Origin of the sequence: Xylanibacter brevis P6B11, assembly GCF_000621825.1 — a bacterium.
Lineage (GTDB): Bacteria > Bacteroidota > Bacteroidia > Bacteroidales > Bacteroidaceae > Prevotella > Prevotella brevis.
Window position 1 is genome coordinate 230,685 of sequence record NZ_KK211352.1, and the last position, 57,671, is coordinate 288,355.

Here is a 57,671-nt window from a genome sequence, read left to right on the forward strand (position 1 = left end):
CAATGGCATCACCCATCTTCTTCAGCAGTTTACCAAACTGGGCATTCGCCGGTGTACACATCATGATTCCAAGAACCACAAGTCCGAAAAATTTCATTAAGTTTTTCATCATCTAAACATTTAGTCATTGGTAATTCTCATGCAAAGATATAAAAAAAAGTCTTTTACTTAGTAGTCAGCCCGTTAAAAAGCTTCAATTTTGTTAACAAAATAAAAAAAAGAAACAATAATAATACATTACACCTATCTTTGTAAAACCGTAAACTTCACATACTTATATAGAACTACTATAACCCTCAAATATCAACCTCTAACATAGCCACGCTTATGAGAGAACTATTACTTTCACTTCTGATTACATCAATCTCACTTTATGTGTGTGCCTCTGAACTAGAGATAAACTCCATTGAGCAACTTCGAGGACAAGTTGACAACACTTCGATTGTACTTGAAGTCCACCAAGACACCATCTATAAGACAACCGATGGTCGCATCTGTCTCTCGGATGGTGTAAAAGTCCTTGTCGAAGGACTTGAGCAGGTCCATGCCGGACAAATCATCTCGGGCATCCTTAAAGGTACCAAAAAGTCGGCAGACGGTTATCCTTTGTTTATCATAGATGCAGCCAAGAGCAACTATGAGATCATCGGAACCGAAATACCCTTTTTTGTCATTGACCTTGATGCCTATGAAAAGAATCTTAGCCAACAAGAGCCTGCAGGGTCCAATGACGATGACCCGCTGCCACAAGACGACATAGAAGGTCTGCCCACGGCAGAGGGCATACGTGCCTTCCGCGATCTGCCCATTGGCACCGAAGCGCGACTTAAGTTCCAACGCGACACGGTATTATTCATTGGCGGCGAAGACATCTATATACGAGGCGATGCGCCAATCTGTTTCCATGCCACGGGGCTTGACTTAAAAGTGGGTAACATTTTGCGCGGCACAGTGATTGGTATTAGGGGCGAACAAAATGGTATCCCCACACTACTCGCATCTAAAAACACCTCTAGCCTGTATTTTGTTTGCCAAGACGTAGATCCATTTATAGAGAGGTTCTACAAGGAACATCCTCTTAACTTCAACGATCTGGAGATAAATGAAACAAGTGGAGACGTAGTCACAGTAGAGGACGTAGTCATCGACTCACTTGAAGACAACAATGGCATTCGGATGCTGTATGCTTGCAAGAACACACTGCGTTTGCCCATCACGGATCTCTATGGGCTAAACCTTGGAGCAATCAGAATTCCTGCTCATTGCAATTCAATGGAGGCTATTCTCTATACAGACGAGAAACAGCCAAAGCTATGTCTTATGAACAATCTCCAAAGTATCATTACGCCTTTAAACATTACAGAACTCTCCACAAATCTTCCTAATAAAACGAAAGGCATCTTCGACCTCCAGGGCCGTCGCCTCAGTCGCATTCCAGAGAAAGGGATGTATATTAAGGATGGTAAGAAGTACGTGAAATAAAAAAAGAAAAACAAGCTAATTATGAATAAAACAATCCTACTATTACTAACTCTGTTTGTTACAGTGATGTCGCTGTCATCAAAGGCCCAATCTACAGACGGTTATCATCCTTTCCTAAAAGAAGGGAAGGTGTGGAACTGTTGTATACATGAGGTTTATACTGAACATGAGGATCAGAAAATAGTGTCTTCAGGATGGCAGACTGTATATTATAGCCTAACTCTAAGTGGCGATTCTATTGTCAATGGAACAACATACCACAAGATGCATGGTAAGCCCTTATCAATAGAGCGTAAGGATAGCAAAGGTAATATTTTGTCTATTCCAATCACAGACATGGTTACGTTGTGGCCTGAGCTTTGGCGCGAAGAAGGGAAAAAAGTGTATGGCTATATATGGAATAAAGAACAGTTGTATTACGACTTCTCGGTTGAATTGGGTTCAGTTATAGTCATAGATGATGCCACTACGACCGTGACATCTGTAGATACAGTTACAGCAAACGGTCAGCAGTTTCGCCGACTTGAGGTTGAACGTTTTGGTGGCTATGAGCCTATCTGGGTAGAAGGCGTTGGCCATATAGGAGGCCCCTTTATGTCAACTATGTATATGGTAAATGATGGAAGGTCTTATGAACTCCTTTCTTGCTATGAGGATGGCAAATGTATCTTCACCAAAAAGGACTTCCGTTCCGAGCCTGGTGTTGACCGGATAGAGAAACTCTCCCCAGCCCTCTCCAAAGGAGAAGGAGCCATCTTCGACCTCCAGGGCCGTCGTCTCAGTCGCATTCCTGAGAAAGGGATGTATATTAAAGATGGGAAGAAGTACGTTCAGAAGTAGAACAAAGCCACAATGCCATCGAAAAATGACGGTTTGACGCATGAAAAGTGGCGGTTTGACGATGCAATACCGTTGGTTTGATGATGTTATTCGGTAAGTTTTACTCCGCATCCAGCCCCTGAAAAGGTCAAATCCAGGGGCTGGATGCGGTCGTTTCAGCCCCTAGACGCGGTCGGTCCAGGGGCTGAAAACAGACCTTCCGGGGGGCTGGAACAGAAATGATTGTTTGGGTTTTAGACTTCAGAACTGCAACTTTCAGACTCTAAAACCACTACTCCTATACTTTAAAAATAATGCTCCATGACTCTGGATTGGAAACTCTCCCTCGGAAAATTGCAAATTAATTTGCTTTTTCGCTCACATAATCGTACCTTTGAGAACAAGCCTCGAAGGTACTCACGTTCGGAAAAGAAAAAGAAAATTTCATTTTCTCTTTGCTTTTCGCTCACTTAATCGTACCTTTGCACCATATTAATAAAAGAACAAATGGATTTTACAGGAATAGCAAGAATGGTGTTTGCTTCGAGAGCGCGAGAGATAGAGCGCTACAACAACGAAGCAGAGGCACTGCAGAGAGCAGCGCTCAATCACTTGTTGGACAAAGCTAAGGATACGGAATACGGACGGAAACATATCTTTGCCGCCACCCGTGGCTATGAAGACTTTGTGAAGAACACACCCGTGAACACCTACGAGGAACTGAAGGGCGATATCGACCGCATGCGACACGGCGAGAGCGACGTGCTGTGGCCCGGACGAGTGAAGTGGTATGCCAAATCGAGCGGCACTACCAACGACAAGTCGAAGTTCATACCCGTGAGCCCCGACGGACTGAAGCGTGTGCACTACCGTGGTGGTACCGATGCCGTGGTGCTCTACTTGAGAAACAACCCACAGAGCCGCATGTTCAGTGGCAAAGGCCTGATACTGGGCGGCAGTCATGCGCCTAACTACAACCTGCCGGGCTCGCTGGTGGGCGACCTTAGCGCTATCCTGATAGAAAATATCAACCCCATGGTGAACCTGTTTCGCGTGCCTGCAAAAGAGACTGCCCTGCTGAGCGACTTCGAGATCAAGCGCGACCGCATTGCCAAGGAGGCCATGACCAAAGACGTGACCAACCTGAGCGGTGTGCCCTCGTGGATGCTCTCTGTGCTGAACCGCGTGATGGAACTCTCGGGCAAACAACACCTGGAGGAGGTATGGCCCAATCTGGAGGTGTTCTTCCACGGCGGCGTGGCCTTCACGCCCTACCGCGAACAGTACCAGCAGCTCATCACCTCGCCCAACATGCACTACATGGAGACCTATAATGCCAGCGAGGGCTTCTTCGGATTGCAAGACGATCCTGCCGACAAGTCGATGCTGCTGATGATAGACTATGACGTGTTCTACGAGTTCCAGGAGATGGGCACCGACAACATCGTACCTCTGTGGGGCGTGGAGAAAGGCAAGAACTATGCCATGCTGATCAGCACCTCGTGCGGTCTGTGGCGCTACATGATTGGCGACACGGTGATGTTTACCTCTACCAATCCCTATAAGTTTATCATCTCTGGTCGCACCAAATACTTCATCAATGCCTTCGGCGAGGAGCTGATACAGGATAATGCCGAACAGGGACTGGCCTATGCCTGCGAGAAGACCGGCGCACAGGTGCTGGAATACACCGCTGCCCCCGTATTTATGGACCAAAACGCTAAGTGCCGCCACCAGTGGCTCATAGAGTTCTCTACACCACCTGCCGACATCAACGAGTTTGCCTCGATACTGGACCGCAAGTTGCAGGAGCTGAACAGCGACTACGAGGCCAAGCGCTACAAAGACATCACCCTGCAACCGCTGGAGATTGTGGTGGCACGCCAGGGACTGTTCAACGACTGGCTGAAGGCTAAGGGAAAACTGGGCGGACAGCACAAAGTGCCCCGACTGAGCAACGAACGCAAACATATTGAGGAGTTACTGGCTCTTTCATCGGAAGATGAGAGATGATAAATGAAAGATATGATTAGATTTAACAATAAGAGCCAACGGAAAGGTGTGTTTGGGAATATGGTAATCATATCTCTCATCTTTCATCTTTCACTTTTGGGTGGGATCTTCTCTTCCTGCGCCCGCATGGGCAGCCCAGACGGCGGCTGGTATGACGACACACCACCACGCGTGGTGAGCGCCTCGCCAGCAGAAAACGGGGTGAACGTGAAGAGCCACAAGGTGGTGATCAACTTCGACGAGTATATCAAGGTGGAAGACATACAGAACAAGGTCATCGTGTCGCCACCACAACTGGAACAGGCCGACATCAAGGCCACGGGCCGACGCATCGTCGTGGACCTGAAAGACTCGCTGAAGGCCAACACCACCTACACCATCGACTTCAGCGATGCCATCACCGACAACAACGAGGGCAACCCCATGGGCAACTATACGTTCAGCTTCTCTACCGGCACACAGATAGACACTCTCGAGGTGAGCGGCTACGTGCTGAACGCAGAGAACCTAGAGCCCATGAAGGGAGTGCTGGTAGGACTGTATCAGAACTTTGCCGACTCAGTCATTCACAGCGAACCCATGATGCGCGTGTCGCGCACCAACGGCAGCGGACGCTTCACGGTGAAGGGCGTGGGCCCAGGAGCCTATCGCATCTATGCGCTGCAGGATGCCGACGGTGACTTTGTCTATGGCCAGAAGAGCGAATACATGGCTTTCTCGCACGACAGCATCGTGCCCCATTGTATGCAGGACGTCCGTCAAGACACCATCTGGCGCGACTCGCTGCACATAGCCAACATCGTGAAGGTGGGCTACACGCATTTCCTGCCCGACGACGTCACACTGCTGTGCTTTCAGGAGCCACAGACCGACCGCTTCCTGCTGAAGACCGAGCGCAAGGAGCCCAACCGACTGGACTTCTACTTCACCTACGGCAGTGACTCGCTGCCCGCGCTGAGGGGACTGAACTGCAACCTGGACGGCACCGTGATACCGGAATACTCGCTGAAGAAAGACACCATCAGCTACTGGCTCAGCGACACCACGCTGGTGAACCAAGACACGCTGCTGGTGGAGTTCAGCTACCTGACGACCGACTCGCTGGGACAACTGGTGCAGCGCACCGACACGCTGGAGCAGATAGCCAAGACTCCCTACGCCAAACGAGTGAAGGAGAAAGAAAAGGCTTTCGAGAAATGGAAAAAGGAACAGGAGAAGCGCAAGAAGCGCGAGGAGCCCTACGACACCATCATGAAGCCGAAAGCACTGGAGGTGAAGATCAACGCCAACCAGAACATCAGTCCGCTGCATGTGCTGCGCTTCGAGATGCCCGAACCACTGGCCCGATGCGACACCGGCAGCGTGCACCTCTACTCGAAGATTGACACCGTGTGGTATCGCACGCCTCACGACTTCCGACAGATTGCCACCCGCACCTACGAGATGGACGTGGACTGGCGACCAGACACGGAATATAGTCTGGAGATAGACACGGCGGCCTTCGAAGGCATCTACGGACAGGTGTCGAAACCCATCAAGCAGGGCATCAAGGTGCTGAACGACGACGCCTTCAGCACACTGACCATAGAGATTGGTGGTGCGGAGCATACCGACTCGGTGGTGGTGCAGCTGATGGACAACAGCGACAAGGTGAGACGTCAGGCGGTGGCTCACGGTGGTCAGCCTGCTGAGTTCTACTACTTGCAGCCTGGCAGCTACTATCTGCGTGCCTTCATCGACAAGAACGGCAATGGCACGTGGGACACCGGTCGCTATGACGACGACCTGCAGCCCGAACCCGTGTACTACAATCCCGAGATTGTGGAGTGTAAGGCTAAATGGGACGTGTCGAGACAGTGGAACCTCACGTCACTGCCCCGCTACAAGCAGAAGGCAGCTGCCATCACCAAGCAAAAGCCCGACAAAGAAAAGCAACTACGTAACCGCAACCTTGACCGAGCCAAGAAGCTGGGCAAGGAGTATATTGATAATATAAAATAATATAAGGTATGATAAAGAGAATCATTTTTACCGCTATCATAGGCATGATGAGCATCATCAGCGTGAATGCACAGTCGTGCGGCATTGAGAACAAGGCCTTCAAATCGGGCGAGTTCCTAGTCTATGACCTCTACTTCAACTGGAAATTTGTGTGGGTGAAGGTGGGCTCGGCATCGATGTCAACGATGGAATCGCGCTATGCCGGCAAGAAGGTGTTTCGCAGCAGTCTGACCACACGCGGCAACGACAAGCTGGACGGCATCTTCGTAATGCGCGACACGCTGCTGTCCTACTGTGATGCTGCCACGCTGGCCCCCGTGTATTTCCGCAAGGGCGCCCTGGAGGGCAAACGCTACTACGTGGATGAGCTGTGGTATAGCTATCCTGGCAACAACTGCCGACTGAAGATGCACCGCATCGATGCCGACGGCGAACAGCACTGGAACAACAAGGAATATACGGACTGTGTGTACGACATGATGAGCATCTTCCTGCGTGCACGCAACTTTGACGCGACGAAGATGAAGAAGGGCGACATCATCCCCATGCCCATCAGTGACGCCCGCCGCCTGACGAACTCATGGCTCAAATACCGTGGCAAGGAGAACTTCAAGGTGGATGGCACCGGCGAGAAGTTCCGCTGTCTGGTGTTCTCATTCTACGAGAAAGAGGACGGCAAGGACCACGAGCTGATCCGCTTCTACGTGACCGACGACCAGAACCATCTGCCCGTCAGACTAGACATGTTCCTCAGCTTCGGCTCTGCCAAAGCCTTCCTCAGAGGCTATAAGGGCGTTAGGAATCCGATGAGCGCGAAAATTAAGTGAGAGGTGAGAGGTGAGAACTGAGAGGTATGATTACTTTCTGCGCTGAATGAAGTGCACAAATCTAATCATACCTCTCAGTTCTCACTTCTCAGTTCTCAGTTAACCTCAGTTCACGCATACACCGGCAGCGTAATCACAAAGCGGGCACCTTGGCGATAGGTAGTGTCCAGAGAGACGACGCCACCCAGGTGCTTCACCAAGACACGACAGAGGGAGAGGCCAAGGCCAAGACCCTCCTTAAAGTCGTCGAGCTTCACAAAGCTCTCGAAGATACGCTCGGCATCGGCCTCAGAGACACCGATGCCCGTGTCTGTCACCGACATAATGAGCTGACGCTCGTCGAGCTGGGCTGCCAGCGTGATCGTACCAGCAACGGTATATTTCTTCGCATTCTCTATCAGGATGTTGAGAACGCGCTTAAGCACCTTCGCATTGGAACGGAAGGCAAAGTTCTCGTCCACCATGCACTCCACCGTTATCTTGATCTTCTCGCTCAGTCCCTCGCGGTTCTCTTCCTGTAGCGTATGCAGCAGACTGCATACCTGAACCACATCGTTTTTGTCGATACTGGTGGTGGACTCGTTTTCTGAGAGTTCCAATATCTCATCTACCAGCGAGGTGATGAGCTCCGTGTTCTTGGAAATCATGTCGGCATGCATGCGGCGCTCCTCAAGACTGGGTTGCATGGTGGGATCGGCTAACAACTGCGAGAACCCGCTGACGATGTTCAGCGGTGTGCGTATCTGATGGCTCACGTTTCTGATGAACGCACGCTTCATCTTGTCGCTCTCCAGCGCATGCTCGTAGGCCGACCTCAGCTGTGCCGTGTGGCGGCGCCGGCTATTGACGATATAGAACAAGGCTACCACCAGCATAAACAGCAAGACGATGATCACCGTGAGACCTATCATCCTGCCACGGGCCACCTCACGTTCGCGCTCGTAGGATGCCATATCGTCTTGCAGTCCCTGCATGCTATTGTTCAGCACCACGTTGATGATCGAGTCGTTGGCCAAAAACAGGTCGTTCAGGGAGTTGTATGCATTCTCCCATTGTTTGGCCTTTTTATAGATCATGGTGATGGCCTCGTGACCATCGTCGCCAAGCTGGCGCGCTAGTGCCACAGCCTTCTCGGTATTGCCGATGGAAGCCTCATGATAAGCCTCGAGCAAACGGCCATGCACAGAGCTTTTTCCCTCTTTCACTCCCTGGCGATAGGCCTCGTAACCCTGATTAAAGAGGTCTAGCTTGTCATTGGCAAAGTAGGTCAGCGTCTTGCGGGTGTCAATGTCGAACACGCGTTCGGGCGAGTACTTGACTGCTATCTCACGAGCCTTTTCCAACAATTCCATTGCCTCGTCGGGGTCGTCGTCTAACGACACATTGACAATGTTCATATAGATGGGCGGCATGCTCTCGTAGTAGCCCAGTTTCTCTAGTCGTTCGATCACCTCGCGGAAATTGTTTTTGGCAGCCTCCTTGTTGCCACAGTAGTTATTGATATGTCCCATCATGTTGATGGCCATATACATCTCACGGTCCAGATGTTTCTCCTGCAGTTCGGCAATGAGCTTGCGCGACAGCTTATAGGCTTCGAAGATCTGCTGGCGGTTCATCAGGAAGATGATCTCGTTACACCGCTGGGTGTAGTAGCCATGCAGGTCGTCGTGCGCCAAAAGATAGTTTTCAAGATCACTCAGCGCCGCATAGAAGTGAATGCTGTCATCATTATTAAAATAATACACCAGCGTGTCGCGCAGTGCAACATACTTAGGATCCTTATTTTTCTGAGGTTGTGCGTGGACTATGCCTACACTGAGGCAAATAGCCAGTAAGGTTATTACTATCGATTTAAAGCTCATCATAAACTCATTAGGTAAGATTATATTCGCTTGCAAATATACGAAAAGTTTCTTATATGACAATAAAATGACATGTTATTTTTTTGATTCGCTTGTCTATTTCACTCATTTTTAGTACTTTTGCATTGATGAACGAGACGCTATCACCCATTTTGGAACTCCAACAGCAACGCCTTTTGCTGCAGATGGAGTATGACGAGGAGAAGAAGGCTTTCCAGGAGCATACCAAGACCATCGGCATGCTGCGACGCGTGAGTCGCGGTGATGCCTGGATGCCGCTGCGACTGGGCAAGAGCTACTACAACTCGCTGAACCAGTTGTGCGTGGAGGTGTATCGCAACACGGAGGACGACACCGACCACAACTTTGAGTTTGGCAAACCCGTGCAGTTTTTTGTGCAGCGCGAGAAAGACATGCACTTCTTCTCAACGCCCGGCACGGTGAGCTACGTGGATGGCGACCGCATGGTGGTGGCCGTGCCCGACAAGTTTCCCGTGGCCGACCTGCAGGTGAGCGACGGGCAGCTGGGCGTACAGCTGTTCTTCGACGAGACCAGCTACCGACTGATGTTTGAAGCGCTGGAGCGCACCATGCGCGCCAAAGGGCGCCTGGGCTACCTGCGCGACCTCTTTTATACGCGCCAGAAGGCAGAGACGTTCTCGTTTCCCGACATGGGGTTTCCCTACCTCAACGCCACGCAGGAGCACGCCGTCAACGAGGTGCTGCGTGCCAAGGACGTAGCCATCGTTCACGGACCACCGGGAACGGGCAAGACCACCACACTCGTAGAGGCTATCTACGAGACACTGCGCCGCGAGAGTCAGGTGCTGGTGTGCGCTCAGAGTAATATGGCGGTGGACTGGATCAGCGAGAAACTGGTGGACCGCGGCCTCAACGTGCTGCGCATAGGCAACCCCACACGTGTGGACGACAAAATGCTGTCGTTCACCTACGAACGACGCTTCGAGGCACATCCCGACTACCCACAGCTGTGGGCCATCCGCAAGGCCATACGCGAACTGCGCACACAACGCAAGCGCAGCGACAACTGGCACCAGAAGATGGACCGTCTGAAAAGTCGTGCCACCGAGATAGAGATACGTATCAATGCCGAACTCTTTGGCGAGGCACGTGTCATTGCCTGTACGCTGGTGGGCTCGGCCAACCGCCTGCTGGACGGCATGAAGTTCGGCACACTGTTTATCGACGAGGCTGCCCAGGCACTCGAGGCGGCCTGCTGGATACCTATCCGCAGAGCCGGACGCGTGGTCTTTGCCGGCGACCACTGTCAGTTGCCCCCCACGGTGAAGTGCTACGAGGCGCTGAAGGGCGGATTGGGCCGCACGCTGATGGAGCGCATCGCCAACCTGAAGCCCGAAGTGGTGACACTGCTGCGCATCCAATACCGCATGCACGAAGACATCATGCGCTTCTCGAGCGACTGGTTCTACCACAACCAGATGGTGTCGGCACCCGAGGTGAAGCACCGCAGCATACTGGATCTGGACCTGCCCATGACGTGGATAGACACGTCGCAGTATGAAGGCAAGGAGGAGTTTGTGGGCGAATCGTTCGGACGTGTGAACAAGACCGAGGCCGAACTGACGCTGCTGTCGCTGCAGGCCTACTTCGAGATGATTGGTAAGGAGCGCGTGCTGGAAGAGCGACTGGACGTGGGCGTGATCTCTCCCTACCGAGCACAGGTGCAATACCTGCGCCAGCTGGTGCGCAAACGCGAGTTCTTCAAGCCATTCCGCCACCTGATCAGCATCAACACTGTGGATGGTTTCCAGGGACAGGAGCGCGACATCATCATCATCTCGCTGGTGCGCTCGAACGATGAGGGGCAGATAGGCTTCCTGCGCGACCTGCGCCGCATGAACGTGGCCATTACCAGAGCCCGCATGAAGCTCATCATCCTAGGCGACCGCCACACCATGACGAAACACCCGTTCTACCGCAAGTTGTGGGATTATATCGCAGCACTGAGATAATTTTCGGGCAATTGTTTCGCCATTACAAAATTAATCCTTACTTTTGTAGGCTGAACCTTTCTAAAAATAGATACGACTATGAAGAAAACGCTACTCTGTCTGGTAGCCTGGACCATGACGATAGCCATGGGTGCACAGGCGCCCCACAACACTGGCACATACTATGCAAGCGCTCATGGGAAGAAAGGGGCCGAGCTGAAGACGGCTCTCTACGAGATTATCAACACGCCGGCCGTGGTGGACTACGACTCACTGTGGCATGCGTATCATTTCACGGACGCCATACCCACAGACACGGTGCCCATCATCTGGGACATGTACTCGTGTAAGTCGGCCTACTCTATCTACACCACGCTTCATAGAAACGGGAAATTGGGCACCGACCCTGAGGGCACAAAAGGTTTCCAGCGCGAGCACTCCATGCCAAAAAGCTGGTTTAACCCTGCAGCTAAGAGCGGAAGCAGCTATACCTACAAGGACATCAAACCCATGTATTCAGACATAGTACACGTTATCCCGGCCGAAGGTATCGTCAACAATAAGCGCAACAACAACCCCTACGGCACCAACAACGGTGAGTTTTACACCTCGGAAGAGGGTTTTAGCAAGATGGGAGCTTGCACCTTTTCGGAGGATTACAAGGGTCGCTGCTTTGAGCCCAACGATATGTATAAGGGCGACCTGGCCCGCATCTACTTCTACATGGTGACGGCCTACGAGAAGAGACAGCCCACATGGAGCAGCACGCGAGATAGCGTTGGCGACCACTGCGGCACGTGGACGGGAGCCATGTTCAACCTGACAGACGAGTCTGTCTATCAGCCTTTTGCCCCATGGGCCCTCGAAATGCTGATGCAATGGTCTAAGCAGGACCCCGTGAGCCAGAAAGAGATTGACCGCAACGAGGCCGCCTACCGACTGCAGGGCAACCGCAACCCCTTTGTGGACTATCCCGGCCTGGAGGACTATATCTGGGGAGAGAAGAAGGAGACGGCCTTTGACTATGGCGGCGAACCGGTGGCCGACGACCAGACGGTGGCCTCCGACTGCACCATCCCGCTGAACGAAATGACGTTTGGCACCGACTGGAGCAGCACAAACTACCTGCGCGACTACTTTGAGCGCATACCCATATCGGTAGAGCAGGACGGCATCGACCTGACGTTCTCCTACGGCATTGAGGGCCTTCGCATGTACTGCGACGCCACGCAGATTCGCCTGTACAATAATAATAAGTTGACCTTTAAGGCGCGCCACAACGGCCTCAGCCGCATTGAGTTCGTGGTGCCCGAGAAGTCGGCCGACAAAGAGTTCATCCCCACGGTGGGCAAGATGACCGGCAACGTGTGGACGGCACCGGCAGACACGCTGGTGAGCTGCGTGGAGTTCACATCGACCTACACCGGCAATTACCCCGTGAGCAATGCCAACAAGCACATCCAGATAGAGCAGGTGCTGGTGGAAGTGGTGAACAAAGCAGGCTTAGACCACATCGCTGCAACGACCAAGCAGCGCCGCCACCACGTCTATAATATGTATGGCATGCGGATGGACGAGCGCCATCTGCGCCCAGGTATCTTTATCTCTAACAACAGGAAGTATATCATCAAATAACCAATTGTAAAAAAGTCATCGACTATGAGAATAGCTGAAAGATTTACGGCCATGATAGCACTGGTGCTGACCAGCATCAGCCTGTGGGCACAAGGGCCCAACAACTCTGGCACTTACTATCAGAATGCCGACGGAAAGAAAGGTCAGGAGCTGAAGACGGCACTTTGTGGCATCATCAATCCACATACAGAACGTACCTACGGAAACCTCTGGATTGACTTCCGCACTACCGACGTGCGTGAAGACGGAAAGGTGTGGGACATGTACTCGAGCATCACCAACTATGAGTTTGGCACCGACCAGGCAGGAAATTTCTCGAAGGAAGGCGACAAGTACAACCGCGAACACTCGTTCCCTAAGAGTTGGTTTGGCAGTAATTCACCCATGTACACCGACCTGTTCCACCTTTATCCCACCGATGGTACGGTAAACGGAAAACGCGGTAACTTCCCCTTTGGCGAGACCGACGGCAAGGACTACAAGTCGGCAGGCGACTTCAGCAAGCTGGGCACCTGCACCTACCCCGGTTATAACGGCACGGTGTTTGAGCCAAACGACGAATACAAGGGTGACTTTGCACGCACCTATTTCTATATGGTGACATGTTATGAGGAAAAACTGTCTGATTGGTACGCTAACTGCAGTGACTCGAGACCCACGCTAGACGGTAACACCTATCCCGGACTGAGCAGTTGGCAACTGGAGATGCTGATGAAATGGGCTAAGAACGACCCCGTGAGCGAGAAAGAGACCAACCGCAACAATGCCGTCTTTGGCATTCAGGAGAACCGTAACCCCTTTATCGACTATCCCGGACTGGAGGAATATGTATGGGGCGACAAGACCACGGTGGCCTTCAGCTACGACAACTACAGCAATACGGACGGCATCTACCTGGTGAACAGCACGCTGAAGAGGGCGACAAAGGGCACATTCAACCTGCAGGGACAGCGCATCAAGAATCCTGCAAAGGGCCTCTACATCATCAACGGCAAGAAGGTCTTCGTCAGATAAGCGCACACAACAGAAAGATAAAACACACCATTATACACATATTATGAAGAAAACACTGACGCTGCTCGCGGTGCTGTCGATAGCACTGCTGAACAGTTGGGCACAAGGCCCAAACAACTCTGGCACCTACTATCAGGAGGCCAACGGAAAGAAAGGCGAAGCGCTGAAGACCGCTTTACACAGTATCATCAAGAACCACAAGACGCTGAGCTACTCGGCATTGGAGGAATACTACGAGAAGACCGACAAGCGACCCGACGGTCATGTGCGCGACTGGTACTCGAACATCACCAACTACAACTGGAACCAGCATGGCAACAGCTCAGAAGGGGCTGGATGGAACAAGGAGCACACCGTGCCACAGAGCTGGTTTAACGAGGCCAGTCCGATGAAGAGCGACATCATCCACGTGGTGCCTACAGATGCTAAGATCAACAATATGCGCTCATCGTACGTCATCGCCGAGGTGAAAGACATCACAAAGGCGTCGGCCAACAACTACAGCATTCTGGGCTCGTGCAAGACACCGGGCTACAGCGGTACGGTGTTTGAACCCAACGACGAGATAAAAGGCGACATTGCACGCATCTACTTCTATATGGCTACCTGCTATCAGGACAAGTTGAATAACTGGTCTAAGGGAGAGGTAAAGAAGGTGTTTACGAACGAGGCCTATCCAGGACTGAAACAGTGGTACCTGGACATGCTGTTCCGCTGGTCGCAACAAGACCCGGTGGACGAGGTGGAACGGGCGCGCAACAATGCCGTGGCGCGCAGCGATGTGCAGCAAAACCGCAACCCCTTTGTGGACTATCCAGGACTGGAGGAATACGTATGGGGCTCGAAGACGGAAACAGCCTTCAGCTACGACAACTACGAGGGTGGCGGCACGGTGGATCCTGACTTCGTGATGCAGCCTGTGTTCACACCGCAGGGTGGCAGCTACGTCGAACAGGTAGAGGTGAGCATGAGCTGCACTACACTGGGTACCACCATCTACTACACCACCGATGGCACCGAACCTACCGAGCAGAGCAGCGTCTATACGGCACCTATCACCATCAGCGAGACCACCACAGTGAAGGCTATCGCCTTGAAAGGTGACAAGAAGAGCGCCGTGACGTCGGCTACCTATACCATCACCGCGAAGTCAAACGAAGAGCTGACCGACAGTACGATCATGCTGAACAACAGCTTCTTCGGCGTTTCATGGCAGGGCTCCTGGAAGAATAGCTATGAGGCGACGCTCAGCGGTAAGCAAGGTCCCGTCACCATCACCTATGCGAAGGGCACCAGCGCCAACATGTACTGCAACGATGCGCATATCCGTATGTATGGCGGCAATACACTGAAGGTGGAGACCAGCGATGGCACCATGACCAAACTGGCTTTTATCACCATAGACAGCAGCAGGAAGATGACAGCCGACAAGGGCACCATCGACAACGACTATGTGTGGACAGGCGAAGCCCGTGAGGTGACCTTCGGCGCAGAGGGCAACCACATCAAGATCAGTGGCGTCAACGTGACCCTCGCCATAGAGCAGCCCAACGGCATCCGCGTGATTGCCAACGACCGTCTGAGCACCACGGTGTTCAACCTGCAGGGACAGCGCATGAAGCACCCACGCAAGGGACTCTATATCATCAACGGAAAGAAAGTAATACTGAAATAAAGATGAACAATAAAACCCGCGATTTCATCGAGCAAAACAGCCATGCCGACGTGCGCCAGCTGGCGCTGAAAGGTTGCCGCGACAAGGACGTGGACTTCGCCTTGGCGCTGCGCCAGATTGCGGGACTACAAAAGGCCCGTCAGAAGTTGCCCTCATGGGCAGCTACTGACGGGCTTTTATATCCTCAGCACCTGTCGCTGGAACAGTGTTCTAGCGAACAGACTGCCCTGTATAAGAAGAACCTCTGTCGGCGACTGACGGCAGCGGCAGAACGCCTCGTGGACCTGACCGGTGGCTTCGGTGTGGACATCTCGTTCATGAGTCAGGCCTTCAAAGAAGCCACCTACGTAGAACAGAACGAGGAGCTCTTTGCGGTGGTGAAGCACAACATGCAGCAGTTGGCACCCAACGTGACGTGCACGTGTGGCGACGGTGTGGCCATATTGCACCAACTAGAGCATGTTTCGATGATCTATATGGACCCGGCTCGCCGCGACACTCACGGCGCTCGCACCTATGGCATCGGCGACTGCACGCCCAACGTGCTGGAACTGCGCGACGAACTGTTGCAGAAGGCCGACGTGGTGGTGCTGAAACTGTCGCCCATGCTCGACTGGCGAAAAGCCGTGGAAGACCTGGGGCCACAGTACGTCAGCGAGGTGCACATCGTCTCGGCACAGAACGAATGCAAGGAACTGCTCATCGTGATGCGCCAACAGGCAGAAGCGCTGCAGCTCTACTGCGTGAACGATGAGCAGGTGTGGCTGGTGTCGGCAAGCGCGCCAACGACCATGGTCCCCTCGACAGACGAGCCCGCCGAAACAGGCACATACCTCTACGAACCGAACGCCTCTATCATGAAGGCCGGTTGCTTCGCAGAAGTAGAAAAGGCGTTCGGCGTCAAGCAGTTGGCACCCAACAGTCACCTGTTTACCTCCAACGAGGAGCGCCCCCAGTTTCCAGGACGCCGCTTCCGCATCACGGCTGCCACCACGATGAACAAGAAAGAGCTGAAAGCAGCCCTCGCCGACATCACAAAAGCCAACATCAGCGTGCGCAACTTCCCCCTCAGCGCCGTCCAGTTGCGCCAGCGCCTGAAACTGAAAGACGGTGGCGACCACTACATCTTTGCCACCACCCTGCGCAACGGGCAGCACACCCTGCTCATCTGTCAGCGCACCTCATAATGTCATTCGGCTACGATGGCTACGCCAAACCATCACTTTAGTTACGGCAAACTATAGGTTTAGTTACGGCAAACCTATCGCCTCTTTTCTTCAATTTACGAGAAAAGTTGCAAAAAACTGTTTATTTCTGCTGATATGTCTAAAAAAAAACGTACCTTTGTATGTTGAATTAGCATCTATTTATTCATCAAATAAAGAAAGAAATGTCATCAGTTACGATTGAGAGAGTTATCGACAAAAAAGGGTTGAAAGCCTTTATCCAACTGCATTATGACCTGTATAAAGGCAACCAGTACGATGCTCCTAACCTATACAGTGACGAACTCCACACACTTAGTAAAGACAAAAACTCGGCTTTCGAATTTTGTGAAGCCGAATATTTCCTGGCCTATCGCGACGGCAAACTGGTGGGTCGCGTAGCCGCCATCATCAACCACCGTTACAACGAGCAATGGCAGCGCCCCTGCGTGCGCTTCGGTTGGCTGGACCTCATCGATGATGCCGAAGTGATGAAAGCACTCCTCACCGCTGTAGAAGACTACGGACGCGAGAAAGGCATGAAAGAGATCATCGGTCCGCTGGGCTTCACCGACATGGACCCCGAAGGCATGCTGACCGACGGCTTCGACCAGTTGGGCACCATGGCCACACTCTACAACTACCCTTACTACCCCAAACTGATGGAGCAGATGCCCGGCTACGAGAAGGACAACGACTATGTGGAATACAAGGTCTTTGTACCTAAAGAGGGCATGCCCGACAAGATGAAACGCGTGGCAGAGCTCTGCATGTCGCGCTACAACCTGCACGTGAAGAAGCTGAAGAAGGAAGACATCTACGGTCCGAAGAAATACGGCCACCGTGTGTTCGAGGTCATCAACAAGACCTTTGGACATCTGTATGGTTACTCAGAGATGTCGAAGAAGCAGATGGACGAGTATGTAGATATGTACTTCAAGTTCATCGACCTGGAGATGCTCTGCATCATCGAAGACTGGAACACGCCCGAACACGACTGCATCGGTGTGGGCATCACCATCCCATCGCTGTCGCGCGCACTGCAGAAGTGTCGCAACGGTCGTCTGTGGCCCTTCGGATGGTGGCACCTCATCAAGGCGCTGAAGTTCAAGAAGACCGACATCGTGGACTGCCTGCTCATCGGCATCCTGCCCGAATACCGCTCGAAGGGCGCCAACGCCCTGTTGTTCTACGACCTGATCCCCATCTACCAGAAGTACGGTTTCAAATGGGGCGAGACCCACGTAGAGATGGAGACCAACGGCAAAGTGCAGAGCCAGTGGGGCTACTTCGACAACGAGCAGCACAAGCGCCGCAGGTGCTACAAGAAGAGCCTTGTCTCGGAGCCCACTCACGAGGCAGAGTAAACAGAAGATATCAAGACAAGAAGACAGCAACAAGATATGAATGAGAACGAGACAGAGAGACTAACGGCTCCCCTTTCCACCGAGACAGGGGCTGGAGTAGGGGCTGACTACAACGACGACAACATCCGCACCCTTAGTGGCACAGAGCATATCCGTCTGCGTCCTGGTATGTATATCGGACGTTTGGGCGACGGTCAACTTCCCGAAGACGGCATCTACGTCCTGCTGAAGGAAGTCATCGACAACTCTATCGACGAGTTCAAGATGAAGGCAGGCGACCGCATTGAGATCAACGTTGACGACCAGTTGCGCGTCAGCGTCAGAGACTATGGCCGCGGCATTCCTCAGGGCAAGATGATCGAGGCCGTCAGCGTGCTGAACACCGGTGGTAAGTACGACTCAAAAGCCTTCAAGAAGTCTATCGGTCTGAATGGTGTCGGTGTGAAAGCCGTCAACGCGCTGAGCGCCCACTTCGAGGTGCATAGCTTCCGCGACGGTAAGGTGCGCAAAGCCGTGTTCGAGAAAGGAAAGCTGGTGAGCGATGTCACGGAAGACACGCAAGACGAGAACGGCACCTACATCTTCTTCGAACCCGACAACACCCTTTTCCTGAACTACAGGTTCCACGACGATATTGTGGAGAACATGCTCCGCAACTATACCTATCTGAACATCGGACTGGCCATCATGTACAACGGTCGACGCATCCTGTCGCGTCGCGGTCTGGAGGACTTGCTGAAAGACCGTATGAGTGCCGATGCCCTCTACCCCATCATCCACTTGCAAGGCGAAGACATCGAGATAGCCTTCACCCACGCCAACCAGTATGGCGAGGAGTACTACTCGTTTGTCAACGGTCAGCACACCACCCAGGGTGGTACCCACCAAAGTGCCTTCAAGGAGCATATCGCCAAGACCATCAAGGAGTTCTTCCAAAAGAACTTCGAGTATGGCGACATCCGCACAGGTATCGTGGCAGCCATCGCCCTCAACGTGGAAGAGCCTATGTTCGAGAGCCAGACCAAGATCAAGCTGGGCTCGCTGACCATGGAGCCAAATGGTGGTGTGTCTATCAACAAGTACGTGGGCGACTTCATCAAAGAGGAGGTTGACAACTACCTGCACAAGAATGCCGACGTGGCCGAGGCGATGTTGCAGAAGATACAAGAGAGCGAGAAAGAGCGCAAAGCCATGGCTGGCGTCACCAAACTGGCACGCGAGCGTGCCAAGAAGGCCAACCTACACAACCGAAAGCTGCGCGACTGCCGCATACACTATAGCGACGTGAAGAACGACCGCAAGGAGGAGTCGTCTATCTTCATCACCGAGGGTGACTCTGCCAGCGGTTCTATCACCAAGAGTCGCGACGTCAACACGCAGGCAGTGTTCTCACTGAGAGGAAAGCCGCTGAACACCTTCGGACTCACCAAGAAGGTGGTCTATGAGAACGAGGAGTTCAACCTGCTGCAGGCAGCCCTCGACATTGAGGAAGGCCTCGACACGCTGCGCTACAACAAGGTCATCGTGGCCACCGATGCCGATGTCGATGGCATGCACATCCGCCTGCTCATCATCACCTTCTTCCTGCAATTCTTCCCCGAGCTCATCCGCACGGGCCACGTCTATGTGCTGCAGACGCCGCTGTTCCGCGTGCGCAACCGCCGCACCAAGATCAAGAACAAGAAGATGCTGGAAGACGGTAAGAAGACCGACTTCATCACCCGCTACTGCTATAGCGAGGAGGAGCGCCTGCAGGCCATCCAGGAACTGGGTCCCGATCCCGAGATCACCCGATTCAAGGGTCTTGGCGAGATCAGTCCTGAGGAGTTTGCCGGCTTCATCGGTCCCGACATCCGCTTAGAACAGGTGACGCTGCACAAGACCGACCAAGTGCAGAAGCTGCTGGAGTACTACATGGGTAAGAACACCATGGAGCGCCAGAATTTCATCATCGACAACCTGGTTATCGAAGAAGACCGCCCCGAAGAGGACGTTTACGAATAAAACTACGAGGTATGAGAAATCAAAAGATGTATGAGGCCGACGACAAGATGATATCGCTGATACGCGATAACTACGACCTCTTGCAAATGCTGGGAAGCTTTGGCATCAGCCTGGGCTTCGGCGACAAGACCGTCAAGGAGACCTGCGAGGACAACCACGTTGACACCTACACCTTCCTCGCCGTAGTCAACTTCACTATCAATGGCTACAGCGATGCCGAGAACGACGAACAGTTGTCTGTGCCCACCCTGATGCATTATCTGCAGGCCAGCCATGCCTACTACTTGGACTTCCAGCTGCCCTTCATCCGTCGCGAACTGGAAGACAGCCTGAATCTCGACGACTCGCTGGGCCAACTGATACTGCGCTTCTACGATGCCTACGCACAGGAGATTCGCCGCCACATGCAGTACGAGCAGAAGACGCTCTTCCCCTACGTACAGTCGCTCATCGACGGACGTCCCACTGCCGACTATAGCATCGAGACCTTCTCGAAGCACCACGGCGCTGCCGACAAGAAACTGCGTGAGCTGAAGCTGCTCATCATCAAATACCTGCCCAGTGACGGACTGCACAACAACAAGCTCACCGCCACGCTCCACGACATCTACGACAACGAGGAATGGCTGCACCAGCATGCCATGGTCGAGGACCACATCTTCGTGCCGGCCATCCGCCGCCTGGAGCAGATGGTGAAACAGAACGACATCACCCGCAACATCAGCGACATGGTGTTCAAGAACAACGAGCAGGATGCCATCTCCGACCGCGAGAAAGATGTCATCGTGGCCCTGGTGCAGGGCATGTCCAACAAAGAGATTGCCGACCACCTCTGCATCTCGGTGAACACAGTCATCACCCACCGTCGCAACATCGCCCGCAAACTGCAGATACACTCACCTGCTGGTCTGACGATCTACGCCATCGTCAATGGTCTGATAGACATCAGTAGCATCAAACTATAACACACACAAACATGCTCAACAGACACTGTTTACTGATAGCAATGGCACTGATCGCACAGAGCGCCTTTGCACAGTTCCAACCCAAAAGCGAAAGCAACCTGCGCAAGCTGAACTATGCCGAGCAGGTCATCACCAACCTGTATGTCGATGAGGTCGATGAGACCAAACTGGTGGAAGACGCCATCCGCGGCATGCTGGAGAAGCTGGACCCCCACTCCAGCTATACCAACCCCCAGGAGACCAAGCAGATGACCGAGCCCCTGAACGGTTCGTTCGAAGGCATCGGCGTGCAGTTCAACATGGTGGAAGACACCCTGCTGGTCATCCAGCCCGTCACCAAAGGCCCCTCAGAGAAGGTGGGCATCCTGGCTGGCGACCGCATCGTGAACGTCAACGACACCGCCATTGCCGGTGTGAAGATGTCGAGAGAAGAAATCATGCGACGTCTGCGCGGACCTAAGGGCACCACCGTCAAACTGGGCGTGCGCCGTCAGGGCATCAAAGACGAACTGGTGTTCATGGTGAAGCGCGACAAGATACCCGTACACTCTATCGATGCCACCTATATGATCAAGCCCGGCATCGGCTATATCCGCATCAGCAACTTCAGCGCCACCACCTATAAGGAGTTTATGGAGAGCATGGAGAAGCTGAAAGCAGAAGGCATGCGCGACCTCATCCTCGATCTGCAGGAGAATGGTGGCGGCTATCTGCAGGCTGCTGCCGACCTGGCTGGCGAGTTTCTGAACCGTGGCGACATGATTGTCTATACCGAAGGCCGCCGCGTGCCTCGTCGCGACTATAAAGCTCCGCGCGACGGCAGCTTCCGCGAGGGCAAGGTCGTGGTGCTCATCGACCAGTTTACGGCCTCGGCTGCCGAGATTGTGACCGGTGCCATCCAGGACCAGGACCGTGGTATGGTCGTAGGTCGCCGCTCCTACGGCAAGGGTCTGGTGCAGCGCCCTGTCGATCTGCCCGACGGTTCGATGATTCGTCTCACCATAGCCCACTACTACACCCCCTCGGGCCGCTGCATCCAGAAGCCCTATGAGAAGGGCAACAAGAAAGGCTATGACGAAGACCTGTTGAACCGCCTGAAGGCTGGCGAGCTGACCAATGCCGACAGCATCCACTTTGCCGACTCACTGAAGTACAACACCCTGAAGGAGCACCGCATCGTGTATGGCGGCGGTGGCATCATGCCCGACTACTTCGTGCCGCTCGACACCACCAAGTACACCCGCTACCACCGCGAACTGGCCGCCAAGAGCATCGTCTTGCAGCAGAACCTGCGCTACGTCGATGGCAAGCGCAAGGAACTGAAGAAGCGCTATCCCGACTTCGCCACGTTCAAAGCCCAGTACGAGGTGCCACAGTCGTTGGTGGACCAGATCATGAAGGAAGGTGAGAAACAGAACATCAAACCCAAGGACGAGGCCGAGCGCCAGCAGACGCTGCCCTACCTGCGCCAGCAGTTGAAGGCCCTGATAGCCCGCGACCTGTGGGACATGAGCGAATACTTCTCTGTGTTCAACGACACCAACGACACGGTGAAGCGCGCCCTGGAGTTACTAACAGACAAACAGTAAATACGATGATAAGCTACAGTTCAGAAAATGTGAAGTTCCCCGCCATCAAGCGACGCGAGACCACAGCATGGATCAAGAAGGTGGCTGCCACCTATCAGAAGAAGATAGGCGAGGTGGGCTACCTGTTCTGCGACGATGAACACATCCTCGAGGTGAACCGCGAGTACCTGGGTCACGACTACTACACCGACATCATCACCTTCGACTATTGCGAAGACGATGTGCTGAATGGCGACCTGGTCATCTCGCTCGACACCGTACGCTCAAACGCAGAGCTCTTCAACAAGCCCTACGACGAGGAGCTGCACCGTGTCATCATCCACGGCATCCTGCACCTGTGTGGCATCAACGATAAAGGTCCCGGAGAACGAGAGATTATGGAAGCGGCCGAGAATCGCGCCCTCAGTCTTCGTTAGACGTCGGCAAGAAGTCGCTGACATCCACCCCGAAGTGCTGCAGTTCGCGCACCATCGACGATGACACGCTCGACAGCTGCGGCTCGCTGTAGAGAAGGATGGTCTCTATCTCGCCGCCACTAATCTGGCGGTTGATGTCGGCCTGCTCGCGCTCATACTCAAAATCCTTCACCGAGCGCACCCCTTTCACAATGAAACGGGCACCCACGCTACGGGCAAAGTCGATGGCCAAGCCATAGTAAGGCTTCACGTCAATGCGCGCCTCGTTGCGGTAAAGCTTAGCGATGGCTTCCATACGTGCTTCAGCAGGCACCATGCCCGGCTTCGACACATGATCGCCTACCACGCCGATGACCAGGCGGTCGAACAGCGGCAGCGCTCTTCTCACAATAGAGTCATGCCCCACAGTGAAGGGATTAAAGCTTCCCACAAAGATACCAATCTTCTCTTTCATGGGTACAAAAGTACAAAAAAAAGGCAAGAATCAAAACGTTCTTGCCTTTTTTCTATGTCTTACTTATTCTTCTTCAGGCTCAGGTCTTTTGACAATTCCTTAAAAAAGTCATGATTCAGAATAACACAAAACTGCTCCAACAGCTTTGTATTAATATCCTTGCGAGCATAGATGTTGTAGATGTTGGTGCGCTCGCAATTGATGATCTTAGCAATGGCGATGGCTGACATGTTCTTTTCTTTCATCACCTCTCTGATACGATTTCCAATGTGCATAGTGTTCGTGAGTTTTTAATTTGTTTATAATCTATATTTGTTTCCGATATTGCGAAGGAGTAATGTCGAATGTCTGTTTGAAGATTCGACTAAAATAGGCCACATCATCGAAGCCACAGCGCTGGGCCACATCGCCAATGGCCATGTTGACATCGGCCTTCAGCAGGCGCTTGGCACGCGCCAGTCGCAGTTGCATGATATAGGTGGACGAGTTCTGGTTGGTGATGGCCAGCATGCGTCGGTTCAGCTGACTGCGACTCATCGCCATCTCCCTGGCCACACTCTCAATGTCCACATTGCCCGAAGCCATCAGGCGGTACACCACGTCCAGCAGATGCGTCATGAACGCCCGGTCTTTGCGTGGCAAACTCTCCACAGACACCTCTGTCTGGCCGGCCACCTGCTCAAACTTCTGTTTCAGCAGTCTCTGGCGCTCAATGAGCTTGCGCACCCTGACCACCAGTTCCTCGGAGTTGAAAGGCTTCATCAGATAGGCATCGGCGCCAGCCTCCAGTCCTCTGATCTTGTCTTCCTCGGTAACCTGCGCCGAGATAATAATCACCGGAGTATGGTTCAGCTGGTCGTTATTCTTCACCTGTCGGCAAAGCTCCAGTCCATCCTTGTCGCCGGGCATCAGCACATCCGTGATGATGATATCTGGCATATTTTCCAAAGCCTTCTCCATGCCCTCTTTAGCACTGCGCGCATAGATCAGCTTGCACTGTTTCAGGTGCATTCCTATGAAGTAGGCCAGATCCTGGTTGTCCTCTACGATCAACACCACCGACGAGTCGATGGCCGAAGCCTCCTTGCCTGCCTGCGACTGCTCTGCAGCCGCTTTCTTCTGACCGGCAGGCAGTGATGCCGTCGCTTCAGCATCCGTCACGCCGAGAGGCTCCACCTTTCCTGCATATTTCATGGGCAGACGCACTGTGAAGGTGGTACCTTGGCCCACTGTGCTCTCCACCGTGATACTGCCTTTCATAGCCTCCACCATCATCTTGGCCATGGGCAGGCACAGCAACCTGACAGTATCATCGCCGGCGTGAGACCCATGCGAGAGCATGTCAAACAGACGGGGCAGCTCATCGGGTGGAATCCCCGCGCCATTATCTTTGACCTGCACCATCAGTTCCGCGCTACCAACCACCTCCAGCGACACATCGATGTTTCCATAGTGGTCGGTATATTTGATGGCGTTTGCCACCAGGTTTGACAGCACGCGGTGGATATAGGCCGGCACAAAGTCCATGTCGATGGCCGTCAGCGAGTGGTGATATCTCAGGTGCTGACGCTTTCTGTCGGCATCAGGCTGGTGGTTCTGCAGGATCATGCCCACATAGGTCACAATATTGCCGTGCTTCCACTTAGCCTCGCCAATCACCGTCTGCACGCGTGTGATGTCGAGCAAGTCTGCCACCAGTGCCAGCAGCGTCTCCGTCTGTCCGACCAGTGCCCTTGCCATGGTTGGCACCGTCGTCTTGTTCTCATCGCAGGGCTTTTCCAGTTGTTCGCCCAGTCCCTTGATGAGCGAGAGCGGGTTGCGAAACTCATGGATCACGTTCGCCAAAAAGCGCTCGCGCACAGCAAACGTCTGCTGCATCATCTTACGACGGTGAATGCCGATGCGAACCTGAATGACCAGCAAGATCACCAACACCAACAGGATTACCAACACCGTGACTAAAGCTACAAAAATGACAGCCTGGCTCAGAAACAAAGGCTCAACACGCATTGTCGCACCAAAGACACCGTGTGCCGTTATAGCGAAAATAGCTGTTGTGATAAGCCTTAGATAGGTGAGCATGTTGTTGTAGTTTATAATCCCGTTATGATAATTGCAACAAAAGTACAAAAAAAATTGTATTTTTTCTCTCCCAGAGCAAAAAATCCATCATTTTTTGACCAAAGTCTGCAATAAAGATTTTACTTCGTATTTAGTTATCATTCAACCTGTTGCAAGCAACAACGCGCCAATATTACAAAACGAAAAGAATGAAAAAGACTGATATATCCAATAAATCTAAACAAAATCCATTTTCCAAATCCACATATTTGACGACAAAAATCATACTTCCAGCCCTATTCATCGAACAGTCCTGGTTGCATGATGCCCCCCGAATAGGGGTTGCGGCCAAAATGGCGATAGGCTAGATCGGTCACCATGCGCCCACGTGGAGTGCGCTTGATGAAGCCCTCCATGATGAGGAAAGGCTCATAGACCTCCTCCACCGTGCCAGCATCTTCGCCAATGGCAGTGGCAATGGTGGTGATGCCCACCGGACCACCACGGAACTTGTCGATGATGGTGAGCAGGATCTTGTTGTCAATCTCATCTAATCCATATTTATCGATGTTCAGCGCTGTCAGTGCCACACGCGAGATGGCCGTATCGATGGCGCCATTGCCCTTCACCTGGGCAAAGTCTCTGACGCGGCGCAGCAGTGCGTTGGCAATACGTGGCGTGCCACGACTGCGCCCTGCTATCTCGATGGCGGCATCTTCGGTGATGGGCACGCCCAAGATAGATGCCGAGCGCTCGATGATGCGTGCCAGCGTCTCGGGGTCGTAGTACTCCAGGTGCATGTTGATGCCAAAGCGTGCGCGCAGTGGTGCGGTGAGCAGTCCGCTGCGTGTGGTGGCACCCACCAGCGTGAAGGGGTTCAGGTCTATCTGGATAGAGCGAGCCGAGGGGCCCTTGTCTATCATGATGTCTATGCGATAGTCCTCCATGGCCGAGTAGAGATACTCCTCGACCACGGGCGACAGGCGGTGAATCTCGTCGATAAACAGCACGTCGCGCGGCTCCAGCGAGGTCAGGATGCCAGCCAGGTCACCGGGCTTGTCGAGCACCGGTCCGCTGGTAATCTTGAAGCCCACACCCAGTTCGTTGGCAATGATGTTAGACAGCGTGGTCTTGCCCAGACCTGGAGGTCCGTGCAGCAGGGTGTGGTCGAGCGGTTCACCACGATATTTGGCAGCCTCAACAAACACTTCCAGATTCTCTACAATCTTCTGTTGTCCGCTGAAGTCACCGAAACGCAGTGGTCGCAGGGCATTCTCGAAATCCTTTTCGCCGCCCCCGGCATACCGTTCTTCTCGTATATCGAAGTCTTCGTCCATCATTTGCGGTGCAAAGATACGAAGATAAAATCAAATTATGGCCATTATTGATTTGATTTTTGGTCAAAATATCATAAATTCCGGCGCCTTTTCCCAACTAATAGCGCCACTTTCGCCTGCCAAAAGTGGCACTTTCGCAGCTTTCGACTTAAGTCGTGAGACCTTTCGACTTAAGTCGTGAGACCTGTTGACTTAAGTCGTGAGACCTGTTGACTTAAGTCGACAACTATCAGAGTGGCCCTATTAGGACACAAAAGTACCGCTATTAGTTGGGCAAAGAAATCAGACTGCTACACAAAAAAGCCCGTATGCCATCAAGACATACGGGCTTCGTTAGTATCGGGTGTCAAGACGCAGGGCGCGTCTTGTCCATTTACGTGCGGTTTACTTCACCACCACCTTCTTATTGTTGATGATGTAAACGCCCTTCTGGGCCTTCTTCACCTGCTGACCCTGCATGTTGAATGCCTTGCCAGCCTGGGCTGCAGACTCGATGGCGTTGATGCCGTTCACGATATCTGCCAGGTTGTTGATGGCAGTCTGCAGGTTGGTCTTAGCTGTGGTCAGACTTTCAACGGTAGCATCCTCTGCAGCCAGCGCTGTCTCTGCATTGCCGATAGCAGTGTTCAGAGCAGAAACACTCTCTTCGGTCTTACCGATGGTGTCCAGACCCTTAGCTGTCAGAATCAGTGTAGCCAGGTCGCTCTTTGCAGCCTCAAGGGCAGGATTGCCCAGGTAGATCAGACGGAAGTTGTCGAAGACGGTCCAGTCGCCATCCAGCTGCTTCTCGTCCTTCTTCACGCCGATGGTCAGCAGACCGTCGGTGCCCACCTCAACTTCAACAACAGTCCAGTAAGCGCCATGCTCGAAGAACTCAAGTGCCGAAGCAGGCATATTGGGGAAGTCGCCCTTGGCAGTGCTCATCATGTCGGCGATGCCAGGCACAAGACCAGCCTCATCAGCGATATTAGGCAGCAGAGCCTGCTGCTGGTTAGCCACGAGGTAAGGCAACTGAACCAGTGTCTCTTCGTTATTAACGGCGTCGGCCTGAGCCTTACCATCGCCATTACGGAAGAAGCCCTGCACCATGACCATGTAATTACCAGCCTTCAGGCCCGTCAGGTTCTGAGTGAACGAGAAGGTGTTGGGATTGTAGTACTCCCAAGCATAGTCGGCAGCACAGTCGCCATTGTTATTGTAGGTCTGGCTAGACACACGAGCGCCACCATTGCCACCGTCGTATGCCTTGGTCCAGTCGTCATAACCATCCTGACGGTTCAGGCTGGCATTCTTGATGAGGTAAGACACATCCACGGGGTTCTCCTCGCTGGCAGCCTTGAGCAGCGCAGCACGCTCCTCGGCAGTGATCACCTTCCACTGGTTCATGGGGTTATCCAGACCGGTGCGGTCGATGGCGATGTTGTTCCAGTACAAGATACCGTCAACAGCTGCGTTGGGATCGTAACCCAGCAGGAAGCCGTCGTTGCCGGTAGAACTGATGTTGTAAACGCCCTCCTTGCCATCTACGGGCAGGAAGTGCCAGATGTCTTGAGCGCGGGTATCAACATAGCCATTGTATGCCATCCAACCGTCACCGCGACCAGTCTTGAACTTGAAGTTGTTGGTCTCAGGTTTGTCCAGGTCAACGAGTTCAATCTCGATACCTACCTGGTCAACAGCAGCATGGGTGTTCCAGTTAGAACCGGTGCCCAGGAATAGGCCTGTGCCTACATTATAGATATACACCTTGCCAGCCTTAGGAGCACTGCCCTGGTAGATGTCTATTGTGGTCAGTGCATTGATCTTGCGAGCGGTGCGCAAGCGATAGAGCACATTGTTGAGCTCGTCGGCCGTAGTACCATTCGCGATGAAGTCGTTGGCATCGGTCAGGTCAACACCCTCCTCGGCCAGGGCCATCGTCTGTTCCAGCACGGTGATGTCGAGAGCCTTGGCAGCAGCCAGTGCAGTGTTCATATCGCCGAGCTTAGCAGCGATCGCATCGTCGTCGCCAGAAGCCACAGCCAGTTTGGCGGCATTGATGGCATCGGCGAGTGCCTGCTTCAGTGCATTTGTGGTGTGACCCTCGAAAGCCTCAGCATTAGCAATAGCTGCATTGGCAGGACCGCCCCATTGTGTCTTGTAGAGCACGGGGTGTCCACCCTCGGCAGCACTGAGATACCAAACCGTAGGAGCAGCCTCCGACAACTTAGCATAGACAACGCCATTGGTGAAGTCTTCCATGTTGACATGCGTGATAGCAGGCCAGTTGACCACAGGATCGAAGCAGTTGGTAAGCTGGATGTTGTTACCACGAGCATAAGACTCACCATTGGTTACAGTACCCATGTTATAGCAGTTCACAGTGATTGCATCGTTGCCAAACCAGCCAGAGAGACCGCCGGCCTCGTTGCCAGACTTGATAGCACCGGCATTGTAGCAGTTCTTCGCGGTGATCTTCAGCTCGCCAGAGGTGTTGCAACCTACGAGTGCGCCAGCATTCTGATTGACAGTCTCTACGGTACCTTCATTACCCAAGCACTCCAGCAGAGCAGTACCGTTACCACTTACATGACCAACAAACGCACCTGTGAAGGCCTTACCCTTGACAGAGCAAGAAGCATCGATAGTGAAGTTCTTGATCACAGCACCATTGTCGATCTCGTTGAAGAAACCAATATTGCTTTCCTCTGGCTGGTCGATAACCATGTTCTTCACGATATGACCCTGACCATCGAAAGTACCGGTAAAGTGATTTGAACCATTACCAATACCTGTAAAAGTAACATCAGCGAAGTCAACATCAGCAGTCAGACGAGCATTGGCATTGCCACTGCCACTGTTAACCAAAGCAGCAAACCACTTCACATCCTTAGCAGAAGCCAGGTTGTAAGCACCGTCGGTCTCTGCAATATAGTTAGCATCGAAAGCACCACAAGCAGTGCAGAAACCATCAGCAAACTGATGCTCGTCGCGGGTAGCGCCCTCGGTATTAGAATAGGTCTCTTCCGAACCAGCCTTCGCATTTCCAGCACAGTCAAGTTCACCGTTGGCATAAACCACGCCACCCTCCTTTGCACAAGGCACAGGGTTAGCATCGGTTCCAATAACCTGATACCAGACAACATCTGTGCTCTTATTGCCATTCAGCATATAAGCCAGCTTACCGGAAGCAAGGTCTGCAGCAGTGAAAGCAGTTCCCTGCTTACCTTCAATCTGGAACATGTTCTCGCCCTTTACCTCGCCTTTACGCCAGAGAGCCTCGCCATTAACATTAGTAGCAGTACTGTAGCAATTGCTGATAGTAGAGTTATCACTACCCATCCATGCACAGATACCTGCATTCTCACGATTACCTGTGATAGAACCTGTGTTGTAGCAGTTAGAGATGTGAATAACCTTGCCCTGTGAGCAACCCACGATACCTGCGCAGTTCTCCTGAGAGCCTTCGATATTAGCCTCATTACCGCAATTGCGGATAATCACATTGTCGCCCCATACCTGAGAAAGGATACCGGCAGTACGCGAACCACCCTTGATGACACAAGAAGCATCGATAATCACATTTTCGATGATGGTGCCACCAATAGCCTGGCCGAAGAGAGCCTGATTGTTATTGTTGGCGTCGGTCTTAAGATTCTTGATACGATGTCCCTGACCGTTGAAATGGCCCTGGAAGTCATGTCCATCCTGTCCGATAGGTGTCCAAACCTGGTCGGTCATATCAATATCTTTAGTCAGCACAGCCTTGGCACCACCGTTGGTGGTACGTACAATCTCTGAATAACGATTCAGGGCTGCTGCACAACCGATCTGATAGAAACCCTCAATCTCTTGCAGTGCACTACAAACAGTGCAGATGCCATCCACAAAGCTATGCTCATCTACTGTAGAGTTTGCAGTATTTGAGAAAGACAGTGAGCTACCCTCCTTTGGAGTGATACCATCACACTTCAGCTCACCATTAGCATAAACGATGTCTGTTCCAACTGCAGTAGGCTTTGCATCAGTACCAATCTTCTGGAACCATGCAGGCGTCTCGCTCTGCTTTTCATTCAGCAGATAGCAGAGCTCACCACTCTGAGCCTGAGCATCAGTAGCTGCAACAGCTCCCTTGTCATTCTTCAGGCCATCTATGCTGCCCAGATAATAGCAGTTGATAACAATCGCATTGTTACGGCAGATAATATCATTGTTTGATTCCTTCTTCACATTGAGTGTTGCTGCAACCAGACAGTTGCGAATGATGTTAGTGTTGTTGCTCTGATTGGTCCAGCCAACAAGACCGCCACAACCTTCACGGTTAGGTGCATTGATAGCACCAAAGAAAGCACAGTTCTCAATGACGTTGGCACCATTCACATCCTCGAAGCTACCACAAAGACCACCATGAGTGGCGTCACCGCCCTCTTCATCGTTGATGGTCACATAGCTGGCACAATTTTGTATTTTTGTGCCACTCTGCCACAAGCCACCAACAAGGCCGGAAGCCAGCTTTGACTTAGTGGTGATACTACCCTCAACAATCAGGTTCTTGATTGTAGCACCGTTGATACGACGGAAAGGAGCTACACGCTCTTCGTCCAGGTTATAGCTGACAATCAGCTTATGTCCCTGTCCGTCGAAGGATCCGCGATAAGGCTTTCCACCTCCATTAATACCTACCATGGCATTACCATCTACCGTCACATCGGCAGTAAGAACAGCATTCAGACGCTGGTTGGTGCCCTCATTGTGCAGGGTACAGAACTCTGCCCAATCTTGTGCCGAACCAATCTGATAGACGCCGTCCACTGGCTCAATAGCCATAGCACCTACGCTTGTCAGCCATCCAATGGCCAAAGCAAGCACAAATCTTAGGTTCTTCTTCATAAATTAAACGTTTTAGTTAATAAAAAGTTATTGATCACAAAAATATATTATTCATCAAGTTCGTTTTCTTCATCAGCCCAGATATCATTGTGGCGACGGGACAGACCAACGGAAGGATCCGAGGGAGTAGGATCTGGGATAAGTCCTGGCTTGCCATCAACCTTACCAGAAACAGCCATTAGCTGTTGCATCTGTATTTCCACCACTGTTACTGTTGGGGATACATATATCATTTTCTTCATAGTCATACACCTTATTTATTATCTAACAACCTGTTTCTTTCCGTTTACAATATAGAGTCCTTTCTTCAACTGAGAAACCTTGCGACCCTGCATATCATAGACAGCATCCTGAACCTTCATCAGTCCGTCCTCAATAGAAGCAATGCCTGTCGTCTCTTCGTCGATGACGAAGTTCGTTAGGCGAGCACCACTACCCGTGTTGTGGAAATAAGCGCGGAAGGCCTTCAGTTTACCAGTACCATCACTTGGTGTCAGTTTATTGCCCGCAGCTACAAACAGATCGTTAGCCACAACAGCTGTTGGTTCGTAGATTCCAGTGAAAACATAGCCACCCTCTGTCGTTGCAGCAGGAGCAGTAGCATCAAGATCAACAGTCAGTTCCTTTTCACTCATAGCCTCAGAAGGCATAACCAGATAAGCCTTACCAGCCTCAGTTGAGGTAACAGTAGTGAAATTCAGCGTCTCGCCAGTAGCACCAGTCAGTTCAGCCACCTTAGCATCGGCGCCAAAGAGCGATGCAATCTGTGTAGCATTCAGTGCAAATGGCAAGCAGATGGTGTTCCATGTGTCAGCAACAGTGGTACGCTTCAATGTCAGGCCAACACCATTCTCACTTGAGAAACGGTTAGGCACATTCTCGCTCAGCACTTTCTTGGCAGGGTCATAGAGAACAGGGTGAGCCCAGCCCTCATATTCCATGCGCCAAACATCTCCGCCCTCAGCATCATATAGACCTGCGAACATAGCACCCATTTGTGTTTCATCATCAGGATCGGTAATCTTACGTCCATCCGCAAATGCATCACCCCACGTACTTTCATTCTGTCCCCAAAGACCTGTACCATAGTCATAGCAGTTAGTCAGATTGATACCATTACCACGTGAGAACTGATTACCCTGTTGGAAACCATGAGTATCCTCAGAAGTGGGATAGCTAGCAATGCTATAACAATTCTTCAAAACGGCATTACTCATCCAACCAGAGAAGCTACCGCTCTCACCTGCTGTTTCACCAGTTATCTCACCCACATTGTAGACATTTGTCAAATGACAGATATTGTCGTTAAAACGACAGCCAATGATACCACCGGCATTCTGACCAGTTGACTGAACAGGAGCCTCGTTACCACAGTTCTCGATATAAATATCACCAGCACCATAAGTACCTCCAATCAGTGCTGCAACGGCTTTAGAGCCTTTGAAACTACAATTAGAAGCGATGGTAACGTTCTTCACACATGCACCATTGGCTGCACGGTTTACCAAGCCAACGCCTTCACGTGACCAATCCATCTTCATATTGGTAATGATGTGACGCTGACCATCGATAGTACCCGTAAAATTCCTCTCACTAGATCCAATACCAGGATAATATGCCACGCCGTCGAAATCAATATCAGCAGTCAGGCGGGCATCCTTATTGCCACCTTCGGCATTAACCATTGCAGCGAACCACTTCAGTTCGGTAGCATCGTCAACAAGGAACACCTCGCCATCCTTGTCGATAGCATAGCTGGGATTATATTCCTTATCGCAAGACGAGCAGAAGGCCAAGCCTGCACCAAAGTCATGAGCATCACGCAAAGGCTCGCTCTGTTCGTTGACATAAGTAAAGTCTGGCTTCGGTGTGCCATCGCATTTCTGCGAACCACGTGCATAGACGGTGGCGCCGACCTTCTCGATAGGCAGAGGAGCAGCATCGGTACCAATCAACTGATACCAATTGATGTCGCTCTGGTCGCCATTCAACTTATAAGCCAATTCGCCACTTTCCACCTGAGCAGCTGTTGCATGAAGAGCCTCGTTCTGGGTTGCACTACCAGCATTCACCACATAGGTATTCGTCACGTTTCCAGTATTGCGTGCCACAGAAACAGAGTTTCCACCGTAAACGAATTCTGTGGCATTGACCACGCAGTTCTTGATAGCAATATTACCGCCACCATTGGCATAACCCAGCAGACCACCGTTGCCCGTAGCACTAGGAGTATTGATAGAACCATAGAAACCGCAGTTCTGGATCGTACCATTATCGTGCATGTAAGCACCGATACCACCAAAGGTTGCATCACCATCATTCGTACGGCTCAGTGTGACATAGCTCACGCAGTTCTCCACGACAGAAGCACCGTGCGAACCAGCGAAGATACCGCCGGCACAAGAGTTATTTTCGTTTTGGATAGTACCATCAGTTATCAAGTTCTTGATGTGAGCAATAGCTATAGTACGGAAGAGGGCCACGTTCTTCTGACTCGTGTTGTAGCCCAGCGTCACCTTATGTCCCTGTCCGTCGAACGTACCACGGTAAGCCGCGGCATTACCATCGCCACCAATCATGACCGTCTGGTCGCTGAAATCAATATCTGCGGTCAGTTTACCATTGATATTATAAGAGGCTTCAACCGATTTATGACCATTCACCTTGTGGGCAAACCACTTCAGTTGCTGCTTGGTGCCAATCAGATAGTTACCTTCACCATCTGGCGACATATAGTCGGCCTGCATCTCGTCGCAGAGTTTCGCGTCATGAGCGTTCACACAGAAGCCATCTACAAAATTGTGGCTATCACGAACAGATGCCTTCTCCTCGTTCTCAAGAACCGTACCTGGTTTGGGATCACCATCACAATACAGAGAGCCATTTGCATAGATGATGCCGTGATTAGCCGCACCCGCAAAAGGATAAGGATGGGCATCTGTACCAATCGTCAGATACCAATTTGTTGCACCGCCAACAGAACCATTCAGTTTATAGCAGAAATCAGCGGTATTGAGCAAAGAGGCATCAAGTTTAGTGCCCTGACTACCTTTTGTTGTCAGGTCGTAACAGTTTGTTGCGGTGACAGCACCACTATTGCGATAGAGCTGAGATGTGCCATCAATACCACTGATGTCACCACTGTTCCAACAGTTAGTAAATGTGGTACCTGTAGCTGTCCAACCAGCAAAAGCTGCGCACTGGCCGTTTTGTCCACTCACGGCACCCATATTAGCACAGTTAAGCGCCGTGATGACTGTATTATCAATAGCACAACCTACAAAAGCAGCTGCGTTGGCATCGGTAGAGCCCGTTGACTGCACGGTTGCCTTGTTGATGACGTTTTTCAAAGTGACAGTGCCGCCATCACGTGCAAAACCAACAATACCACCGACTTTCGCGTTTCCGGTGAACGAACCCTCGATAATCAGGTCGTGGATATTGGTGCCACCAGTGGCATAGCGGATGAAAGCTACATTATTATTACTGCCGATAATCACAGCATGACTGATGGTATGACCAGCACCGTCAAACTCGCCCTTAAACTTAAATTTATCACATGCTAAGGGGAAGAAGCCTTTCTCTGAGAAATCGAGATCTGCAGTCAGACGAGCCTTTGCTTTAGAGCTTTCTTCAGAGGTAACCTTACCCGCAAACCAATAGTAGTCATCGACAGTGGCTATCTGGTAATAATCACCATCCTTTGTTGGCTCTGTCAGTTTCTCGGCCTTAATCTTCTTGTTTTTGGTATCAATATAGATTCTGTAGTATCCTTCCTCGGCTACACAGAATTTTTTGTCATCCGTGCTAGTCGTCGATAGGTCAGACCACTCAGACGTGAGCACAGTGCCCTGAGCAGGTGCCCAATAACCCTCCCATCCATCTGCTGAGTTGGGAATCTTAAAACGTCCTGCATCTCCGTCACCCACGGTGAGTTTACCTGCCCAAGTCCATAAGTTTTCACTCACATTTACCATTGCCACAGGCGTGCGAGCGTATTCGCCTGCGTTCCATCCGCTTGCGGTGGCACCTCCCACCAGGAAGTGATCTTCTGCCCACACTGTATGTCCCAAGCCAAGGCATAGGAGAGATAATATAATTGATTTTAGGTTTCGTTTCATATTCATTAGTAATTAATTATATTGGTTAGTGCTTTTGTTTAGTTTTTAAGGTGGGGATATCTGAGGTGATGCACTCACCTCAGATATTTTTTCCCATCCTTGATATAAAGGCCGCGAGTCGGCTTGCCTATGCGCTGACCGTTCATATTATAAATACGGTCTGTCGCTGCATTGGTACGGGGACTCGAGATTTCTTTGATTGCAGAGACGATGCCTGTATTGTAGAGCACAGGATGTCCCTTTTCCTCACTGCTGAGGAACCAGATGCCTGGAGCTGCCTGATACAGTGCATTGAACACCACATCGTTGGTAAAGTCTTCAACAGCACTCTTTGGCATAGAAGCCCAGTTTGTGACAGGGTCGAAACAGTTCGTAACGTTGATATTGTTGCCACGAGCAAACGATTCTGAACCGACACCAGCCACAGTACCCATATTATAGCAGTTGGTGAGCTCGGCCTCATCGCCCAGCCATCCACTCAGACCGCCAGCCTCGATGTCAGCACTGATGGTGCCCGCGTTATAGCAGTTGGTCATCACCACCTTCAGGGTGCTACTGCTGTTGCTGCCCAGGATGCCACCGGCATAGAAACTCTGTGCGGTGACAGTGGCCTCGTTGCCTAGCTGCTCTAAGGTCAGCTTGCCAGCAGCCACGACAGGAGTCGAGCCGATAAATGCGCCCACCTCATGACGACCAGCAAAGCTACAGCTGTTGTCAATCGTGAAGTTACGAATCTGTGCACCTTCGCCTGCCACACCGAAGAAGCCCACGGGCTCATCGTTCTCAGTCTGTGTCATGGTCAGGTTGCTGATGATGTGACCCTGACCATCGAATGTAGCAGCAAAGGGCTTGGCTGATGTGCCGATACCTGCAAAAGCGATGTCCTTGAAGTCCACATCGGCCGTCAGGCGTGCATTCTTCACCTCGTCATTCTTAGCATAGGCAGCATACCATACCACGTCGGCTGCACTGCCAAGCTCGTAGATATCGTCCACGGGCTGCTTATAGTCCATGTCAGCAATGCCGCAAACGGTGCAGACACCCATCTCCCACTGGTGGGGCTGATAGACGATCTGCGCATCCTTGTCATTCGTAAAACTGGTTTCGCCCACCGGCTGACCATCACAGGTGAAGGTGCCCGAAGGATAGACCAGTCCATTCTCTACACCGCAAGGCACGGGCAGTGCGTCGGTGCCGATGCGCTGCAACCAGGTGCCAGCAGTCGTATTATCGTTGAGCAGGTAGGCCAGCTGACCCGTGGCGGTGATGTCGGCAGAGATTTTCTCTCCCTGTTCGCCAAACTGACCATTATTGAGGACATAGACTGCCGTCAGGTTAGAGCAGTTGCGCACCACAGCCATGGAGTTGCCACTGGTTGTCAGCGACGTAGCAGCCACCAGACAGTGGCTGAAGCTGACCTCCTGGCCACCATTGGCATAGCCCAGCAGACCGCCATTGCCCGTGGCATTAGGCGTCTGGATAGAACCAAAGAAACCACAGTTGACCATCTGTCCCTGATCGTGCATGTAGGCACCGATACCACCTACGGTAGCGTCGTCGCCACTGTTGCGCTGGAAGTTGACGAAGCTGGCACAGCATTCAATCTTCGATGTGCCACGCGAACCGGCAAAGATACCTCCCGAGCAGGAGTTGTTTTCGTTCTGGATAGAACCATCGGTGATGAGGTGATGGATATAGGCATTCCTCAGATAGCGGAAGAGCGCCACATTCTTCTGGTTGACCTGGTATTTCACCGTGACACGATAGCCCTGACCGTCGAACTCACCCTGATAGGCATTCTCATTGTCGCCATCGCCAATCATGTCTTGATAGTTGCTGAAGTCGATGTTAGAAGTGAGACGTGCGTTGATGGCACGGTTCTCACTGCTGTTGACCAAGGCAGCAAACCAGTGCAGATCCTGGGCCGAAGCCAAAGAGTAAAAGCCCTGACCATCAGCCTGCAGATAGTCGGGCTGAAGGGTGTGACACGCAGAGCAGAAGCCTGTGCCGTCCCACTGGTGCTCGTCGCGCACGGTACCTTCGGAAGAGTTGCTAAAAGTCACCTCACCCTTAGGTGTGCCGTCGCACTTCAGAAGACCGTTGGCATAGACGATGCCCTTGCCTTGTGGCGAAGGAACATTATCGGTACCGATGGTTTGGAACCAGGCGGGGTTATCGCTGGTGTTACCATTGAGCAGGAAGCAGAGCTGACCGCTCTTAGCCTGTTCCACGGTAGCAGCGATGCCGCCTTTCTCGTTCTTCATACCTTCATAAGTGCCCACGAGATAGCAGTTCTCTGCCACACCATTGTTGCGGAACAACACTTCGTTGTTATCGTTCTTAGCCACATTGAGCGTAGCGGCAACCAGACAGTTGCGCACCACGTTACCACCATTGATCCATCCCACCAGACCACCGCAGCCATTACGGTTGGGGGCGTTGATGGTGCCCAGGAAGGCACAGTTCTCAATGATGTTGGTGCCGTTCACATCCTCATAGCTACCACAGATGCCGGCATGGGTGGCGTCGCCACTACCTGAGTCGTTGATGGTGACATAGCTCACGCAGTTCTGAATCAGCGAACCGCTCTGCCACAGACCGCCGATAAGACCGGAGGCCAATTTCGAGGTGGTGGTGATAGAGCCTTCTACAACAACGTTTCTGACGGTAGCGCCATTAATACGACGGAAAGGAGCCACACGGTCTTCGTTCAGATTATAGTTGACAATGAGCTTGTGTCCCTGACCATCGAAAGTACCACGGTAAGGCTTTCCACCACCGTTGATACCCACCATATTGTTGCCTTCAATGGTAATATCGGCTGTCAAGACAGCGTTCAGACGCTGGTCACTACCTGTGTTGTGAAGCGTACAGAATTCGTTCCAGTCCTGAGCAGTGCCTATCTGATAAACACCGTCAACAGGTTCGATAGCCATAACAGCAGTGCTTGTTAGCCATGCCGAAGCGATGGCTAACAAGAGACTGCGTCTATGCTGTTTTAAAATTGTTTTCATATTGGAAAGGTTAGGTATTGTGTAAGGTTGTTTGTATTGGTTGAGTATCTTTTCACTTCTTGATCTTCATGGATGCCTGGTTGCCCGTCTGCCATGCAGAGTACTGCACCTTGCCGCCCTTTACATAGGCGATGCGCAGTGTGCGCTGGGGCTTCTCCATCTGTCCCTCTACCTTATTTAATACAATAGAGAGCTGCTTCTTGTTGAGCGAAGCTTCGATCGTAGAGAGGCTGTAGTTGCCCTCGCGGTATGAGAAGCCATCACCTTCATCCTCGTAGAGCTGGCCTTTGGCTTTGCCATCGGCATCCAGACAAACGTAGAGGGTGAGCGAGTCGGTAGTCATCTCGGTGGTGCTCTGTGCCAGGTTGGCCATAGGAATCACCGAACCAGGACGCTGACGCAGTTCCGACTGATAGATGTCGGTGTTCTGTTCCAGCGTGAAGGGCTGCCAAGAGCCACCATTGGGCTGTGCCACATTCTCGGCCCAGCGAGGTGTGATCATCAGGTCGCCACCCAGGAGGAAGGCCTTGTCTTCGCTGCGCAGCGAGAGGTCCTTGGCATCGGCCATGAACAAGGGGCGCATCACAGGCATACCATCTACGCTGGCTTCACGGAAGGCGGTGTAGATGTAAGGCATCAACTTGTAGCGACGCTCAATGGCGGTACGACAAGCGTTGAGCACCTCGGGAGTGAAAGCCCAAGGCTCCTGGTCCACACTGTTGTCGATGGTGTGGTTGCGCACAAAGGGGAAGTAAACACCCATGGCTGTCCAGTCAGCCACCAGCTCAGCAGTAGAGTTCTCGCAGAAGCCGCCAATGTCAGGACCGTTGAAAGGCTGGCCAGACAATCCCAGTGTCAACGTCATAGGAATGCTGAGCTTCATCTGATCTACAGACGAGAGATTGTCGCCCGTCCAGGTGGCAGCATAGCGATGACCACCCAGGAAGTTAGAGCGCGAGAGGATGAAGGGGCGCTTGTTGGGGTTAGCATAGAGCAGACCCTGACGACTGGCACGCACCATGTTCAGTCCGAACACATTGTGGAAACGAGCATGAGGACCAGGCAGTACGCCATCACCACCCAGGTGCTTATTGTCAACAGGCATGGTACCATCAGGACCGCCGAAGACAGAAGGCTCGTTCATATCGTTCCACACGCCATCGATACCCGTAGCCATATAGTCCTTATAGAGCGTAGCCCACCAGGTGCGCACCTCAGGACGTGTGAAGTCGGGGAAGTGGCAGGGGCCAGGCCAGCAGTTGCCCACGAAAGGCTTGCCGTCCTTATCCTTCACCCAGTAGTCGGCAGCTGTTCCCTGGTCGTCCACGAAATAGCCGTTCTCTACCTTCACGCCTGGGTCGATCATATACACAGCCTTCAGGTTCTTGCTGTGCAGATAGTCGTTCAGACCCTTGGGATCAGAGAACTCTTTGGGGTGGAAGGTGAAAATCTTGTAGTTGTCCATGTAGTGGATATCCATCCAGATAACATCCGAAGGGATGCGGTTAGAACGCAACAAATCAGCTATCTCCTTCACACGGGTGTCAGGATGGTAGCTGAAACGACACTGCTGATAGCCGAGCGACCACAGGGGTGGCAGCTCCATCTTGCCGGTCAGGTCAACCAAGGCCTGCATCAGTGCCTGAGGGTTCTCGCGTTCGATAACAACCACACGGAAAGCAGGACCCTCACTCTCGAAGATCACCTGCTTGTCCTGTGTGGTGATGCGTTGTTTCCAGGTATTGTCTGCTATCAGTCCGAAGGCTGTACCATCCTTACGAACGCCCATCACCCAGGGATGACTCTGGTAGAGGTGCGTGCCGTTGTCCACACCATAGGCGGGTGTATCGATATTCCATAGTCCCACCGTATAGCCGTTACGGCGCAGACTGCCCGTTACCTCGCCAGTGCCATAGAAATCGACACTGTCTTCAACGTTGATGGTTGCCACGTTTCTGCCTCCATAGGTAGTGAAGACAGGGCGCACTTTCCAGTCGGCAGCAAGCGTGTTGATAGCCGCTGGCTCGTGCTCGAAAATAGGTGAAGGCAGGTGCTGTTTTGCATCATATCCATTAGGATAGAACACCGCCACTTTGTCATTGGTCATAAAAGCAGTCTGAGCCATCGCTACGGAAGCGATGGCCAGACTACTAAGAAACATACTGACTCTTAAAGTCATCTTCATTATTACTTACTATTTACTATATAATTACTATTTCATGATCTTCTTCACGCTGCCGTCAGCCATACGTACGATGTTGATGCCGCGCTGCAGCTGCATCTGACGAGCACCAGAGAGAGAGTAAACCACCTGGATGCCGCTCTTCTTAGAGACTACAGAAGTCTCGATGCCAGAAGCCGATGCGTCGTTGCTGTAACCACCATCTACGGTCTCGTAAACCACAGCGTGTGTATTGTCGAAGACAGGATAAGCATCGGTGCCCAGAGTCTGGAAGAAGATGGGAGCCTCAGCATCCTTGTTCAGCAGGAAGCAGAGCTTACCGCTCTCCACATCGTCCAGAGTAACCTGGTTAACCTGAGTACCCTCAACCTCGTAGCAGTTTACGAGCTTCACATTGCTGCCATTGAAACGAGCGAATGAGCGCTCGCCATCAATCGCTTCTGGATTAACAAAACCAGAGTTCCAGCAGTTCACAACCTCTGCAACATCACCCAACCATCCAGAGATGGCGCCACACTCACGCTGACCAGTGATAGTACCGGTGTTATAGCAGTTGATGATGCGTACATAAGCCTCGCTGAGGTCGTTCACACCCAGAATACCAGCACCGTTAGCACCGTCGGGGCCCACATTGACAGTAGCCTCGTTACCACAGTTCTCGATGGTCAGTGTACCGTTGCCACAAGCTGTACCTACGATACCGGCAGAGTAACCTGTTGACCAGATTTCGCAGCTCTCATCGACAATAATATTCTTAATGGTAGCACCGCTGGCCAGGCCAAACAGACCTGCGTTGCCAGTCTGCACGTCGATACTCATGTGAGAGATCTTATGACCATGACCGTCGAAGATACCAGAGAAGGGGCGCTTCACGTCGCGGGTGATGGGGTTCTGCTGCTCGTCCACCTCACCAGTGAGCTCGGTGGTGCGAGTACCAATACCGGTGAAGTCCTCGATTTCAGACATGTCGATGTCCTCAACAACGTCAACGATCACCTTACCGTCGATCTCACCACTGTTGATAGCGTTGGCCAGAGCCTCCAGCTGCGTAGCATTGCGAATGATGCGGGCACCACAAACGGTGCAGATGTCATTTTCATAGTTGTGCTCATCGCGTGTCACGCCAGTCTCGGTGTTAGTGTAGGTCACATCGGGTTTCAGTGTGCCATCGCAAGACTCAGAACCAGCAGCATAAACCATCTTATGGTCAGCGAAAGGTACGGGATAATTATCGGTGCCCAGATCCTGGCGCCATGCGTCGATGCCGTCGGCAGCATTCAGCAGATAGCAGAGCTCACCAGTAGCCAGAAGGTCTTCGCTGATGATCTCAACAGAGTTGTCAGATACAGAGATAACGTTGTCTGTGTAGAAACAGTTCTTCTTAGTCTTCACGTGGCGGGCAATCACGGTAGAACCATTGGCCAGCAACAGTTCAGAAGGCGCTACATAACAGTTCTTGATGATGGTCTCCACCTCACCATGAGCATAACCGATGATGGCAGCACTTCCCTCACAGCCCTCAGCTACCATTGAACCGATGAAGGCACAGTTGCTGAAAGTAGGAGTCTCGTGAGCTACAGCGCAGATACCGCCATGGGTAGCATCGCCCACGTACGAACCGTTAATGTCAACATCAACCACGATGTTCTCGAACGTAGAGTTACCACGTGTAACGAACATCAGACCACCAGCAAAACGATTGCTTGTTTCGATAGATCCCTTAACCATCAGGTTCTTGATGGTTGAGCTTTCAACGACCTTGAACAGGGCAACGCCGTCGTAACTTGCAGCATAGTCGATGGTAATAGTATGACCAGCACCATCAAAGACGCCATTGAATGCGCGGACGGGATCCTCCTCTTCGGCAGAGAAAGCGTCACCACCAATCATCACGTCGTCCTGTGTATATCCCGTAAAGTCGATGTCGGCAGTCAGACGAGCCTTCACCTTCTTATTACCGTTGTTTACAAGAGCAGCAAACCAGTTCAGATCCTTGGCAGTCTCCAACAGATAGAAACCATCTTCTGTGAGCTCCTTATAGTTCTTGTCAGCAGCACCGCAGTTAACGCAGACACCATCGTCGAAAGAGTGAGGGTCACGGTTTGACTCGTTGGTGTTAGAGAATGATACGTCAGTCTCGTCCTTTGGTGTACCATCGCAGTACAGGTCACCAACAGCATAAACGACACCGCGAGAAGCAAATGGATAAGGATGCAGGTCTTTATCGATGGTCTGGAACCAGATGGGAGCGTCGCTCTGGCTACCGTTCAGCTGATAGCAGACAGCGCCACATTCCATATCATATTCATCTTCGCTGATCTTTGTACCCTGGGCACCAGCTATATCAAAGTTGTTAAGGCCCTTACCGCGGGTGTTGCGCCACAGAGAATATTGACCATCCTGACCAATTACGTAACCAGCCTGGTAACAGTTCTCGATTCTGCTGCCGTTATCGCCAACCCATCCGCAGAAAGCAGCAGCCTCTCTATCTGCAACAATGCCTGCAGTGTTGAAACAGTTCAGAATCACGATACCACACTGTGAACCCATGCTCACACCGCAAATACCAGCTGCATTCTGCTCAATAGCAGTAATGGTGGCCTCGTTACCGCAACGTTCGAAGGTGGCTGTGCCACCACCATTGGTACCACCGGCGATACCTCCAACAAAGGCCTTACCCTTAATCCTACAAGACTTGGCAATGACCACATCGTGGATATAAGCGCCACCACCAATCACACCAAACAATCCTACGTACTCTTGATCTTCCGATTCGAGAATCAGGTTCTTGATGCTGTGCTCCTGACCGTTGAATTCGCCTGTAAACTTACTATTGGTCGAGCCAATGGGCGTGAATGTCACATCGGTCATATCAATATCGGCTGTCAAGGCACCCGAGATAGAACCATTGCCACTGGCAACCATGTTTGAGAATGCTACCAGATCCTGGGCTGTACCGATCTGATAAACGCCCTCTACTTGCTCAAGAGCAAAAGCTACTGAGCTTGCAACCCAACAAAGGAGTGCAAAGAGTAAACTTCTTTTCATAATCATTGTTTTTAGTTATTCGAAATATAATTATTATTACTTAATATATTGTTTGCGGTTGAAATCAGGACTACTTAATCAACTCTGCCTTGACAGTTTCGTTGAACAGGTCAATCTTGATGCGATAGCGTCCGGGCTTAGAAATCTTCCATTTCGTATCGTCACCACCTGTGCGGAACTGACCGTCAGTCAGAATGTCGGCATCGGCCTTATAGGGATGAATGCCCTTTGGCGACCAGCGGTCCTGTCCCTGGAACTTAAAGCTCTCAGGCTCCTCAATACCAGGATGACTCTTCAGTTCGCCTTCCCATGTCCACACGTAGGGGTTGTTCACATCCTGCTTCATCAGCAGCATCTTTCCATCGCACTTCCATCCTGCATCGGTAGCACCGCCGGCAATGAACAGCTCGCCCCAGGGATAGAACACCTCGCCCTGCAGCTTCATGTCCTTGGTGTTCACGGTGAAACGATAGTGATCCTCTGCGAAGGCCACCTGCCAGCCTGCTTTGCTGGCATCGGTGGTCTCCTGATATGACAAGCCAAGATTCACGATATTTGCATCGGCGAGCAGGGGCAACAGGTAAGTGGTGTTCTTACCTGCCTTCTTGGTGGTCATCACGCGCACCTCGCCCTCGGTCAGTTTGCCGGCATACTTAAAACTGCCGTCGCCGCCCTTCACGAGTTTCTGCACGCCGCCAGGCACTGCACTTCCCGTAATCCACAGATTCTGATACTTCTGGGCTGTAGCAGTGCTCAGGCCCATCATCAAGCATCCTATTGTATATATCAAAAACTTCTTCATATTAGCGTTCCTCCTTTACTTTTCCAGGTTTACATTGATCTTCTTGTCGCAAGCGGTAGCGGGCACAAACACAGTTACCACACGACGGTTCTCATCATAGTTCCAGGTGCCACTGGCCTGCTTCTTGCCATTCACGGTGACGGCTGCAGGACAGTCGGTGCTCAGGAACTCAACGGTATATGCGCGCTTAGCGGGCATGCCGGGGAATGAACCCTTGCGGGGGTGGATGGTCAGGCTGTTGTCCTTATGAGTCATCTTCACCCAGCTGAAGGCACCTTCCTTATAGCCCTCGGTGTCGCCCTCGTCCTCGTAGAGAGAGCTCTCGCCATCGGCGCCGGGCACCACCTTCACAATTAGACGGTCAGGACGGGTGTTGAGGTTCATCATTGGAGGATTGTTGACAATCACAGCACCAGCGCGGTAGAAATAAGGAATCTCGGGCTGTGTGTAGCTGTCAACAAAGATGCGGTTACCGTCAACCACCTTGTTGCGGCACACGTCAAACCACTTGCCTTCGGGCAACCAGGTGCGGCGCTCGGCCTTGCCATTCTTGCCGGCAGGTGTCACAACGGGAGCCACCAGGATATCGTCGCCAAACATATACTCATCTTCGAAGAGATAAGCATTGTTTGCCTCGGGAGAATCATAGTAGAGCGGACGACACATGCTGACGCCAGTGTCATAAGCCTGACGGGCAGCAGTGTAGATGTATGGCATCAATGCATAACGCAGCTTCACGGTCTCGAGCAGCAAGGGGAAGTTCTCATACTTCCAGATGCGGCGCTCAATGCCTTCCCAGTTGGTAGCATGTGTACGGAACACGGGGGTAAACACGCCATACTGCATCCAGCGCAGATAGATTTCGGGGTCGTTGCCACCAGTCTGCTGGTGTCCACCCAGGTCGTGGCCCCAGTAGCCGAAGCCAACGTTAGATGCTGTTGCGGTGAAATAGGGCTGCCAAGCCAGTGTGCCATAAGTCGTGAACGAGTCGCCCGAGAAGCCAATAGGATAGCGATGGCTGCCCAGTCCACCCCAGCGGTGGAAAATCAAAGGACGATGGTTAGGACGGTTCAGGCGCATGTCGTTATAGAACACGTGGTTGCACCAGAAGGTCTCACTCAGTCCATCGACATACTTACTGGTCAGGTTCTGCTGCCAGTCGAGCCACCAGAAGTCAACGCCCTGGTTCTCGCGTGCACGTATGATACTATTGAACATGTGATGATAGAACTTCGGATCGCTCAGGTTCCATGGCACCACCTTCGTAGCGGCATCCATGCCCATCGAGTCGCGCAACTGCGCAAACATATCCTCGTCGTCGTCAACACCGTCGGCGGGGTGCAGGTTCAGCGACACCTTCAGGCCGTTGTCGTGCATAAACTTGATCAGTCCTTCGGGATCGGGAATAGCGGTGCGGTCCCAAGTCCAACCTGTCCAGCCCTGAGTGTGCCAGTCCATATCGAAGATCATCACATCCATCGGAATCTGATTCTTCTTCACATCGTTCACGATTTCCATGAACTCCTCGCTGGTATAGCGCTGATACTTGCTGTACCAGTAGCCCAGCACGTAGAGTGGAGGCATGGGCTGACGACCGGCAATCTTGATATAGTCGCCCAGCGCCTTCTTGTACTGATGGCCGTAGCCCAGGAAGTACCAGTCGATTGCTTCCTTATCGACGGGCTGTGCCACCCACTCGATGCCGTCCTGACTCTTGTCGAAGGCAAAGGTGGTAGAGCCATCGCCACGCTTGGTGCGGGGCGACTCATCGATGATGCTCCAGCCAGCACGTGAGAGCAGGCCGTTCTCCATCTCCTGTCGCTTGTTGTCACCAATCTGTCCGTCCAGCGTACGTGTGGTGCCTTTCAGGTTCAGCTTGTCGTCCTTGCCGGGATACCAGGTCACCTGACGGCCATTCAGCTTAAACTGGATGGTGAGCACCTGGTCGTTGGGACGGTTGTCAATCCTGCCACCCATCTTGTAGCGCAGTGTCAGCGCATCGGTGGTGATATACAAATAGCCGTCGCGTACCTCTTTTTTATAATGAGGCACGGGCAGACGACGATTGACCACGGCAAAGGTAGCGCGGTCTTCAAACTGCTGTTTTCTACTGTACTGAATACGAATCAATTCGGGAGTAAGCACGGTGAAACGTGCTTCGCCGGCATTAACAATTGCGTCGGCGTTTGCCAGAGGGTTCATGCTGTCGGCAGCCATTGCGGGTAGCAGACCAACCAAGAGCAGAATTGCGGTGAAAATCTTTCTCATAATCTAGTGAAACACTTTGGTTCTTAGTTTGTGCAAAGTTCGGCATTTTCCCGCGTATATGTATATAAAATAAGAATTGTATAACCGATATTTGATTAATACAAAATATAAGCACCTGGAAACCAGATGCTTATATTTTTGACTATTGCCGTTTTGTATAACGGATATATAACGAAAAATGAGGTATATTTGTCTAAAAAGCAGGTCAAATTTGCATGATGAGCTCCTCAAATTGCTCACTCTTGTAGCGCGAACGGTTCCTGATTCGTGTCTTATAGGTGTTCACGGTGTGTACAGAGAAGTTCAGGAATTTGGCAATACTTTCACTGTCAGTGACACCCAGACGCACCAATGCATAGATGCGCATCTCGGTGGTCAGCGAGTTTTCCTTCTCGGGCACCTTACGGTCTTCCTCGTTGAACAGCTCGTTATAGCGAACCACAAAATCGGGGAACAACGACAGGAACGTGTGGTCGAAGGCCTCAAACATGTTGTCGCGCTCGCTGTTCAGCGTCGATAGCTTCACCATGAGGCGCAGGTCTTCATACTGCTTGGTCACCAGCTTGCGGTCTATGCTCAGGAACAGCTTCTCCAGTTTGCTGATAAACTCGGCAGTGGTGTAGAACGTGCGACCGATATAGGCATTCTTAATCTTATCGTCCTCCTGCAGATGGCTGTTGGCCACTTGCAACTGCTCCAGGTTCTCGGCAATGGTCTGGCGAGCCTCCTTCAGCTTCGCATTGCTCTTGCGAATAAACACATAGGCAGCAGCCATGATAAACAGCAGCACAAAGAACAACACCGATGCTGCTATCAGCCAGTTGCGCTGACTGCTCAGCGCATCATAGCGGTCTTGCTCGATGATGGGCAGGATGTCGTTGATCTCCACCTTGCGCAGACGCGTGTTGAAGAAGTTCACCTCCTCCAGTGCCTGATGCACATAGATGCTGGCACGCTCGTAGTCACCTCTTTTATATATATAGCGAGCCAGGTGATAAAGTGCCGTAATCTCTCGCGTGGCCGACTCATTGTCTGCTATGGCCGAACGGGCAAACAGCTGTATGGCCTTGTCCTCGTCGTTCAGGTTCACATAGGCCCAGGCCAGCTCGGCAGCCGTGGTCGCCTCCATGCGCAGGTCGCCCTCGCACATGCTCAGCACGCGCTGCAGCGACTTCTCGGCCTTGGCATACTGGCCGGTGCGCATCTGCAGCATGCCGGTGTAGGCCCACCACTCTATAGTCCCCACGGGGTGAAGCGCAATGATAGAGTCGTTGTAGGCATTACAACGGGTGATGTATTTCGTGTAGTAAGGCTCCTCGTGGATATAGTCGGCCATGTTGCGCCACAGGTTGCAGTTCAGGTCGTAGTATGACTCCAACTGGTTGGCAGGAATGGCGGCCCTGTCGATGGTCTTCATCATGTCCTCTGCCTCGGTCAGAATACCGGCAGTGATCAGCGTATAGATGATAGCCTGCTTGGCCTCTAGCATCTTTTCAGGGTTGTTCATGCGCTTAGCCTCCTCGAAACTCAACTCTGCATAGTGATGAGCCGAGTCATAGCTAAACACCTTGTATTCTGAATAGATCGAGTACAACTGTTCGTAATATCTTCCTTCGCGCCTTGATGCAGGCAGTGCATTCTTCAGCTCCTTGACGCGTGTCAGCTTATGCTGGTGTATGCGGTCAAAGTCAGCCAGACTGGCATCGAGCTTATCGAGCCAAGCCTCAGTTTCTTTGGAATATTCAGCACTTGCGGTTTGTGGAAGAGCGAACAATAGTAATATCAAGCAATAGACGTAATTATTCATCATTTCTAGTTAGGTGTCATGCGTATTATCTCGATTCGAAAGCAAAGGTAGGTAAAAAAGACTGATAACACAATTTTATTTAATAAAATTAACAAAAAACTTTCACGTTGTAATTCTTTGAGTTTACGGTTTGCAAAGCAGCCCTTTTGAAGCACAAAAGTGGTACTCTTGAAGCGTGATACTTAAAGTTTTGTTTTCAGTCTAAAGTCTAGAATGGTCATTTCTAGACTCTGGAAATAGTGTTTCTAAACTCTAGACATGAGGTTTCTAGACTCTAGAAATAACCTTTCTAGACTCTAGAAATGACTCAAAAGCGTAAGTATTGCAGCGTGAAAGCGTAAGTATTGCAGCGTGAAAGTGTAAGTATTGCAGCGTGAAAGCAACCATATGCCGATGCAATACTTATTGAAAAAGAACAGTATCCTGCTCCAACGGAGAGGAGACTGTTCACCCTTTTCCCTTCTTTTGGGAGCGTCGGGATGGCGTAAATACGGGCATTGCAAACACCAATGCCAACAAAGAGAAGAGCAGTCCGCCGATAGACCCCATCGCAAAGGAATACCAGAAATGGTTTTCGTCCTGGTCGAAGACAAAAGGCACAAGTCCCAACACCGTTGACAGGACGGTGAGCAGGATGGGAATGATTTTATGATTGTAGGCCCGCAGATAGTTCTTGCCATTGTTGTTATACTCGTTCATCAGATAGATGCCGGCATTCACCGTCAGTCCCGAGAGCAGCACCAGGGCCGCAAAGCCACCAAGTCCGAACTCCACGCCTCCGAAATGATAGACCAGGAAGGCGCCGACCATCGAGATGGGTATCAGCAGGATAATGACCAAGGCCTTGTAAAGACTCTCAAAGACGATACTACAGATAAAGAAGATGATGATGGCCACCAGTCCCAGCAACAGGTATTGCTGGTTTTCTTCCTCGTCAAACCTATATTCATTCTGAAGACAGCGGAACCCCACAGGCATCATGGCGTCAAACTCTTCCATGTATCGGCGAACAATATTATAGGTGTAGTTGTACGACCCCAGCACGTTGAAAGCCAGCGTGATGACATATTCCTGGTTCTCGCGCTTGATGCTTTTCTTAGCCTCTCGTTGCGAGATGTTCATAAAGTCCGACAGACGCACCTCGCGGTCTTGAAGCTTCAGGAACGAGTTCTCCATCTGCCATTGGTCAAAGCTGTTATACTGGTGGGGGCGCAACACGATGTCTGTATTTCCCTTCCTTCCTACATAGTATTCAGAGAGTATGCTGGCCATCCGCCCATACATCTCGTTGACGTTCATACCATAGGCAGTCAGCTTCTCGCGGTCGTATTCCATATACAGCTCCTGTTCCTGCTCTCCCTCGCCCACATTTCTGATCACCAGGTCCACCACGCGCGGGTTCTCCTTCATCTTCTTCTGCATGATTTCAGCATAGCGGTACAGCTGATCATAGTCGTAGCCCGCTATCACTATCTGCTGCGAGCGATACTGCAGGTTGAGCGAGTTGCTGAAGCCACGCTCACTCACGCCATGTGTGGCCCAGTCGGCCCCACCGATAGACACCAGCTTACCGATGGTCTTGTTTTCCAACTTATAAGGAAAACTGGTATTCTGCGCCTCGTCAGTAAACTCCACCATCATCTGGGCACCGCCGTCACTGACATACGATTCAAAGTGTTTGATTTCCTTGAAGGTAGAGAGGAAAGCCTCAACATCGAGCACCTTCTCGTTCAGCTGTGCCGCCGTGCCGCCTACCGGCATCTTGCCGGAAATATAGAGCTTCACCTCGCGCTTCTCTCTCTCGTAATGGCTTTTGTTCACCGTGTCCAGAAACAGGCACAGCGTCCATCCGAAAAGTCCGAAGAATGCCAGCATGATAGGCCATCGCAGGATACGATGCTGCGCCACCCTCATATATCCCCTGTAGAAGCGATTCCACAACAAGATTATGCGGAGGTTACGGGGGCTGCCTGCTTTTCTGCACGAGTAGTTCATCCGCGTCACCAAGGCCGGCACAAACAAGGCCGACACCAACAGCGCCACCGCCAGGTTCACAATGATCATCCACGCAAAGTCGTAGAGCGAATCCTTCATCGAGTCGGGCAACCAGAACACGATAATCAGCGAACCGATGGTGGTGAGCATTGCTGCCATAATACCCGTGAAAGCACGGTGGTCATGATGATAGCTGTAGTGGTCCACCATCACAATGGTTGAGTCGATAATCAACCCCAGCGAGATGGTCACGCCCGCCATGGAGAATGGTTCCAGACGCATGTCGAACAGATCATAGCATATCACGGCAAGCAACAGGTTGGCCAACAGCGACACTGCCACAATAAACAGATACTTCCAGTCGCGCTTACACAAGAACACGAACAACAGCAGTATGACCAGCGAGATGGCACTACGCCTGATGAGCACCTGAAACTCCGAGAATCGTTCTTTCGCACGGTCTGTGTCGCAGGTGAAATAGAGAGACCGTCCGTTCACCTCGCCCGAGTCGTCGATGATGGTCTTCACCTGGGCGGCCACCTTGTTGATGTTCACGTTCTCCTCGGCATACACCGTCAGATAGACCGTGTTCATGCCATTCACACGATAGAAAAAGTGCGGCACCTTTTCCTTAAACGAACAGGTAGCCAGGTTGTTCAGGTAGATAATCTTTTCGCCCACGGTCACCACCGGTATCGACTCAAAGTCTATCTTGTCGCCATCCACCTTCAGAAAGAGCGTGATGCGCGACAGGTTCCCTTCGCTGTCATGCCTGTAAGCATCGCCCACCACATTCTCTCTGCCCAGATACGACCTGATAGCGTCGGCCAGGTCGCCCGCCGTTATACCATAGTTAGACAGCAGGTCGGCATCGTAAGCCACCTCCATCTCCAGGTCCGAGCCGCCACTCACGTCCACGGTCCTCACGCCGTCCACACGCATCAGGTAGGGCTTCACCTGTCGCTCCACCAGCTTCCGTATCTCCCTGTCGGGCATATCGGCATTGATATGGTACGTCAGGATGGGTTGATCGTAGTCGCCCGACGACCGTGTGACCACTTCGCCGCCCGCCAGTTGCGGATAGCTCACCCCTGGCGGCAGCTTGTCGCGGAGCTGTCTCAGCAGCGATGCCACCTCGAATTTCACGCTCGACACAGACGCCTCCGGCTTCAACCTGATCTCCACCCGTCCATGACCGAAATTCGATTCTGACGATACACTTGCCACGCCATTGACCATCCCCACGACGCCCTCTACCCTGGAGGTCACCTCCTGTTCCAGCACCTTGGCCGACGCGCCGTTCCATCCGAATGTCACCGTCAGCGTGCGCCCCTGTCTAGGACGCGGCTGGTCGCTGACATCCAGTCGGGTGATGAGTGCAGCGCCCACAATCATGAGCACACACATGGTGAGCAGGATGGAGAATGCGTGTTTCATTTCTTCTTCCGGTCTTTAAGATGATAGATTACGTAGTATTCCAGTGGTACGATGAACAGACTGACCAGTGTTCCCACTACCATTCCCACGGTCAGCGTCAGCGACAACGGGAACTGCAGAGCCGACCCCATGTCGCCGCGGTGCAAAAACGGCACCAGCGCCAGGATGGTGGTGAGCGACGTCATCACAATAGGCTTCAGACGGCGGTGTCCGGCCTCAACAACGGCATGGAGCAGTGTGTGTCCCGAGCGATAGAGGCGGTTCATCGTGTCCACCTTCAGGATAGAGTCGTTAATCACGATACCGCTCATCACCACCAGTCCCGTCATCGACATGATGTTCAGCGACTCGCCGCAGGCAAACAGCACCAGCAGCACCACACTCACATCAACCACCACCTCCGAGATGATGATAAACGGCTGCAGCAGACTCTCAAACTGTGCAGCCATGATGAAATAGAGCAGCAGCAACGACACCAGCAGCACCACGGCCAGTTCGCCAATCATCTGGCGCGACTCGAAGTAGTTGCCCTTATAGCCTACGGCCACCTTGCTGTTCTTATCCCCACAGATGTTGTCGCAGTGTTTCATCATCCGTCCCACCGTCTTATCGTCGGCATGCTCTATGCTCACGGGGTAGTATTCGCCGTCAATGCTGGCATGCAGTCGTTTATAGTTCTCTACCCTTCTCTCCTTGACAAGGAAGGAGATGGGTATCTCCACATTCTCGCTGTTGGCGATGGTCGATTGCATCACCACGTCAGCCAGTCTGCTGTCTTGTCCCACCACGATGGGCACCATCTGCGTGCCGATAGATATCTCATGCACCTTGTTGCCACCCAACAGTTGGTGCAGTCGGCTGTACAGCTGCTGATAGCTGACGTGATAGAAAGCCAGCTGTTCCAGGTCCGCCACGTATTGCAGGTTCTCTTCCACGGCCACCGGCTGTATGCCAACGTCAGGAAACGTGCGGTGCAGGTCCACGGTCATCTCGCGTGCCAGCGCCACCGAAGGTCTTCCGCCGTCCACGTTCTGCAATCTTATCTCCAGGTCGGGTTTGTCTGTCTGGAATATTGCGTCATACACGTTGCCCGCCACCTTATACTCCACCTTCGCCTTCGGATAGTGTTTTGCCAGGTATTGGCTCATGGCCGTCTGTGCCGAGTCGAGCGCCTCCTTGCTCTCCGTCTTGAAATAAACGATGGCCTCGCTGCCCGTGATATCCTCTGTATGCGACAGCACAAACTCCTGCGTGCCCATCATGGCCGTTGTTGCGGTCATGCTCTGCCTGGCCACCTGCAGCACCTCGTCCGTGCGTCGGGCATTCTCGTGTCCCGATATGCCCGCGTTCCAGTCTATCACCATCAGCGCATCGCTATGCTCGATATACGGCATACGCTCTTTCTTTACAAAAGGAAAGAGCACCGCTATCAGCACCACGGCGATGCCGAAGAACGACAGGCACAGCTTGCCATGCCGCATGGTCCACTGGTTCATCGGCACATACCACCTCATGAGTAGTCGCTCGCCCGGTGTCACCCGCTTCTTGCCGCGGAGTCCCTTTCTCAGGTAGAGGTTGTGGAAATACACAGGAATCACCATGGCCGCCACCAGCAGCGAGGCGGCCAGAGCCATCGTCACGCCCATGGCCTGGTCGTAGAAGAGAGCACCTGTGGTGCCATTCAGGAATATCAGTGGTATAAACACCGAGCAGGTGGTCAGCACCGAGCTCAGCATCGGCACGAACACCTCGCCCGTACCTCTGACGGCATCTTTCCGCTGCATGATATTGTCAATCACGATGATGGCGTTGTCCACCATCATGCCCACGCCAAGAATCAGTCCCGACAGCGAGATAATGTTGATTGTGATGCCAAACAGATAGAAACAGAGCAGCGTCAGCACCAGCGACAACGGAATAGAGATAATGATAAGCAGCGGCGTGCGCCATCCGCCATTGAACACGAAGAGTATCAGGCAGGCCAGCAGCGCACCCAGCGCAAAGTTCCACTCCAGGTTGCTGATAGAGTATGAGAGCAGCTCTGTCTGGTCGCGGTTCACCACCAGCTCGATGTCAGGATAGTCTGTCCTCAGTTGTTCCATCAGCTCTTCCACATGTTCCTTCAGCACCTCCATCTGCGCATCGTTCTGCTTGATGACGGCCATTGTCACCGCATCCTTGCCGTTGCTCTTCACGATGCCGTTTCTCACCGCCGCATGCTCTTTCACCTCGCAGATGTCCTTCAGCCTGGCCATGCGGTCGCCATGTCTCACGTAGAGGTTCTCTATGTCCTCCTTGCTCAGTATCTGGGCATCGAAATGCACGCTATAGCGATAGATGCCGTTGACCACGCTCAGCGCTCCCAGCGTGATGTTGTTGTCGCGGATGGTGCGTTCTATATCTTCCACGCCTATACCCATAGCGCTGAGTTTGTCCATGTCGGGCACGCACTGAATCTCCACGCCCACCGTACCGCTGAAGTCCACCATCGCCACCTCTGGAATCTGTTCGAAGCGCTTCAGTATCACGTTTCTCACCAGTTTCGACAGTTGCGCCAGCTTCTGCTCCGACGTTGCACTGTCGTCGCCTTTGTCGTTGGCAGTCGTGATATCCACATAGAAGGCTGGTATGTCCAGCACGCTGGCCTTGATAATCTTTGGTCGGCTCACCTGTCGGTCGAATCCGTTCATGGCACGGTCCACCTTCTCGTTCACATCGATGAACAGCAGGTCCATGTCGGCACCGGGTTCAAACGACAGTGTGATGGTGCCTATGTCCATGCGCGACACGCTCTCGATGTCTTTCAGGCCTGCCACCTGTGCCAGCTGCTGGCGCATGGGGCCCACCAGCTGCTGCTCTATCTCCGTCACCGAGGCGCCCGGGTTCGACATCTGTACCGTGATGCGTGGAATGTCTATCTGCGGCATCATCGATACGGGGATGTGTCGCAGCGCCACGATGCCCACCACCATAACTGCCACCACAATCATGCTTACGGCGATAGGCCGGTGTATCAGTTTTCTCAGCATATCAAGTGTACCTCTTTATTTATTTTCACGACTGATGGTCACCTCTGTATCGTCAGCCAGGTTCAGGTTGCCCGAGACAATGACGCACGAGCCCTCGTGCAGGGTGGTCTCCTTCTTCTCGCAGCCCGTGATGGCAAACTGTCCCAGATTGCTGTACAGCACATCCACATAGGTCCATACGGCCCGTTGTGTCTGTTTGTCGTAGAGGAAAATCACGTGATAACCATCGCGCTCCACCACAGCCTCTTTTGGCACCACCAGCATGTTGGGCACAGCGTTTTCCACGATGACGCGCACGTTCATGCCGTCCATCATCCCGTCGCCGCTGTTCTTCACCCTTGCCGTCACGGCCACCAGTCCTTTCTCGTCGACCATCGGGTTGATACCCGTCACCGTGCCCAAATACCTCTTGTCCTTATCTGCAAAGGGCGACACCACCACCTGCTGTCCCGTCTTCACGAAGTTCAGCTCTGCCTCCAGAATTTTGAATTCCACCTCGAAGAAGGCGTCGTCTATGAGCACACAGAACTTCCCTCCCGGCTGGTTCTCGCGCGCTTCCAGATTGGCCACACGTCCGGCAAACGGAGCCCGGAGCTCACAGTCCTTCAGTTGTTTCTGCGAAGCCTGCAACTGATACTTCGCGGCATAATAGCCCGAGATCACCTCGGCGCGCTTCAGCACCTCGGCAGGCACCTTTTCAAGATTCCCGTCGTAGCCCAGCCCTATCAGCTTGTCTTGCAGTTCCACGCGCGACCGCTCCATGTCGTGCTTCGACTTTTCCAGCTCTGCCTGGTATGTCCGTGTGTCGGCCACACAGAGCAGTGTGCCCTTGCTCACCACCTGTCCGTTCTTCACGCACACCCGCTGCACCAGCGAGCCCGGCTGCGGACATGGCAGCTCGGCCTTCTGTGCTGCCACCAGTTTGCCATTGCAGAGCAGTTGCTTTTGAAACACCTGTCGCTGCAGTGTAATGGTGTCAACCTCGGCCACCATCTGCTCCATGGCAGCCATGTCTTCGTTGTTTTCCTTTTCCTTTTCACCTTTGCAGGCAGCCAGCGACAGCAGTGCAAGGACAGCCACTGCGGCTTTTATTCCATTGTTCTTCATGTTATTTCTTCGATATTTTTTCGTAATCAACAGTTATCTCACAACCATTTCTCCAGTCATAGAGCGTCGTCTTCTGTAAGGCATAGTATTTCGACCAGAACTTGAACAGCTGACTGATGTATTGCGATTTGGCCGACTCCAGTTCCTGTTGTGCTGTGTTTAGGTCGGTCACCGAGATGGTGCCCGTCTCAAAGCGCTTCTTCGTTATATCGTAGCGCTCTCCGGCAATCTCCTCGGCACGTGCTGCGTTTCGGCACTGCAAGGGCAGCGTGTTGAAGTCTGCCACGTCGCGCCTCAGGTCCTGCACATAGTCCAGATGGGCCTGCTCGTTTTTGGTCTTGATGACGTCCAGTTCGGCCTGGGCCATCTTCACCCTTCCCTTGCTCATGCCCCAGTCAAAGATGGGCATCGACAGGGTGACGCCCACCACCTCATTGTCTTGCAGATGCGAGTAGGCGCCGCGGAAGTCGGGGGCCGACTGTCTAAATCCGACGTCGCCCGTCAGCGTCATCTGCAGCCCACGTGCCGACTTTGCCCTTGCCAACGACATTTCTGCGTTGAGTTCCTGCAACTTCATCTCGCCATTGTGCGACGAGTTCTGCAAAGCCTTCTGCACCACATCGTCGGGCACCAGCAGCAGTTCTGGCACATGGCGTGGCGAAAGCAGCACCGCATCCTCGTAGCTGCTAAGTCGCAGATACGAGAAGAGCCTGTACATCGCATTGTCTAGGTTCAGCTTGTTCGACGTCTGTGCCACGCGTGCATTCACCAGCGACAGCTCCATTTGCAACATCTCACTGCGTGTGGTAGTGCCCAGTTCCAGTCTGCGCTGGGCCATCTCCAACAGTTGTTCGCGGTCTTTCACCGTGGTCTCGCTCTGCCTATACTCCGATTGCGCCGACAGCACGTTGAAAAACAGTGCCGTTGTCGTCATGGCGACATCCTGCATGGCAGCAGTATAGGTCTTCTGTGCTATCTCAAACTGCAGCGGAGCCGTCTTCTTTTCCCATTTCGATGCGTTGTAGGCAAACAGTGGCTGCGAGTAAGACACCTCCAGCGGTTGTGTGTTGATGGTGTTCAGGTTGTAGTCGAACTGTCGCAGGTGGTACAGATAGGACTTCAGCGAGATCACGCCCCCCGTCTCCACGATCTTCTGGTCGAGCGACAGCGTGACGCTGTTCGACATCGAATTCTCATCGACATAGGCCTGCTGTCCCGTTTCGTAGTTGCGCACGCCCACCAGCGAATGGTCGAATCCCAACAGGTTGGCAGACAGGTTGACCGATGGTTTCA

General features: G+C 52.3%; 34 protein-coding genes (2 of these 34 cut by a window edge). 15 read left to right on the forward strand and 19 right to left on the reverse strand.

The genetic code is table 11. The annotated features are described in order from the left end of the window. On the reverse strand, positions 1-97 hold the 5' end (the start) of the coding sequence (locus tag T496_RS0110655; protein WP_155808869.1) for a hypothetical protein. 965 nt of this gene lie to the left of the window's left edge; the window shows 97 of its 1,062 coding nt (coding positions 1-97); the start codon lies at positions 95-97; the stop codon falls past the left edge of the window. A 230-nt stretch (positions 98-327) separates the two neighbouring features. On the opposite strand from T496_RS0110655, the gene T496_RS0110660 reads away from it, so the two are divergent. From T496_RS0110660 to T496_RS0110680, 5 genes are all read left to right on the forward strand, one after another. Continuing rightward, positions 328-1,482 carry a hypothetical protein gene (locus T496_RS0110660; RefSeq protein WP_027450745.1) on the forward strand — a complete coding sequence of 385 codons (1,155 nt, stop codon included), beginning with the start codon at positions 328-330 and terminating at the stop codon, positions 1,480-1,482. Between the two features lie 315 nt (positions 1,483-1,797). Next, the gene (locus tag T496_RS0110665) at positions 1,798-2,322 is read left to right on the forward strand and encodes a hypothetical protein (RefSeq protein ID WP_197018954.1); all 525 of its coding nucleotides are present in this window, start codon (positions 1,798-1,800) and stop codon (positions 2,320-2,322) included. Between the two features lie 486 nt (positions 2,323-2,808). After that, positions 2,809-4,314: a GH3 auxin-responsive promoter family protein gene (locus tag T496_RS0110670; RefSeq protein ID WP_027450747.1), complete on the forward strand. Its 1,506-nt coding sequence runs from the start codon at positions 2,809-2,811 to the stop codon at positions 4,312-4,314. 60 nt (positions 4,315-4,374) lie between these two features. After that, positions 4,375-6,315, forward strand: a complete 1,941-nt coding sequence (locus T496_RS0110675; RefSeq protein WP_044111113.1) for an Ig-like domain-containing protein — start codon at positions 4,375-4,377, stop codon at positions 6,313-6,315. An 8-nt stretch (positions 6,316-6,323) separates the two neighbouring features. Continuing rightward, a complete protein-coding gene (locus tag T496_RS0110680; RefSeq protein WP_231478042.1) occupies positions 6,324-7,142 on the forward strand; it encodes a DUF3108 domain-containing protein in 819 nt (272 codons plus the stop codon). A 110-nt stretch (positions 7,143-7,252) separates the two neighbouring features. Here T496_RS0110680 and T496_RS0110685 read toward each other — a convergent pair whose 3' ends face one another. Beyond that, positions 7,253-9,007: a sensor histidine kinase gene (locus T496_RS0110685; protein ID WP_027450750.1), complete on the reverse strand. Its 1,755-nt coding sequence runs from the start codon at positions 9,005-9,007 to the stop codon at positions 7,253-7,255. A gap of 125 nt (positions 9,008-9,132) precedes the next feature. On the opposite strand from T496_RS0110685, the gene T496_RS0110690 reads away from it, so the two are divergent. The 10 genes from T496_RS0110690 (at position 9,133) to ybeY (ending at position 22,847) form a co-directional block, all read left to right on the forward strand. Next, complete coding sequence (locus T496_RS0110690; RefSeq protein ID WP_027450751.1) at positions 9,133-10,998, forward strand: AAA domain-containing protein; 1,866 nt, start codon at positions 9,133-9,135, stop codon at positions 10,996-10,998. A 78-nt stretch (positions 10,999-11,076) separates the two neighbouring features. Further along, complete coding sequence (locus T496_RS14490) at positions 11,077-12,612, forward strand: endonuclease (protein ID WP_052342188.1); 1,536 nt, start codon at positions 11,077-11,079, stop codon at positions 12,610-12,612. Between the two features lie 24 nt (positions 12,613-12,636). Further along, entirely contained in the window at positions 12,637-13,626 is a 990-nt protein-coding gene (locus T496_RS13995; RefSeq protein WP_081783627.1) for an HNH endonuclease signature motif containing protein, read from the forward strand. A gap of 43 nt (positions 13,627-13,669) precedes the next feature. Next, on the forward strand, positions 13,670-15,301 hold the full coding sequence (locus tag T496_RS14495; RefSeq protein WP_052342190.1) for an endonuclease: 1,632 nt from the start codon (positions 13,670-13,672) through the stop codon (positions 15,299-15,301). Positions 15,302-15,303: 2 nt separating this feature from the next. Further along, positions 15,304-16,488 (forward strand): THUMP-like domain-containing protein, encoded by a 1,185-nt coding sequence (locus T496_RS0110710; RefSeq protein ID WP_027450752.1) that lies wholly within the window; start codon positions 15,304-15,306, stop codon positions 16,486-16,488. Between the two features lie 203 nt (positions 16,489-16,691). Next, positions 16,692-17,873, forward strand: coding sequence for a hypothetical protein (locus tag T496_RS0110715; RefSeq protein WP_027450753.1), 1,182 nt, complete (start codon positions 16,692-16,694; stop codon positions 17,871-17,873). A 36-nt stretch (positions 17,874-17,909) separates the two neighbouring features. Then, positions 17,910-19,877, forward strand: coding sequence for a DNA topoisomerase IV subunit B (locus T496_RS0110720; protein WP_027450754.1), 1,968 nt, complete (start codon positions 17,910-17,912; stop codon positions 19,875-19,877). An 11-nt stretch (positions 19,878-19,888) separates the two neighbouring features. After that, complete coding sequence (locus T496_RS0110725) at positions 19,889-20,842, forward strand: LuxR C-terminal-related transcriptional regulator (RefSeq protein ID WP_027450755.1); 954 nt, start codon at positions 19,889-19,891, stop codon at positions 20,840-20,842. 41 nt (positions 20,843-20,883) lie between these two features. After that, positions 20,884-22,431, forward strand: coding sequence for a S41 family peptidase (locus tag T496_RS0110730; RefSeq protein WP_052342191.1), 1,548 nt, complete (start codon positions 20,884-20,886; stop codon positions 22,429-22,431). Positions 22,432-22,436: 5 nt separating this feature from the next. Further along, positions 22,437-22,847, forward strand: a complete 411-nt coding sequence (gene ybeY, locus T496_RS0110735; RefSeq protein WP_027450757.1) for an rRNA maturation RNase YbeY — start codon at positions 22,437-22,439, stop codon at positions 22,845-22,847. Here the strand turns inward: ybeY and coaD are convergent. From coaD to T496_RS0110825, 17 genes are all read right to left on the reverse strand, one after another. Next, positions 22,834-23,301, reverse strand: coding sequence for a pantetheine-phosphate adenylyltransferase (gene coaD / locus T496_RS0110740; protein ID WP_027450758.1), 468 nt, complete (start codon positions 23,299-23,301; stop codon positions 22,834-22,836). The two genes, ybeY and coaD, sit on opposite strands and share 14 nt — an antisense overlap. 59 nt (positions 23,302-23,360) lie before the next feature. Next, entirely contained in the window at positions 23,361-23,576 is a 216-nt protein-coding gene (locus tag T496_RS0110745; protein WP_027450759.1) for a helix-turn-helix domain-containing protein, read from the reverse strand. A 31-nt stretch (positions 23,577-23,607) separates the two neighbouring features. Then, positions 23,608-25,383 carry a hybrid sensor histidine kinase/response regulator transcription factor gene (locus tag T496_RS14005; RefSeq protein ID WP_081783628.1) on the reverse strand — a complete coding sequence of 592 codons (1,776 nt, stop codon included), beginning with the start codon at positions 25,381-25,383 and terminating at the stop codon, positions 23,608-23,610. Positions 25,384-25,658: 275 nt separating this feature from the next. Next, positions 25,659-26,699 carry a Holliday junction branch migration DNA helicase RuvB gene (gene ruvB, locus T496_RS0110755; RefSeq protein WP_027450760.1) on the reverse strand — a complete coding sequence of 347 codons (1,041 nt, stop codon included), beginning with the start codon at positions 26,697-26,699 and terminating at the stop codon, positions 25,659-25,661. Positions 26,700-27,083: 384 nt separating this feature from the next. Further along, positions 27,084-31,568 (reverse strand): FIVAR domain-containing protein, encoded by a 4,485-nt coding sequence (locus tag T496_RS0110765; protein ID WP_027450761.1) that lies wholly within the window; start codon positions 31,566-31,568, stop codon positions 27,084-27,086. A gap of 47 nt (positions 31,569-31,615) precedes the next feature. Then, on the reverse strand, positions 31,616-31,810 hold the full coding sequence (locus tag T496_RS15015; RefSeq protein WP_155808216.1) for a hypothetical protein: 195 nt from the start codon (positions 31,808-31,810) through the stop codon (positions 31,616-31,618). Between the two features lie 18 nt (positions 31,811-31,828). Further along, positions 31,829-35,689: a SusF/SusE family outer membrane protein gene (locus tag T496_RS0110775; protein ID WP_197018955.1), complete on the reverse strand. Its 3,861-nt coding sequence runs from the start codon at positions 35,687-35,689 to the stop codon at positions 31,829-31,831. Positions 35,690-35,763: 74 nt separating this feature from the next. Then, positions 35,764-38,703 carry a hypothetical protein gene (locus T496_RS0110780; protein WP_155808872.1) on the reverse strand — a complete coding sequence of 980 codons (2,940 nt, stop codon included), beginning with the start codon at positions 38,701-38,703 and terminating at the stop codon, positions 35,764-35,766. A gap of 52 nt (positions 38,704-38,755) precedes the next feature. Then, entirely contained in the window at positions 38,756-40,864 is a 2,109-nt protein-coding gene (locus tag T496_RS0110785) for a TIM-barrel domain-containing protein (protein ID WP_231478043.1), read from the reverse strand. A 51-nt stretch (positions 40,865-40,915) separates the two neighbouring features. Beyond that, a complete protein-coding gene (locus tag T496_RS0110790; protein ID WP_155808873.1) occupies positions 40,916-43,933 on the reverse strand; it encodes a hypothetical protein in 3,018 nt (1,005 codons plus the stop codon). Positions 43,934-44,003: 70 nt separating this feature from the next. After that, a complete protein-coding gene (locus tag T496_RS0110795) occupies positions 44,004-44,735 on the reverse strand; it encodes a SusF/SusE family outer membrane protein (protein WP_081783630.1) in 732 nt (243 codons plus the stop codon). A gap of 15 nt (positions 44,736-44,750) precedes the next feature. Then, on the reverse strand, positions 44,751-47,003 hold the full coding sequence (locus T496_RS0110800; RefSeq protein ID WP_027450768.1) for a glycoside hydrolase family 31 protein: 2,253 nt from the start codon (positions 47,001-47,003) through the stop codon (positions 44,751-44,753). A gap of 205 nt (positions 47,004-47,208) precedes the next feature. Further along, on the reverse strand, positions 47,209-48,813 hold the full coding sequence (locus tag T496_RS0110805; protein ID WP_155808874.1) for a DUF6377 domain-containing protein: 1,605 nt from the start codon (positions 48,811-48,813) through the stop codon (positions 47,209-47,211). A gap of 444 nt (positions 48,814-49,257) precedes the next feature. After that, positions 49,258-52,242, reverse strand: coding sequence for an efflux RND transporter permease subunit (locus tag T496_RS0110810; protein WP_027450770.1), 2,985 nt, complete (start codon positions 52,240-52,242; stop codon positions 49,258-49,260). Then, positions 52,239-55,271: an efflux RND transporter permease subunit gene (locus tag T496_RS0110815; protein ID WP_027450771.1), complete on the reverse strand. Its 3,033-nt coding sequence runs from the start codon at positions 55,269-55,271 to the stop codon at positions 52,239-52,241. Before T496_RS0110815 ends, T496_RS0110810 begins: the two co-directional genes overlap by 4 nt. Positions 55,272-55,286: 15 nt before the next feature. Continuing rightward, the gene (locus T496_RS0110820; RefSeq protein WP_027450772.1) at positions 55,287-56,378 is read right to left on the reverse strand and encodes an efflux RND transporter periplasmic adaptor subunit; all 1,092 of its coding nucleotides are present in this window, start codon (positions 56,376-56,378) and stop codon (positions 55,287-55,289) included. Position 56,379: 1 nt separating this feature from the next. Continuing rightward, positions 56,380-57,671, reverse strand: partial view of a TolC family protein gene (locus T496_RS0110825; RefSeq protein ID WP_027450773.1) — the 3' portion only. 184 nt of this gene lie beyond the right edge of the window; 1,292 of the gene's 1,476 nt are visible here — the last part of the coding sequence; its start codon lies beyond the right edge, outside the window — the gene reads right to left on this strand; it ends in the stop codon at positions 56,380-56,382.

Excerpts from the sequence above, each read along its gene's own strand:
- ruvB (WP_027450760.1), bottom strand. The coding sequence starts at position 26,699 with ATGGACGAAGACTTCGATATACGAGAAGAACGGTATGCCGGGGGCGGC.
- T496_RS0110715 (WP_027450753.1), top strand. The coding sequence starts at position 16,692 with ATGTCATCAGTTACGATTGAGAGAGTTATCGACAAAAAAGGGTTGAAA.
- T496_RS0110720 (WP_027450754.1), top strand. The coding sequence starts at position 17,910 with ATGAATGAGAACGAGACAGAGAGACTAACGGCTCCCCTTTCCACCGAG.
- T496_RS0110785 (WP_231478043.1), bottom strand. The coding sequence starts at position 40,864 with ATGTTTCTTAGTAGTCTGGCCATCGCTTCCGTAGCGATGGCTCAGACT.
- T496_RS0110780 (WP_155808872.1), bottom strand. The coding sequence starts at position 38,703 with ATGAAAACAATTTTAAAACAGCATAGACGCAGTCTCTTGTTAGCCATC.
- ybeY (WP_027450757.1), top strand. The coding sequence starts at position 22,437 with ATGATAAGCTACAGTTCAGAAAATGTGAAGTTCCCCGCCATCAAGCGA.
- T496_RS0110690 (WP_027450751.1), top strand. The coding sequence starts at position 9,133 with ATGAACGAGACGCTATCACCCATTTTGGAACTCCAACAGCAACGCCTT.
- T496_RS15015 (WP_155808216.1), bottom strand. The coding sequence starts at position 31,810 with ATGAAGAAAATGATATATGTATCCCCAACAGTAACAGTGGTGGAAATA.
- T496_RS0110680 (WP_231478042.1), top strand. The coding sequence starts at position 6,324 with ATGATAAAGAGAATCATTTTTACCGCTATCATAGGCATGATGAGCATC.
- T496_RS14495 (WP_052342190.1), top strand. The coding sequence starts at position 13,670 with ATGAAGAAAACACTGACGCTGCTCGCGGTGCTGTCGATAGCACTGCTG.
- T496_RS0110765 (WP_027450761.1), bottom strand. The coding sequence starts at position 31,568 with ATGAAGAAGAACCTAAGATTTGTGCTTGCTTTGGCCATTGGATGGCTG.
- T496_RS0110775 (WP_197018955.1), bottom strand. The coding sequence starts at position 35,689 with ATGAAACGAAACCTAAAATCAATTATATTATCTCTCCTATGCCTTGGC.
- T496_RS14490 (WP_052342188.1), top strand. The coding sequence starts at position 11,077 with ATGAAGAAAACGCTACTCTGTCTGGTAGCCTGGACCATGACGATAGCC.
- T496_RS0110810 (WP_027450770.1), bottom strand. The coding sequence starts at position 52,242 with ATGAAACACGCATTCTCCATCCTGCTCACCATGTGTGTGCTCATGATT.
- T496_RS0110670 (WP_027450747.1), top strand. The coding sequence starts at position 2,809 with ATGGATTTTACAGGAATAGCAAGAATGGTGTTTGCTTCGAGAGCGCGA.
- T496_RS0110710 (WP_027450752.1), top strand. The coding sequence starts at position 15,304 with ATGAACAATAAAACCCGCGATTTCATCGAGCAAAACAGCCATGCCGAC.
- T496_RS0110685 (WP_027450750.1), bottom strand. The coding sequence starts at position 9,007 with ATGATGAGCTTTAAATCGATAGTAATAACCTTACTGGCTATTTGCCTC.
- T496_RS0110730 (WP_052342191.1), top strand. The coding sequence starts at position 20,884 with ATGGCACTGATCGCACAGAGCGCCTTTGCACAGTTCCAACCCAAAAGC.
- T496_RS13995 (WP_081783627.1), top strand. The coding sequence starts at position 12,637 with ATGAGAATAGCTGAAAGATTTACGGCCATGATAGCACTGGTGCTGACC.
- coaD (WP_027450758.1), bottom strand. The coding sequence starts at position 23,301 with ATGAAAGAGAAGATTGGTATCTTTGTGGGAAGCTTTAATCCCTTCACT.
- T496_RS0110745 (WP_027450759.1), bottom strand. The coding sequence starts at position 23,576 with ATGCACATTGGAAATCGTATCAGAGAGGTGATGAAAGAAAAGAACATG.
- T496_RS14005 (WP_081783628.1), bottom strand. The coding sequence starts at position 25,383 with ATGCTCACCTATCTAAGGCTTATCACAACAGCTATTTTCGCTATAACG.
- T496_RS0110820 (WP_027450772.1), bottom strand. The coding sequence starts at position 56,378 with ATGAAGAACAATGGAATAAAAGCCGCAGTGGCTGTCCTTGCACTGCTG.
- T496_RS0110660 (WP_027450745.1), top strand. The coding sequence starts at position 328 with ATGAGAGAACTATTACTTTCACTTCTGATTACATCAATCTCACTTTAT.
- T496_RS0110675 (WP_044111113.1), top strand. The coding sequence starts at position 4,375 with ATGGTAATCATATCTCTCATCTTTCATCTTTCACTTTTGGGTGGGATC.
- T496_RS0110795 (WP_081783630.1), bottom strand. The coding sequence starts at position 44,735 with ATGAAGAAGTTTTTGATATATACAATAGGATGCTTGATGATGGGCCTG.
- T496_RS0110790 (WP_155808873.1), bottom strand. The coding sequence starts at position 43,933 with ATGAAAAGAAGTTTACTCTTTGCACTCCTTTGTTGGGTTGCAAGCTCA.
- T496_RS0110805 (WP_155808874.1), bottom strand. The coding sequence starts at position 48,813 with ATGATGAATAATTACGTCTATTGCTTGATATTACTATTGTTCGCTCTT.
- T496_RS0110725 (WP_027450755.1), top strand. The coding sequence starts at position 19,889 with ATGAGAAATCAAAAGATGTATGAGGCCGACGACAAGATGATATCGCTG.
- T496_RS0110815 (WP_027450771.1), bottom strand. The coding sequence starts at position 55,271 with ATGCTGAGAAAACTGATACACCGGCCTATCGCCGTAAGCATGATTGTG.
- T496_RS0110800 (WP_027450768.1), bottom strand. The coding sequence starts at position 47,003 with ATGAGAAAGATTTTCACCGCAATTCTGCTCTTGGTTGGTCTGCTACCC.